This is a genomic window from Mitsuaria sp. CC2, from assembly GCF_048957715.1.
Lineage (GTDB): Bacteria > Pseudomonadota > Gammaproteobacteria > Burkholderiales > Burkholderiaceae_C > Roseateles.
In genome coordinates, this window is sequence record NZ_JARVXN010000003.1 from 1 (window position 1) to 56,012 (window position 56,012).

At 68.5% G+C, this 56,012-nt stretch carries 53 protein-coding genes, 2 tRNA genes, 1 pseudogene and 1 riboswitch (1 of these 57 running past the window's edge); of the genes and pseudogenes, 28 read left to right on the forward strand and 28 right to left on the reverse strand.

What is annotated here, in order from left to right; all coding sequences use genetic code 11:
• Positions 1-2: 2 nt before the first annotated feature.
• Positions 3-1,559: a xanthine dehydrogenase small subunit gene (gene xdhA, locus PV762_RS00665; protein WP_421033108.1), complete on the reverse strand. Its 1,557-nt coding sequence runs from the start codon at positions 1,557-1,559 to the stop codon at positions 3-5.
• A 164-nt stretch (positions 1,560-1,723) separates the two neighbouring features.
• Between xdhA and PV762_RS00670 the strand changes: the two genes are divergently transcribed.
• From PV762_RS00670 to PV762_RS00685, 4 genes are all read left to right on the forward strand, one after another.
• Complete coding sequence (locus tag PV762_RS00670) at positions 1,724-2,680, forward strand: LysR family transcriptional regulator (RefSeq protein WP_421033109.1); 957 nt, start codon at positions 1,724-1,726, stop codon at positions 2,678-2,680.
• Positions 2,681-2,753: 73 nt separating this feature from the next.
• Positions 2,754-4,067 carry a guanine deaminase gene (gene guaD, locus PV762_RS00675; RefSeq protein ID WP_421033110.1) on the forward strand — a complete coding sequence of 438 codons (1,314 nt, stop codon included), beginning with the start codon at positions 2,754-2,756 and terminating at the stop codon, positions 4,065-4,067.
• A 151-nt stretch (positions 4,068-4,218) separates the two neighbouring features.
• Entirely contained in the window at positions 4,219-6,252 is a 2,034-nt protein-coding gene (locus PV762_RS00680) for a prolyl oligopeptidase family serine peptidase (protein WP_421033111.1), read from the forward strand.
• A gap of 202 nt (positions 6,253-6,454) precedes the next feature.
• On the forward strand, positions 6,455-6,901 hold the full coding sequence (locus PV762_RS00685) for a cold-shock protein (protein WP_421033112.1): 447 nt from the start codon (positions 6,455-6,457) through the stop codon (positions 6,899-6,901).
• 116 nt (positions 6,902-7,017) lie between these two features.
• Here PV762_RS00685 and PV762_RS00690 read toward each other — a convergent pair whose 3' ends face one another.
• Entirely contained in the window at positions 7,018-9,405 is a 2,388-nt protein-coding gene (locus tag PV762_RS00690; protein WP_421033113.1) for a TonB-dependent receptor plug domain-containing protein, read from the reverse strand.
• Positions 9,406-9,839: 434 nt separating this feature from the next.
• Between PV762_RS00690 and PV762_RS00695 the strand changes: the two genes are divergently transcribed.
• Together PV762_RS00695 and PV762_RS00700 are read left to right on the forward strand one after the other, a co-directional pair.
• Positions 9,840-10,055, forward strand: a complete 216-nt coding sequence (locus PV762_RS00695) for a Blp family class II bacteriocin (RefSeq protein ID WP_421033114.1) — start codon at positions 9,840-9,842, stop codon at positions 10,053-10,055.
• Positions 10,056-10,116: 61 nt separating this feature from the next.
• On the forward strand, positions 10,117-10,347 hold the full coding sequence (locus PV762_RS00700) for a hypothetical protein (protein ID WP_421033115.1): 231 nt from the start codon (positions 10,117-10,119) through the stop codon (positions 10,345-10,347).
• Positions 10,348-10,585: 238 nt separating this feature from the next.
• Here the strand turns inward: PV762_RS00700 and PV762_RS00705 are convergent, their stop codons facing one another.
• On the reverse strand, positions 10,586-11,635 hold the full coding sequence (locus PV762_RS00705; RefSeq protein ID WP_421033116.1) for a LacI family DNA-binding transcriptional regulator: 1,050 nt from the start codon (positions 11,633-11,635) through the stop codon (positions 10,586-10,588).
• A 91-nt stretch (positions 11,636-11,726) separates the two neighbouring features.
• On the opposite strand from PV762_RS00705, the gene PV762_RS00710 reads away from it, so the two are divergent.
• The 5 genes from PV762_RS00710 (at position 11,727) to PV762_RS00730 (ending at position 15,128) form a co-directional block, all read left to right on the forward strand.
• A complete protein-coding gene (locus PV762_RS00710) occupies positions 11,727-12,473 on the forward strand; it encodes a sulfite exporter TauE/SafE family protein (protein ID WP_421033117.1) in 747 nt (248 codons plus the stop codon).
• A gap of 51 nt (positions 12,474-12,524) precedes the next feature.
• A complete protein-coding gene (locus tag PV762_RS00715) occupies positions 12,525-12,917 on the forward strand; it encodes a response regulator (protein WP_421033118.1) in 393 nt (130 codons plus the stop codon).
• A 91-nt stretch (positions 12,918-13,008) separates the two neighbouring features.
• Positions 13,009-13,770: a YoaK family protein gene (locus PV762_RS00720; RefSeq protein ID WP_421033119.1), complete on the forward strand. Its 762-nt coding sequence runs from the start codon at positions 13,009-13,011 to the stop codon at positions 13,768-13,770.
• A gap of 45 nt (positions 13,771-13,815) precedes the next feature.
• Positions 13,816-14,436: a hypothetical protein gene (locus tag PV762_RS00725; RefSeq protein WP_421033120.1), complete on the forward strand. Its 621-nt coding sequence runs from the start codon at positions 13,816-13,818 to the stop codon at positions 14,434-14,436.
• A 62-nt stretch (positions 14,437-14,498) separates the two neighbouring features.
• The gene (locus tag PV762_RS00730) at positions 14,499-15,128 is read left to right on the forward strand and encodes a hypothetical protein (protein WP_421033121.1); all 630 of its coding nucleotides are present in this window, start codon (positions 14,499-14,501) and stop codon (positions 15,126-15,128) included.
• Between the two features lie 19 nt (positions 15,129-15,147).
• Here the strand turns inward: PV762_RS00730 and PV762_RS00735 are convergent, their stop codons facing one another.
• From PV762_RS00735 to PV762_RS00765, 7 genes are all read right to left on the reverse strand, one after another.
• Positions 15,148-15,837, reverse strand: a complete 690-nt coding sequence (locus PV762_RS00735) for a hypothetical protein (protein WP_421033122.1) — start codon at positions 15,835-15,837, stop codon at positions 15,148-15,150.
• A 73-nt stretch (positions 15,838-15,910) separates the two neighbouring features.
• Positions 15,911-16,681: an NYN domain-containing protein gene (locus PV762_RS00740; protein WP_421033123.1), complete on the reverse strand. Its 771-nt coding sequence runs from the start codon at positions 16,679-16,681 to the stop codon at positions 15,911-15,913.
• Between the two features lie 40 nt (positions 16,682-16,721).
• Positions 16,722-17,345: a DUF4124 domain-containing protein gene (locus PV762_RS00745; RefSeq protein ID WP_421033124.1), complete on the reverse strand. Its 624-nt coding sequence runs from the start codon at positions 17,343-17,345 to the stop codon at positions 16,722-16,724.
• Between the two features lie 348 nt (positions 17,346-17,693).
• Positions 17,694-17,769, reverse strand: a tRNA-Asn gene (locus PV762_RS00750).
• 103 nt (positions 17,770-17,872) lie between these two features.
• Positions 17,873-17,948 (reverse strand) — tRNA-Asn (locus tag PV762_RS00755).
• Positions 17,949-17,984: 36 nt separating this feature from the next.
• Positions 17,985-20,219 (reverse strand): TonB-dependent siderophore receptor, encoded by a 2,235-nt coding sequence (locus tag PV762_RS00760; protein WP_421033125.1) that lies wholly within the window; start codon positions 20,217-20,219, stop codon positions 17,985-17,987.
• A gap of 80 nt (positions 20,220-20,299) precedes the next feature.
• A riboswitch (TPP riboswitch) is annotated at positions 20,300-20,408 on the reverse strand.
• Between the two features lie 108 nt (positions 20,409-20,516).
• Positions 20,517-21,038 carry a hypothetical protein gene (locus PV762_RS00765; RefSeq protein WP_421033126.1) on the reverse strand — a complete coding sequence of 174 codons (522 nt, stop codon included), beginning with the start codon at positions 21,036-21,038 and terminating at the stop codon, positions 20,517-20,519.
• Positions 21,039-21,301: 263 nt separating this feature from the next.
• Between PV762_RS00765 and PV762_RS00770 the strand changes: the two genes are divergently transcribed.
• From PV762_RS00770 to PV762_RS00790, 5 genes are all read left to right on the forward strand, one after another.
• A complete protein-coding gene (locus tag PV762_RS00770; RefSeq protein WP_421033127.1) occupies positions 21,302-21,553 on the forward strand; it encodes a hypothetical protein in 252 nt (83 codons plus the stop codon).
• A gap of 258 nt (positions 21,554-21,811) precedes the next feature.
• Positions 21,812-22,141, forward strand: coding sequence for a DUF4148 domain-containing protein (locus PV762_RS00775; protein ID WP_088403329.1), 330 nt, complete (start codon positions 21,812-21,814; stop codon positions 22,139-22,141).
• A 205-nt stretch (positions 22,142-22,346) separates the two neighbouring features.
• Positions 22,347-22,598 (forward strand): hypothetical protein, encoded by a 252-nt coding sequence (locus tag PV762_RS00780; RefSeq protein WP_421033128.1) that lies wholly within the window; start codon positions 22,347-22,349, stop codon positions 22,596-22,598.
• A 249-nt stretch (positions 22,599-22,847) separates the two neighbouring features.
• Complete coding sequence (locus PV762_RS00785) at positions 22,848-23,180, forward strand: DUF4148 domain-containing protein (RefSeq protein ID WP_421033129.1); 333 nt, start codon at positions 22,848-22,850, stop codon at positions 23,178-23,180.
• A gap of 206 nt (positions 23,181-23,386) precedes the next feature.
• Positions 23,387-23,638, forward strand: coding sequence for a hypothetical protein (locus tag PV762_RS00790; protein WP_421033130.1), 252 nt, complete (start codon positions 23,387-23,389; stop codon positions 23,636-23,638).
• A 141-nt stretch (positions 23,639-23,779) separates the two neighbouring features.
• Here PV762_RS00790 and PV762_RS00795 read toward each other — a convergent pair whose 3' ends face one another.
• The 11 genes from PV762_RS00795 to PV762_RS00845 all read right to left on the reverse strand — a co-directional run bounded on the left by PV762_RS00795 (position 23,780) and on the right by PV762_RS00845 (position 34,295).
• Positions 23,780-24,103 (reverse strand): barstar family protein, encoded by a 324-nt coding sequence (locus tag PV762_RS00795; RefSeq protein ID WP_421033131.1) that lies wholly within the window; start codon positions 24,101-24,103, stop codon positions 23,780-23,782.
• An 80-nt stretch (positions 24,104-24,183) separates the two neighbouring features.
• On the reverse strand, positions 24,184-25,275 hold the full coding sequence (locus tag PV762_RS00800) for an NAD(P)/FAD-dependent oxidoreductase (protein ID WP_421033132.1): 1,092 nt from the start codon (positions 25,273-25,275) through the stop codon (positions 24,184-24,186).
• Between the two features lie 66 nt (positions 25,276-25,341).
• On the reverse strand, positions 25,342-25,665 hold the full coding sequence (gene fdxA / locus PV762_RS00805; RefSeq protein WP_416757927.1) for a ferredoxin FdxA: 324 nt from the start codon (positions 25,663-25,665) through the stop codon (positions 25,342-25,344).
• 98 nt (positions 25,666-25,763) lie between these two features.
• Positions 25,764-26,594 (reverse strand): uroporphyrinogen-III C-methyltransferase, encoded by an 831-nt coding sequence (cobA, locus tag PV762_RS00810; RefSeq protein WP_421033133.1) that lies wholly within the window; start codon positions 26,592-26,594, stop codon positions 25,764-25,766.
• A gap of 74 nt (positions 26,595-26,668) precedes the next feature.
• The gene (locus PV762_RS00815) at positions 26,669-28,018 is read right to left on the reverse strand and encodes a sulfate adenylyltransferase subunit 1 (protein WP_421033134.1); all 1,350 of its coding nucleotides are present in this window, start codon (positions 28,016-28,018) and stop codon (positions 26,669-26,671) included.
• On the reverse strand, positions 28,018-28,977 hold the full coding sequence (gene cysD / locus PV762_RS00820) for a sulfate adenylyltransferase subunit CysD (RefSeq protein ID WP_421033135.1): 960 nt from the start codon (positions 28,975-28,977) through the stop codon (positions 28,018-28,020). Before cysD ends, PV762_RS00815 begins: the two co-directional genes overlap by 1 nt.
• Positions 28,974-29,843 carry a phosphoadenylyl-sulfate reductase gene (locus PV762_RS00825; RefSeq protein ID WP_421033136.1) on the reverse strand — a complete coding sequence of 290 codons (870 nt, stop codon included), beginning with the start codon at positions 29,841-29,843 and terminating at the stop codon, positions 28,974-28,976. Before PV762_RS00825 ends, cysD begins: the two co-directional genes overlap by 4 nt.
• A 2-nt stretch (positions 29,844-29,845) precedes the next feature.
• Positions 29,846-30,391 carry a DUF934 domain-containing protein gene (locus PV762_RS00830; protein ID WP_421033137.1) on the reverse strand — a complete coding sequence of 182 codons (546 nt, stop codon included), beginning with the start codon at positions 30,389-30,391 and terminating at the stop codon, positions 29,846-29,848.
• Positions 30,388-32,076, reverse strand: a complete 1,689-nt coding sequence (locus tag PV762_RS00835; RefSeq protein WP_421033138.1) for a nitrite/sulfite reductase — start codon at positions 32,074-32,076, stop codon at positions 30,388-30,390. Before PV762_RS00835 ends, PV762_RS00830 begins: the two co-directional genes overlap by 4 nt.
• A gap of 186 nt (positions 32,077-32,262) precedes the next feature.
• Complete coding sequence (ybiB, locus tag PV762_RS00840; RefSeq protein WP_421033139.1) at positions 32,263-33,183, reverse strand: DNA-binding protein YbiB; 921 nt, start codon at positions 33,181-33,183, stop codon at positions 32,263-32,265.
• Complete coding sequence (locus tag PV762_RS00845) at positions 33,123-34,295, reverse strand: ornithine cyclodeaminase (protein ID WP_421033140.1); 1,173 nt, start codon at positions 34,293-34,295, stop codon at positions 33,123-33,125. Before PV762_RS00845 ends, ybiB begins: the two co-directional genes overlap by 61 nt.
• Before the next feature lie 181 nt (positions 34,296-34,476).
• Here PV762_RS00845 and PV762_RS00850 point away from each other — a divergent pair, with 181 nt between their 5' ends.
• Positions 34,477-34,902 carry an Lrp/AsnC family transcriptional regulator gene (locus PV762_RS00850; protein WP_377161224.1) on the forward strand — a complete coding sequence of 142 codons (426 nt, stop codon included), beginning with the start codon at positions 34,477-34,479 and terminating at the stop codon, positions 34,900-34,902.
• 37 nt (positions 34,903-34,939) lie between these two features.
• Here PV762_RS00850 and PV762_RS00855 read toward each other — a convergent pair whose 3' ends face one another.
• Complete coding sequence (locus tag PV762_RS00855) at positions 34,940-35,788, reverse strand: hypothetical protein (RefSeq protein WP_421033141.1); 849 nt, start codon at positions 35,786-35,788, stop codon at positions 34,940-34,942.
• 74 nt (positions 35,789-35,862) lie between these two features.
• Here PV762_RS00855 and pncB point away from each other — a divergent pair, with 74 nt between their 5' ends.
• The gene (gene pncB / locus PV762_RS00860) at positions 35,863-37,077 is read left to right on the forward strand and encodes a nicotinate phosphoribosyltransferase (RefSeq protein WP_421033142.1); all 1,215 of its coding nucleotides are present in this window, start codon (positions 35,863-35,865) and stop codon (positions 37,075-37,077) included.
• 81 nt (positions 37,078-37,158) lie between these two features.
• Here pncB and PV762_RS00865 read toward each other — a convergent pair whose 3' ends face one another.
• Positions 37,159-39,543, reverse strand: coding sequence for a penicillin acylase family protein (locus PV762_RS00865; protein WP_421033143.1), 2,385 nt, complete (start codon positions 39,541-39,543; stop codon positions 37,159-37,161).
• Between the two features lie 161 nt (positions 39,544-39,704).
• On the opposite strand from PV762_RS00865, the gene PV762_RS00870 reads away from it, so the two are divergent.
• Positions 39,705-40,688 (forward strand): patatin-like phospholipase family protein, encoded by a 984-nt coding sequence (locus tag PV762_RS00870; RefSeq protein ID WP_421033144.1) that lies wholly within the window; start codon positions 39,705-39,707, stop codon positions 40,686-40,688.
• Positions 40,689-40,704: 16 nt separating this feature from the next.
• Here PV762_RS00870 and PV762_RS00875 read toward each other — a convergent pair whose 3' ends face one another.
• The gene (locus PV762_RS00875; protein ID WP_421033145.1) at positions 40,705-41,898 is read right to left on the reverse strand and encodes a hypothetical protein; all 1,194 of its coding nucleotides are present in this window, start codon (positions 41,896-41,898) and stop codon (positions 40,705-40,707) included.
• Positions 41,899-41,987: 89 nt separating this feature from the next.
• A complete protein-coding gene (locus PV762_RS00880) occupies positions 41,988-42,557 on the reverse strand; it encodes a YdeI/OmpD-associated family protein (protein WP_421033146.1) in 570 nt (189 codons plus the stop codon).
• Positions 42,558-42,841: 284 nt separating this feature from the next.
• Here PV762_RS00880 and PV762_RS00885 point away from each other — a divergent pair, with 284 nt between their 5' ends.
• Positions 42,842-43,570 (forward strand): TetR/AcrR family transcriptional regulator, encoded by a 729-nt coding sequence (locus tag PV762_RS00885; RefSeq protein WP_421033147.1) that lies wholly within the window; start codon positions 42,842-42,844, stop codon positions 43,568-43,570.
• 223 nt (positions 43,571-43,793) lie between these two features.
• Here PV762_RS00885 and phaP read toward each other — a convergent pair whose 3' ends face one another.
• Entirely contained in the window at positions 43,794-44,351 is a 558-nt protein-coding gene (gene phaP, locus PV762_RS00890) for a TIGR01841 family phasin (RefSeq protein WP_421033148.1), read from the reverse strand.
• A gap of 219 nt (positions 44,352-44,570) precedes the next feature.
• Between phaP and PV762_RS00895 the strand changes: the two genes are divergently transcribed.
• The 7 genes and pseudogenes from PV762_RS00895 to PV762_RS00925 all read left to right on the forward strand — a co-directional run bounded on the left by PV762_RS00895 (position 44,571) and on the right by PV762_RS00925 (position 50,953).
• The gene (locus PV762_RS00895) at positions 44,571-45,509 is read left to right on the forward strand and encodes a histone deacetylase (protein ID WP_421033149.1); all 939 of its coding nucleotides are present in this window, start codon (positions 44,571-44,573) and stop codon (positions 45,507-45,509) included.
• A gap of 25 nt (positions 45,510-45,534) precedes the next feature.
• Entirely contained in the window at positions 45,535-45,993 is a 459-nt protein-coding gene (locus PV762_RS00900; RefSeq protein WP_421033150.1) for a hypothetical protein, read from the forward strand.
• Positions 45,994-46,038: 45 nt separating this feature from the next.
• On the forward strand, positions 46,039-46,509 hold the full coding sequence (locus PV762_RS00905) for an acyl-CoA thioesterase (protein WP_421033151.1): 471 nt from the start codon (positions 46,039-46,041) through the stop codon (positions 46,507-46,509).
• A gap of 101 nt (positions 46,510-46,610) precedes the next feature.
• Positions 46,611-47,248 (forward strand): annotated as a pseudogene (locus PV762_RS00910) (nitroreductase).
• A gap of 120 nt (positions 47,249-47,368) precedes the next feature.
• Positions 47,369-48,352 (forward strand): 2-hydroxyacid dehydrogenase, encoded by a 984-nt coding sequence (locus PV762_RS00915; protein ID WP_421033152.1) that lies wholly within the window; start codon positions 47,369-47,371, stop codon positions 48,350-48,352.
• Positions 48,353-48,365: 13 nt separating this feature from the next.
• Positions 48,366-49,760: a DNA recombination protein RmuC gene (locus PV762_RS00920; protein WP_421033153.1), complete on the forward strand. Its 1,395-nt coding sequence runs from the start codon at positions 48,366-48,368 to the stop codon at positions 49,758-49,760.
• Complete coding sequence (locus tag PV762_RS00925) at positions 49,757-50,953, forward strand: MFS transporter (protein ID WP_421033154.1); 1,197 nt, start codon at positions 49,757-49,759, stop codon at positions 50,951-50,953. The genes PV762_RS00920 and PV762_RS00925 overlap by 4 nt, the downstream gene beginning before the upstream one ends.
• Before the next feature lie 26 nt (positions 50,954-50,979).
• Here the strand turns inward: PV762_RS00925 and PV762_RS00930 are convergent, their stop codons facing one another.
• A complete protein-coding gene (locus PV762_RS00930) occupies positions 50,980-52,818 on the reverse strand; it encodes a hypothetical protein (RefSeq protein WP_421033155.1) in 1,839 nt (612 codons plus the stop codon).
• Between the two features lie 77 nt (positions 52,819-52,895).
• The gene (locus tag PV762_RS00935) at positions 52,896-53,759 is read right to left on the reverse strand and encodes a hypothetical protein (protein WP_421033156.1); all 864 of its coding nucleotides are present in this window, start codon (positions 53,757-53,759) and stop codon (positions 52,896-52,898) included.
• A gap of 290 nt (positions 53,760-54,049) precedes the next feature.
• Here PV762_RS00935 and PV762_RS00940 point away from each other — a divergent pair, with 290 nt between their 5' ends.
• Positions 54,050-56,012 carry the 5' portion of an EAL domain-containing protein gene (locus PV762_RS00940; RefSeq protein ID WP_421033157.1) on the forward strand. 1,187 nt of this gene lie beyond the right edge of the window, so 1,963 of the gene's 3,150 nt are visible here — the first part of the coding sequence; the start codon lies at positions 54,050-54,052; the stop codon falls past the right edge of the window.

Consider the following 56,012-nt stretch of genomic DNA (forward strand, 5'->3'; position numbering starts at 1 on the left):
GTTCATGCGACGCTCCGATACAGGTTGACGGCCTGCCAGACGCTGGCGGACTCGGCGGCGACCGGTGCGTTCGCGCGGGTCTCCAGCCAGAAGCGGCGGATCAGGTTGGCGGCGGTGCGTTCGCGGTAGCTCGCGCTCGCGCGCAGGTCGGTCATCGGCTTGAAGTCGTCCTTCAACGCGGCGGCCGCGGCAATCGAGGCGGCTTCGTCCCAGGCCCGGCCGGTCACGGCGGCTTCGGCCTCCGCCGCGCGCTTCACGATCGCGGCCATGCCGCCGAACGCGAAGCGGGCATCGCGCACGACGCCGTCCTCCAGCCGCAGGCTCAGCACCGCGCAGACGGCGGAGATGTCGCTGTCGTAGCGCTTGGCGAGCTTGTAGCCGCGCAAGCGCGTGCCGGGCGGCGGGGAGGGGACTTCGAGCGCCTCGACGAACTCGCCGGGCTCGAGCGCGTTCTTCATGTAGTCCAGATAGAAGGCCTCGAGCGGCAGCATCCGCTGCGTCGCGCCTCTGCGCAGCACGATGCGCGCGCCGAGCGCGATCAGGGCCGGAGCACCGTCGCCGATGGGGGAGCCGTTGGCGATGTTGCCGCCCAGCGTGCCGGCGTGGCGCACCGGCGGCGAGGCGAAACGCAGCCAGAGCTCGCGCAGGGCGGGCACGCGCTCGGTCAGCGCGGACCAAGCGTCTTCGAGCGTGACCGACGCGCCGATGCGCAGCGTGGTGCCATGGCCATTGCCGTTTCCGTTGCCGACCGAGGTGTCTTGGCCTGCAATGGTGTCGATGCACCGCATCTCCTCGACGTTCCCCGTCAGGATCACATCGCCGAGCTCGCGCTGCTGCTTGTTGACCCAGAGACCGACGTCCGTCGCGCCGGCGACGAGCCGCGCCTGCGGCATCGCTTCGCGCAATGCGGCGAACTCGTCGATCGAGCGCGGCGCGAAGACGCGTTGCGGCGAGCCGGTGCGCGATGGCGCTTCGTAGAGGAGGGGCGGATCCTCGGCCAGAACACGCAGCGCTTCGACGATGGGTGCGCGATCGATCGTGCGAGCGGGCGCGTCGAACATCCGCTCGCCCGCGTCCAGGATCGGCCGGTAGCCGGTACAGCGGCAGAGGTTGCCGGCGAGGTCGTCCGCGAGCGCCTGACGCTCCGGCCGCGTCCCGCAGGCCTGATGCCGCTCGTAGATCGCCTGCATGGTCATCGCGAAGCCCGGCGTGCAGAACCCGCACTGCGAGCCGTGGCAGTCGACCAGCGCCTGCTGCACGGGATTCAGGTCGGCGCTGTGGCCGAGGTCCTCGACCGTCAGCAGCGCCTTGCCGTCCAGCATCGGCAGGAACTGGATGCAGGCGTTGACGTTGCGCAGCCCGACCGCCTGGCCGTCCGCGTCCAGCTCGCCGACCAGCACCGTGCAGGCGCCGCAATCGCCTTCGGCGCAGCCTTCCTTGGTGCCGGCGCAGCGGGCGTGCTCGCGCAGGTACTGCAGCACCGTGGTCGTCGGCGGCAGTCCGGTGACGGCCTGGAGCTGACCCTGATGGAAGAAGCGGATGGGACGGGGATCGGTCATGGACGGCGAACGAGGCGGGCGGGGCCGGAACGGGCGCTGGCGGGCAAGCAAGAAGCGGGCACGGCGGGCAGCGGGCGGAGCGGGATGCACTTAACCGGAACGGTACTCCTCTGACAACCGGATGGTTATACGATTGGCGTTATGACCTCTATACGCCGCTGACCATGTCGGAAGCGCTGAATGTCGACAAGATCGACCTCCTTCTGGTGCGGGTCCTGCATACCTTGATTTCCGAGCGCAGTGTGTCCAGGGCCGCCATGCGGCTCGGCAGCACGCAGCCCGCCTTGAGCGCGCAGCTGCGGCGCCTGCGCACCCTGACGGGCGATCCGCTGCTGGTGCGCAGCGGCGCGGGCATGACGCCGACCGCCACCGCGCTGGAACTGCTGGCTCCCGCCGAGCGCCTGCTGCGCGAGGCCGACGAGCTCTTCGGCGCGCGACTGCGCAAGTCCGGCTTCGATCCCGCGACCGCCGGGTTGCGCTTCCGCATCGCCGCCAGCGATTACCTGGATCCGCTGTTCCTCCCGCTGCTGGTGGCGCATCTGCAGCGGCTGGCGCCGGGCGTGCAGCTCGACCTGCAGCCGCTGAACGCCGATTTCGACTACCGCGCCTCGCTCGCCCGCGGCGAGGTGGACCTGGTGATCGGCAACTGGCTGGAACCGCCCGGCGAGCTCCACATGGGCCGCCTGCTGGTGGACGAGGTCGTCTGCCTCGTCAGCAAGGACCATCCCGCCGCGCGCATGACGCCGCGCGCCTGGACGCAGGAACGCTACCTCGATTGCCAGCATCTGGCGCCCATGCCGCTGAGCCGCGGCCAGCCGGGCGTGATTGAGCAGCACCTGGCCTCGCTCGGGCTGGAGCGCCGCATCGCCGTGCGCTGCGCCCATTTCGGGCAGCTGCCGCAGATGGTGGCGCGCAGCTTGCTGGTGCTGACCACCGGCCGGCTGTTCTGCAACCGCTACCTGGATCAGTTGCCGGTCACGGTGCTGCGCTGCCCCGTGCAGTTCCCGCCGATGACCTATTACCAGCTGTGGCACGACGTCAGCCACAACAGCGCGCCGCTGCGTTGGCTGCGCGAGCAGGTGCGCGAAGTCGCGCGCGAGCTCGTGAAATCCGCTTCCTGAGCGGCGGATCGACGCTGCGTCCCGATTGCCTTTTCCCCGAACGCCACCCCCTGAATCCCTTTCCGCTGAACGCATGACGACCGACCGATCCGCTGCTCCCGCTCGCCTGGCCCTGAAGGGCGACCTGCTGGACTTCACCGCCGCGCCGCAGTGGGCGCGCGTGGACGACCCCGCCGTGCGTTTCCGTCCGGATCACTGGCTGCTGATCGAGGACGGCCGCATCGTCGGCGCGCAGGCCGAGGACCCCGGCGACGGCTGGGTCCGCCAGGACCACAGCGGGCGGCTGATCCTGCCGGGCTTCGTCGACACGCATGTGCACAGCCCGCAGCTGGATGTGATCGCGTCCTACGGGACCGAGCTGCTGGACTGGCTCAACACCTACACCTTCCCGGCGGAACAGCGCTACATGGATCCCGAAGTCGCGCACGTCGGCGCGGGACGTTTCCTCGACGCGCTGCTGGCGCACGGCACCACGTCGGCGGTCGTTTATCCGACGGTGCACAAGGTGTCGGCGGACGCGCTGTTCGACGCGGCGGCCGCGCGCGGCATGCGGCTCATCACCGGCAAGGTGCTGATGGACCGCAACGCCCCGGAAGCGCTGCGGGACGACGTGACGCAGGCCGAGCGCGACTGCCTCGACCTCATCGCGAAGCACCACCACCGCGAGCGGCTGTCGTACGCCGTCACCGTGCGCTTCGCGCCGACGAGCACGCCGGAGCAGCTCGCGATGGCCGGCGCGCTGTGCCGTGCCGATGCCAGCCTCTACATGCAGACCCACGTCGCGGAGAACCGCGGTGAGGTCGAGTGGGTCGCCAAGCTCTTCCCCGAAGCGCGCAGCTACCTCGACGTCTACGACCGCGTCGGCCTGCTGCATCCGCGCGCGGTGCTGGCGCACGGCATCTGGCTGGACGACGAGGACCGCCGCGTCATCGCGCGCACGGGCGCCCACATCGCGCATTGCCCGTCGTCCAACCTGTTCCTCGGCAGCGGGCTGTTCGACTGGCCCGGCGCGCTGGCCGCCGGCGTACGCGTGAGCGCGGCCAGCGACGTGGGCGGGGGGACCTCGCTGTCGGCGCAGCGCACGCTGGCGGACGGCTACAAGGTGCAGGCGCTCAACGGCCAGCGGCTGACGGCCTGGGCGGGGCTGCACGCGGCCACGCTGGGCGCGGCCGAGGCGCTGGGCCTGGCCGACGAACTGGGCCACTTCGGCGCGAAGACGTTGGCCGACGTCTGCATCTGGGACTGGGCCGCCGGCCCCGTCGCCGAGGCCCGCATGGCCCTCGCGCGCGATCCGCATGAACGCGCCTTCGCCTGGATGACGCTGTCGGACGACCGCAACCTGGTGGCGAGCTACGTCGCCGGCGTGCCGCGCTACCGCCGGCCCTGAAGGCGGCGGCTCACCGTTCATCGCGCCGGCATGCGGACTGTCGGGGCAGGGCGCAGCGCGAGGAATCCGGGATAGTCAAAGCCTGACCCCGGTGCCTACAGTCGGGGCATCCCGGGACGTCCCCGGGTCCGATCAGGAGAGGAGATCCCCGATGTTGAAGTCGTCCCCGAAGCTGTCCCCGAAGTTTCCCCCGATGGGCGCGTCGCGCGCGGCGTTGACGGCACTCTGCATGGCGCTGGCCGCCGCGACGGTCCTGCCCTCGCAGGCCGCGACGGAGAAGGTCGCCAGGACCCCCGCCACCGCCCCCGCCACCGCGACTGCCCCCGCCGCCGCCAAGGCACAGGCGAAGGCCGCACAGCCGCGGCCCGCCAAGCCCTACACGATCGAGCAGTTCATGGCGACGACCTCGGTCCGCGGCGCGTCGTTCTCGCAGGACGAGCGCCGCATCCTGTTCAGCAGCAACGAGACCGGCATCTTCAACGTCTACAGCCAGTCCGTCGACGGCGGCGAGCCGGTGGCGCTGACGAAGTCCACGACCGAGAGCCATTACTCCGTCAGCTACTTCCGCCACGACGACCGGGTGCTGTTTACCCGCGACCAGGGCGGCAACGAGAACAACCACCTGATCGTGCGCGAGCTCGACGGCAGCGAGCGCGACCTGACCCCCGGCGACAAGGTCAAGGCCGGCTTCGCGGGCTGGAGCCGCGACGGCGACGCCTTCTTCGTCACGACCAACGAGCGTGACGCCCGCTACATCGACGTCTACCGCTACGACGCGAAGACCTACGCCCGCACGCTGATCTACCAGAACAACGAAGGCAACGCCGTGTTCGAGGTCAGCGGCGACGGGCGCTGGGTGGCGCTGGGCAAGAACAACACGACGGCGGACTCGGACGTCTACCTGTACGACGTGCAATCGAAGGAGACCAAGCACCTGACGCCGCACGAGGGCGTGGCCGCGTTCAGCGCGACCGACTTCGATCCGGAGTCCAGGACGCTGCTGATCCTCTCGAACGAGGGCTCCGAGTTCCAGCGCCTGATCGCCTACGACCTGGCCACGGGCCAGAAGCGCGACCTGGAGAAGTCGGACTGGGACATCGTCTACAGCAGCTACTCGCGCGACGGACGCTACCGCGTGACCGGCGTCAACGCCGACGCCAGCCTGGAACTGCGCATCGTGCAGACCGCCGACGGCAAGCCGGTGACCTTGCCGAAGCTGCCCGGCGGAGAACTGCGCGGCGTGGCGTTCTCGCGGACCAGCCAGCGCATGGCCTTCTACCTGAACGGCGACCGCTCGCCGAGCAACCTGTACGTCTACGACTTCGGCACCAAGCAGGCGAAGCAACTGACGCGCTCGCTGTCCAAGGACATCGATCCGGAGGAACTGGTCGAGGCGCGCATCGTGCGCTTCCGCTCGTTCGACGGCATGGTGATCCCTTCGGTCTACTACGAGCCGAAGGAAGCCTCGCCCACCCACAAGGTGCCGGCGGTGGTGATGGTCCACGGCGGGCCGGGCGGCCAGACCACGCGCGGCTACGCGGCGATGGTCCAGTACCTGGTCAACCACGGCTACGCGGTGCTGGGCATCAACAACCGCGGCAGTTCGGGCTACGGCAAGACCTTCTTCACCGCGGACGACGGCAAGCACGGCCGCGAGCCGCTGTGGGACTGCATCGAGGCCAAGACCTACCTCGCCGGCACGGGCGTCATCGATCCCGAGCGCATCGGCATCATGGGCGGCAGCTACGGCGGCTACATGACGCTGGCGGCGATGGCGTTCCGGCCAGAGGCCTTCAAGGTCGGCATCGACATCTTCGGCGTGTCCAACTGGCTGCGCACGCTGGAGTCCATCCCGCCCTACTGGGAGACCTTCCGCAAGGCGCTGTACCTGGAGATCGGCGATCCGGTGAAGGACAAGGATTTCCTCATCGCGACTTCGCCGCTGTTCCACGCCAAGGAGATCCGCAAGCCGCTGCTGGTGATCCAGGGCAAGAACGATCCTCGCGTGATCAAGCCCGAGAGCGACGAGATCGTCGAGGCCGTCAAGAAGAACGGCGTGCCGGTCGAGTACGTGGTCTTCGACGACGAGGGCCACGGCTTCTCGAAGAAGAAGAACCAGGTCGAGGCCAACCGGAAGACCCTCGAATTCCTCGACAAGTACCTCAAGCCCGGTCTGAAGAACTAAAACCGTGTGAAGTTGCACGGTTTACAGCCTGTTGCCGTGACCTGACCCGGGTCCGGCAGGATGCCCCCATACACAAAAAGAGCCCGGCCCCGCGCCGGGCCTTTTCGTCAGATTCAAGAGAGAAGCGCCCGGTCCAGGACGCCATGCGCCGGCCACGAGCCGGCGAGGCGCGTCGGGTTTCTACACGATGGGGGATCAGATCATGCGATTCGATGGCACGTTGGAAAGTTGGTACGCCGAGCGCGGCCACGGGTTGATGAAGCCGGAGCAGGGCGGTGATGCCCTGTTCGTGCATGTGTCGGCCTTCCCCATGGACGGCCAGACGCCGCGCGAAGGCGAGCGCCTGAGCTTCGAGGTTGTGTCCAGAAGTGACGGCAGCAAACAGGCGGTGCGGGTGCATCGTCTGCAGGAATACAAGCTGCCGTCGCAGCTGCGTCCCGCGCGCATGGGCTCGCGCCCGCCGCGTCCGATCGCCCGCCGTCGCACGTCACCGCTGACCTGGACCGTGCTCGCGCTGCTGGTGCTGGGCGTCGGCGCTACGGTCTGGGCGCCGGCCAGCCACGCTGTCGGCGGCAAGTTCCAGAATCAGGCGCAATCCCAGACGCAATCCCAGACGCAAGACCTGGCCCCCGCCAAGGCGCGCCACTGACCCGTTGACTCCTCGGGGCTGGCCTCTGCAGCCCTGTCGCCCTCGCGGAGGCCCTCTGCTCCGCTGCTTTCAGGCTGCCCCTTACCGGGCAGCCTTTTTTGCTTCTGGCGTCCGGCTCAGACCTTCAATTCGAGGCGGAGCGTCCAGACGGTGAAGCTGCGGCCGGTGCTCTCGCTGGTGACGATGCGCCCCGGCGTGGTGGCGATGCTGCCGTTGCCATAGGTCAGCGGGACCAGGTTGCTGGCGGCGACACGCACGGCCACCGAGGGCGAGAAGGTCCACATCGCGGAGAGATCGATGACGCGCTTCTTGTCGATGTCGTTGAGGACCTGGTCGCTCTGCTGCAGCAGCGTGGTGGGCGTGTAGTTGAGCGAGGCGCCCAGCGTCAGCGGCACCGAGCGAAGCCGGTAGTCCGCGCCGAGGTTGGCCGTGTAGCGGGGCTGCTGGTCGAGCTTGTTGTTCGGGCCCGGAATGCCGTCGACGGCTGAATGGAACAGCGAGAGGTTGCTGCGCAGGTTGACCGGGAGGGCGTCGGTCAGGTACTCGTCGAGGCGGAACTTGGCCTCGAGCTCCACGCCGTAGGTCTTGGCGTTGCCGATGTTGCGGGGGCGGATGACCCAGCGCTGCTCGGTGGCGTAGGGCACGGTCTCGAGTTCCGCCTGGCTGCGGATGAGGTCGGTGATGCGCCGATAGAAGAAGTTGGCGCTCAGCAGACCGCCTTTCGAGAGGTATTTCTCGTAACCGATCTCGACGCCCGTGGCCATCTCCGGCTTCAGGTCGGGGTTGCCGAAGCGGTCCGGATAGTTGATCAGGTTGGGGCCGCAGAGGGTGTCCGGCGGCTGGCAGGTGAACTGGTTGTTGATGCTCAGCCGGCCGATGACGTCGTTGAGGTTGGGCGCCTTGTAGCTGCGCGTGAGGCTGGCGCGGATCTGTTCGCGGCTCTTCTCGTCGATCTTGTAGACGCCGTGCAGCAGCGGGGTCAGGACGCTGGAGGTGTTCTTCACCGGGCCCTGGTTGTTGGTGCTGTCCGTCTGGATGCCTTCCCATCGCAGGCCGGCGTAGAAGCCCCATTGCTTGCCGATGCTCCACTCGTCCTGGCCGTAGACGGCCAGCCGGCGCGTGGAGGCGCTGACGTTCTCGCCGAAGTCGGCGAGGAAGGCGCAGTTGGCGCCGCGCATCGTCTGGCCGAAGACCTCGTAGCAGCCGCGCGTCTGGCTTCGGTCGGTGCCTTCGCCCTCGACGCCGGCGACGAGGTTGTGCTCGTTCTCCATCTGGTGCGTGAGCTTGACGTTCACGCTCCACTGCGTGTCGCGGCTTTTCGTGGTGTCGTCCTGGGTGCGATAGGAGACGCCCGGCGTGCTGTCGAGGTCTTCCTCGCGATGGGCGCTGCTGTTCATCGTCATGCGCCCGGCGCCGAGGCGCGTCTCCATGCGGGTGCGCTCGTCGATGCGCTTGTTCCACTGCAGGTTCAGGCGCGCCATGGCGGAGCGGCTGCTGCTGTCGTTGCTGGACGTGTCGTACTTGATGCGTTCGAAGGCGTTCTCGTCCGGCACGGGGCCTTGAGTCTGCCGGGAGTCGCTGCTGCCGCTGCCCCGGTTGACCATCACGAACGGCTGGATGGCGAGGGTGTCGCCGCCGTCCAGGCGCAGCTGCAGGCGGCCGGTCATGTTGAGCGACTTGCGCTCATCGGCGGTCTGGCCGCGGGTCTGGAGCAGGGTGTCGCTCTTGAGCGCGCCGGTGGTGGTGTCGAAGCGCTGGGTGAAGGACTGCGAGTCGATGTCGTCCAGCCGCTTGTGCTGCATCGCGTTGACGGTGAAGTTGTAGGCGTCGCCGTTGTCGCCGATCTTGTCGTTGCGGGTCCAGTTGAAGTGCGGGGTGACGTGGTCGCGCTCGAAGGTGGTGGCCAGGCGCACTTCGTTGAGGCGGCGCTGGATCGCTTCGCGCAGGACGACGTTGATGGTGCCGGCGATGGCGCGCGCGCCGAACTCGGCGGTGGGGGCTCGCATCACCTCGATGCGTTCGATCTGTTCGGGCGGGAGCTCGTCCAGCGAGAAGCCCGGCGGCATGCGTTCGCCGTTGACGAGGATCTGGGTGTAGCCCCCGCCCATGCCGCGCATGCGGACCTCGCCGCCGCGGCCGGGGCGGCCGCCGGTGGTGACGCCGGGCAGGCGCTTGAGCACCTCGCCGATGGTGGAGTCGCCGTAGCGTTCGATCTCCTCGCGGCCGATGATGATCTTCGAGGCGGTGGAGGCACGGCGCTGGTCGTCGTCGCGCGAGGTGCCCTGGATCTCGACGCGGTCGAGCTGGGTGGGGTTGTCGGCTTCCTTGGTCGTCGGCGGAGCGGCGGGGCGCGAGCGTTCAGGCGTCGGTGCCGGGGCTTTCGCGGGCGGCGTGGCGGGTGAAGCGGGTGTCGGCGGCGTGGTCTGCGACCAGGCGGAGGCGCTCAGGCCCAGCATGAGGGCGAAGGAGAGCGGGTGCAGGGCAGGTCGGCGGGTGCTTGTCATCGGAAAGGCAATGGCAGGAGCAGGCGCGGCCCGATCTGGCGATGGCTGGGACGGAAGCGCGAAAGGGGATGTGGTGGCGCCGCGGACGACGGCAGGAGGGCGCGTCGTCGCGGATGGGTCGAAAGGATCGCACGCTGTACGTTTCGTGACGGAGGCCGGCGCGGACTTTCAAAGTTCTTTACCCAAGGTGATGGGCGGGCGCGACGCGGCTAGGTGGAAACCCCGCAAGTACGGGTCTGCTTTCGAACTCGTTTCACCACTTTGAGTGTTATCTACCTCGGATGGGTGGAAGGCGTCAATGCAATGTACTGACACAGGCGATTGGCTTGGTGGAACCGCTTCGGCACATTGACAGGTGCTCGCTGACCGGTCGCGAGCCAATCGCCGCGGTGCAGTCGATGGCCGCTTGTTCATTCTTCTTTGGAGTCAATCAAATGGAACTGCGTGAACTCACGCTCGAAGAACTGGAGCTGGTCTCTGGAGGCATTTCTGACGCCTTGTTGAGCGACATCGGCAAGGGCGCGCTCGCGGGCGGCTTTGCCGGATTCGCGGTGACCGGTGGTACGCCGATGGGATTCCTGGGCGGCGCCGCGCTTGGCGCGGCTGGCGGCGCGGTGTATCACTACTGGGTCGCCCAACAGGCACGTTGACCTCAGTCCAGGGGCGTGCCTTCGGGGAGGGCACGCCCTTTTCAACCTTGAAGGAGGTCATATGCTCGATCTGTTGGACTTCGAGAAACTGCGCGTCGCCGGACCTCGCCGGTTTCTCGTGCTCTTCTCGTTCGGACTGTCGATGCTCTTTTTCGGCCTGTTCGTGGCAATCGGTGTCGTGATCGAGGGTAACTTCGATGCGAACTGGAAGCTGCTGGTGGTCAGCCTTGGCTTCGGGCCGGTCATGGTGACGCTCTTTGGCCGGCGTATCTGGCGCTTGTCCGCGCAGTGACGGCTTCCTAAGCCCCAAATGAAAGAAGCCACCCCTCGGGGTGGCTTCGTTTCTGAATGTGGTATCCGCGACGCTGGTGACGGGTTCCAGCTCTCTGCCCAGTAGTGCAGCCGGTTGTTGCCTCGGATGCATTGCATTCTGCCGAGGTTTTGTGACGGGCAGTTGACGAAGAGCAAGGATTGAAGGGGTCAGTTCATGATCCGACGGCCGGCGCTTGCCGAGCCCGCCAGGGTGCCGCTCAACAGGCGTTCGCCGCCGTCGACGGCAGGCGCCGCGTCGACTCCCGGACGATCAACTGGGGCCTCGGCGGCTCGATCGCAGAGCCGCCGGTGCGCAGCAGGTCCAGCATGGCGGACGCCGCGCGCCGGCCCAGCTCGGCGATGTGGACGTCGACGGTGGTGCGGGGCGGGCTCGCATGCGCGGTGTTCAGGAGATCGTCGTAGCCGACAAGCGAGACGTCCTCCGGCACGCGGAAGCCGCGGCTGTGCAGCACGCGCGCGGCACCCGCCGCCATCTGGTCGTTGGCCGCGAAGACCGCCGTGAACGCCAGGCCCTGGTCGAGCAGCCGCGTGATCGCCGCGGCGCCGCCGGCCTCGCGATAGTCGCCGTTGCCGATCAGCGCTTCGTCGACGGGAAGGCCCGCTTCCTCGAACGCCGCGCGGTAGCCGCGCTCGCGCTCCGACGAATCCGCGTGCGCCAGATCGCCGCCGATGAAGGCGATGCGCGTGTGGCCGCGATCGATCAGATGGCGCGTCGCGACGCGGGCACCTTCCAGGTCGTCTGTCTTCAAGGCGTGCAGGCCGTTCGCGTGAAGCGAGCGCCCGGTCACCACGACCGGCAGTTCCCGCGCGAGCGCCGTGAGGAACTCGTCGCTCAGCCCCCCCGTGAGCACGATGATCCCGTCCACGCGCCGCGACCGCAGCGAGGCGACGCAGCGCTGCTCCTCCTCCGGCTGCCAGTGGCCGCTCGCCACGACCAGGCCGTAGCCCGCGGGGGTCAGGACTTCCTCGATGCCGCGCAGCAGCAGCGCGTAGTACGGGCTTTCGAAGTACTGCGCGAGCAGCCCGATGTTGAAGGTCCTGCCGTCCGCGAGCGCGCGGGCGATGGTGTTGGGCACGAAGCCCAGTTCGTCGATCGCGCGCCGGACGCGTGCGGCTTTCTCCGAACTCACCTGCGCGCTGCCGCTGAGCACGCGCGAGACGGTGCTCGGCGAAACGCCGCTGGCGACGGCCACCATGCCCAGCGTGACCTCGCTGGACGTCGACAGGAGGGGCTTCTTTCTCTTCATGGGAAAGCGCTTTCAAGGACTGGGCGATCCTACTCCCGCGCGCCCACGATGCGTACGCCCGGCGCGCGTGCCCGATGGAAGAATGCGCCGCATGGAATCTCTCGGCATCGTGATCCTGGGGGCCGTCTGTGCCGGCTTCGTGCAGGGGCTGTCCGGCTTCGGCTTCGGACTGACCGCCATGTCCTTCTGGGCCTGGACCCTGGACCCGCGCCTGGCGGCGGCGCTGGCGGTCTTCGGCTCGCTCACCGGCCAGATCATCGCGGCGGTGACGGTGCGCCGCGGCTTCGACTGGCGGCGGCTGGCACCCTTCCTGGTCGGCGGGCTCGCCGGCGTACCGATCGGGACGGCGCTGCTGCCGCTGCTCGACGTCCAGATGTTCAAGGCCATCCTCGGCGGGCTGCTGGTGGTCTGGTGCCCGGCCATGCTGATGGCCGCCCGGCTGCCGAGGATCCAGTTCGGCGGGCGCGTGGCGGACGGCGTGGTCGGCGCCATCGGCGGGGTGATGGGCGGGCTGGGTGGGTTCACGGGCACCGTCCCGACGCTCTGGTGCACCCTTCGCGGGCTTCCCAAGGACGAGCAGCGTTCCATCATCCAGAACTTCAACCTCTCGGCGCTGGCCGTGACGATGGCGGTCTACCTCTCCACGGGCGTCGTCACCCGGGACATGCTGCCGCTGTTCGGCGTCGTCGCGCCGGCGATGCTGGTACCGACGCTGCTCGGCGGGCGGCTGTACCACGGCATCTCGGACCAGCGTTTCCGCCAGATCGTGCTGAGCCTGCTGACGGCGTCGGGGGTGGCGCTGCTGGGCTCGTCGCTGCCGGCATTGCTGTCGCGCTGAGCCGGGCCCGCCGATTGCTACCGCCGCCCCAACTGTCATTCCTTGCACGCCATGTCGGAACGCCTCAAGGTCCTGGTCGCCGATGACCAGCCGGATTCGCTGGATCTCCTGCGCGAGCTGCTCACGGTCTACAACTTCGAGTTGCGGGTCGCGCGCAACGGGCTGGAGGCGATCGGCATCGGCCTGAAGTGGGAGCCGGACATCCTGATCACCGACATCGACATGCCGGACGCCGATGGGCGGCATCTGGCGGGGCGCCTGAAGGTGAGCCTGCCGGCGCTGATCGCGATCGCGGTGAGCGGCACGCCGCTGAACACCGATTTCGAGTCCGGCGAGGATCTGATCTTCGACGACTACTTCGTCAAGCCGATCGACTTCGGGCGCCTGCACAAGACGCTGACGAGGTACGGGGCGAAGCTGGACGGGCAGCCCTCGACCTATTGACGGGGCTTGGCGGGCGCCCGTCGCGCGGGTGGGCGCGTGCGCCGGAGCGCCCGTATCATCGCCCGCACTGTCATCGACATCGGGAGGCGCCGTGAGGCGACTGCTGCACCTGACGAGCCGCCACCGCGCGCCGTCCACGAACCAGGCGCTGGGGCTGCTGCTCGCGTTCAACGCGGGGGCGGTGAACGCGGGCGGGTTCCTGATCCTGCAGCGGTACACCTCGCACATGACGGGTTTCGCCTCGCAGCTGGCGGACGGCGCGGTGATGGGGCAGGGGACGCTGGTGCTGAACGCGCTGGGGGCGATCCTGGCCTTCCTGGCCGGTGCGGCGGTCTGCGCGGTGCTGGTGAACTGGGCGAGGCAGCACGGCCTGCGCAGCGTGTATGCGCTGCCGCTGATGCTGGAAGCGGCGCTGCTGTTCCCGTTCGGGCTGATGGGCGCGATCACGCTGACCTGGCACACGCCGTTCGCGGTGCCGCTGACGGTGCTGCTGCTGGCCTTCATCATGGGGCTGCAGAACGCGGTGGGGTCCAAGACCTCGGGCGGGAGCATCCGCACCACCCACATGACGGGGAACATCACCGATCTCGGGATGGAGCTCGGGAAGATGCTTTATTGGAACCGGCAGCCGTCGGTGAAGCGCGCGGCGGTGCGGCACGACCGGCTGCGGGCGACGCGCGCGGGCGGGTTGCTGGCCGCGTTCGTGCTCGGCGGCGGGGCGGGGGCGCTCGGGTTCAAGCACCTCGGCTTCGTGTGCGTGGTGCCGCTGGCGGCGGTGCTGTTCGTGCTCGCGCTGCCGCCGGTGACCAGGGATTGGGGGCGGTGGCGGGGGCTGTTGACGCGAGGACGTTGACGGCGACCGGACGGAATTCCAAGAGGTCCATAGGGGGGAGGGTGAATGCGTGCAGACGACGTGCGGCGACGCATGGCGACGGTGATGGGCGTGGTGCTGGTGCACGGGATGGTCGTGGTGGTGTGGACCTGGTCGAGCACGAAGAGGACGACCCCGCCGGTCCGGGAGATCGCGATCACGGTGGCATTGAAGCCGATGGAGAGCCCGCCGCAGAGTCGCAGCGAGACGCTGTCTGCGGTGCCGCGTGCGCTGCCGCCGAGTCTGTTGGTGGTCCCGCCGACGGAGCAGGAGACGACTTGGACGCCGACCAACTCGCCCGGCTGGGAGCATGACTGGACGCGCCCCCGCTCGGATGGCTCATCGCATCAGGCAGAGGGCCCGTCATCTGCTTCCAGCGCGCCCGGCGGACCGCTGGTGCTGACCCCGTCGAAAGAGGCGATCAAAGGCGCGTTCGCGAACCCGGCGGTCGTCGATCCGCGTGCCAATTCGCCTCGGCCGAGCGCGGAGGAGCGCATGGCGATGGCGATCGACCCGTCGCTGTGCCTGAAGGTCGACCGTGACCCGGACGGCACGGAGCGCAGGTCCTGGAGCCACTACACCGAGGTCGTCCCGGCCATCACTCAGCAGACGGGCTTGAAGGGCAAGCCGGTGAGGGTGTGCGCGTGAGCGCCTGAACCTGTGTCTTCGACGCGCTGGCCGACGCACAATCGCGCCGATTGGAGCCTCGCATGCAAGACCACCTCGACGTCGACCTCGACCCGCAAAAGATCAACGCCTTCTGGGCCTGGCTGGCGTCGCGCCAGGCCGACCTGGACGCGCTGACATCGCCGGACTACCCGTTCTGGGATGAGCTGCTGGAACACCTGCAAGCGGTGAACGATGGCCTCTGGTTCGAGGTCTCCGCGCCCGGCGAGGAAGACCGCGAGCTGGTGATCACCGCGCAGGGCCAGTGGGAGCTGTTCCCGCTGGTCGAGGCGATGGTGTCGGTGGCGCCGGAGCTGCCGGGGTGGATCCCCGTGGCGCTGAAGCCACCGATGGGCTTCGAGTTCGGCATCAAGTACGAGGGCCTGGACCTGAACCCGCAGGGCCTCTGGTTCGAGCCGCTGGTCGATCCGGATGCGCCGGAGGTGCTGGGGCTTCGCGTGGCGATTGAAGGCTTCAACGTCGACCAGGAAGACGACTTCGCCAACGGCGTGCTGATCATGCTGGACACGGCACTCGGCGAGAAGGCGGCCGCGACGGACGTCGATCTGGTGGAAGTCTGCGAAGTGCCCGAGGACCCGGATGACGAAGGGTTCCTGCCGTTCACGGAGCTGGGGGGTTATCTGGCTTGGAGGAAGAGCCGGTTGACGCATTGAGCGACGGCCGACGCCTTCCTCAGCCTTCCGCCTCGTCTTCCGCTTGCTCGATCTTGGCGAGGGAGGCGACGATCACTTCGTCCCAGGTGTAGATGGCGCCGCTTTCCTCAAGCAGGTCGAAGATGTCCCATTCGTCCTGGTGCAGGTGGGCCAGGCCGAAACGACCGGATTGGTCGTAGTAGAGGTAGTAGTGGGCCTCTTCGCCGGCGTCGACGTCGGTCCAGAAGCCCACGACCTGGTAGTTCTGGTTGAGGTACTCCAGCTGCTCCCGGCTGAAGATCACATCGCCGCTGTCCAGGTCGACCTCGGGTCGGTCGTTGCCCCAGACGTACTTGATCATGTCGGCGAGGCCGAGCGAATGGAAGCGCTCGTAGTCCCGATCGGTGGTGCGATTCCGCTCCAGTTCGGCGAGGTCCAGGAGGGTCCACGTCGACAGGCGGTTGCCGCCCTTGAACGAGCCGTGCTGCCGATAGAACTCGACGAGCTCCGCGGGGAACGGGATGGCGGGCTGGAAGCGCTCGATCAGCTCGGCGGGCAGCGGTTGGCCGAATGCAGCCATTGAGGCGTAGCGCCTGAGGTGTTCCTCAAGGCTCTCGGTCTCGCCCTTCTGCTCGACGAGGTAGGTGTGATAGTCCTCGCGAAAGGCGCGTTCCCGCTGGTTGCGGTTGTTCATGGCCTCGGTGAGGAGGCGGAGGGTGTCGCTGTTCATCGGGAACGGAAGGCGTGGAGACCAGGGCAGTATGCGTGCCGCGGCGTGTGACCAAGGTCAGACCGAGGGACGGTCACGCGGCGTTGTTGCCGGCGGCGAGCGCGACGGTCCAGTGGCCGCCGGGCTCCTGCCGCACGTTGAGCAAGTCGTAGGTCTTGAGCATGCTGACCAACCCTGAATGCCCGAAGGTCTGCGGCGAGAAACCCGGATCGGTGCGACGCAGATAGGAGCCGAGCGTTCCGACATGGACGCGGCCATCGGACGTGTCGGCCGCCATCAGCTTCACTGCGTTGACCAGCGCCTTCGGGCGCTGCTTCGGCTTGGACGCTGGTGCAGGGGCTGCTGGCTTGGCGGCAGCGGGCTCGGTCGATGTGGGTTCGGCCGCGACTGGTGCGGCGACTTCGGGCGGCGTCCACTCGAAGAATTGATCGCTCGCGTTGCGCAGTGCTGCGGGGGTCTTTGCTTCGCCCACGATGAGCACGGTCGACCCGCGCTCCCGCAGCTTCCGGCAGAGATAGGCGAAGTCTGAATCGCTGGTGACGATGCAGAAGGTGTCGGCGCGCCGATCGAAGAGCGCTTCGATGGCATCGAGCGCGAGGGCGATGTCCGCGGTGTTCTTGCCCGCCGCGTACTGGTACTGCAGGCAAGGCGTAAAGGCGAGGCGCACCAGCGCCTCCTGCCACTTGTTCGCGAGCGTCGTGTGATTGCCGTAGCCGCGCCGAATGATCACCCGCCCGAACTGGGCGACGACGCTCAATGCGTGCTGAAGGATCTCCGGCGTCGTGTTGTCGCAGTCGACAAGGACGGCGACTTTGGCGTCGGTACGGATGTCGGTGGTGTCCACTCTGCCTCCCCGTTCGGTTTGAGCAGAGTGTCTTCCATCTTCAACGATCGCGCAGCGGGGCTTGGTAGTTCAAGCTGCCGCGCTTGGCGTTGCGCTCTTCGGCTTCGCGCTGGCGCGCGATGCGGTCGCCCTCGCTGACGTTGGCGGCGCTGTGCATGGCTTCAGCGCGACGGCGGGCATCGGCGCCGCCGGTCAGGCTGCTCTGCGCGTCGACGGCTTGCTTGCTCACGTTCCAGTCCGAAGCGGAGTAGCTGCCCTGACCCTTCTGGCATTGGCGAGCGCGGCGGATCTCGTCCTGGACGAACTTCTTGGCTTCGGCGCTCAGCGAAATGGAACTGGCCTTGGTCTCCATCGCGGCGATGTCGCGGTCGGAAGGGCAGAAGTTGGAAGGCGCCGCAGGCTGGGAAGCCTGCACGCCGTTGGTTTGCTGCTGCTCTCGCTCAGCGGCAGCCTTGGCGCGCTCCGCTGCCGCCCGGTCCGCAGACGTGTCAATGACGTTGCTCTGCAGCGATTGCGGCCTCATCTGCTCGCCGTTCGCCGCGCAGGGCTGGTCCGAGTAATGGGTTTTGCCGGCGGTGGTGCATTTCCAGACTTGGGCTTGGACGCCGGTGGCGGCGAAGACGCCGAGCAGTCCACCGATCACGGCCAGATGGATCTTGTGCATGTCATGTCTCCCTGAAACCGGTCGAACGCACTGGCGCCCTGCGCAGTTGACCTGAAACGTTGCGAAGGGTATCCGTCGATTGCGATCGACAGAAGTCGGAGCGCACCGATGGATGGTGAGTCTCCGTCATGTCGATCGCTCGGGAAGCCCTCGTTCGACAATGAACTTCGACGTTGAGCCTACGGACTGGCAGTCCGGGATTGCCGAAGACACGGGCTTGCGCAAGCCCAAAGATCCGCAAGGCTTCGTCTACCGCTGTGCCTGCACGAGCAGCAGTCCGCACGTCGTGCGAGGTCGATCGCCACAAAGAAAAAGCCCCATCCGCTTGCACGAATGGGGCTTCAATTTTGGCTCCTCGACCTGGGCTCGAACCAGGGACCTACGGATTAACAGTCCGGCGCTCTACCGACTGAGCTATCGAGGAAAAGTCTGCTCAGATCCAATCGATCTGAATTCTTGGGCCAGCATCTTCGGTAGGACACTGGCTTAAAAAGAACGAAGGTCCGAGGACCTTCGTTATCTGATCTTGGCTCCCCGACCTGGGCTCGAACCAGGGACCTACGGATTAACAGTCCGGCGCTCTACCGACTGAGCTATCGGGGATCAGAGCCTAAGAGTATACACAGAAAAATCAGTACCTCACAAGACCCACTCCACCGACGCTCGCCATGTGCGATTGGCGAGCGGGTACAGGTACACGTGGTCGTACTGGTACGGCGACTCGCGCCACGCACGACGGTTGGTCGCGTTGTCCACGCCGACGCGCCAGATCAGCAACTGCCGACCCACGTTCTGCTCGAAGCGCGCGCCCAGGTCCAGCCGCGTCCAGCTCGGGATCGCCACCGAGTTGTCCGGCACGACCATCCGCTTGCCTTCGTAGACCACGCCGGCCAACAGCTCAAGACCTGGCACGCCCGCGCTGTGCCGCGCCTGCAGCTTCAGCACCGTCTCCGGCACGTTCGTCGGCTTCAGGCCGTTGAGCGTCGCATCCGCGCTGCCCTCCCGGCGCGCGTGCAGCTTCATCGCGCTCGCCATCAGGCCGCCGCCCGTCCACTTCAGATCCGCCTGCGCTTCCACGCCGCGGTGGTTCTGCTCACCGTCGATGCGGCGCTCGAGCCGGTCGACGTTGTTCACCACCACCGTCACGTCGTTCGTCGTCGGCTTGCTGATGTCGAAGTAGTTGATCGACCAGTCCACCGTGCGGCTGCCCGACTTCAGACCGATCTCCCATTGCTTGCTGCGGATCGCCGACAGCGCCCGGCCGGCGTTCGCGTAGATCGGCAGTTGCGGCGTGACGGCCGATTCGACGCCTTCGCCCCAGCTCGCATACGCGAGCAGCTGCGGATCGATCGCGTAGCTCACGCCCACCCACGGCGTCGTGACCGACTGGCGATAACTCGTCGCCTCGTTGTCCTCGCCGGCGGGCACGTTGACCTGGATCGAATCGCGATCCAGACGCGTGTGCCGCAGGCCCAGCCAGCCTTGCCACTGCGCGCTGAACTGCATCGCGTCGCGGAAGTAGACCTCGGTGCTGCGCTCGGTACGGTTGGTGTTGGTCGAACCGAGCGTCGGGTCGGCCACCGTCGGCAGCGTGCCCCAGATGTTGCCGGTCCCCGCCCAGTTGTAGGCTTGGCCCTGCAGCCGGCTCTTGAAGCGCGAGAACAGCACGCCCGTCGACACCTGGTGCTCGACGCCCAGCAGCGTCAGCTTGCCCTGCGCCGACAGGTCGAGCGCGTCGCTGTCGCGATGCTCGTTGTCGCTGCGGAAGTCGTATTGATCGAAGGTGCCGTCGGGGCAGTAGGTGCTCGGGTAATACGTGCCGTCGCCGGCCGTGCAGCCGAAGGGATAGGCGAGGCGGTCGTCGGTCACCAGGCGCTGGATCGCCGCGTGCGCCTGCAGCTTCCAGTCGGCGTTCAACTGATGCTGCACGCGCAGCGAGGCGGTGCGGCCTTCGAAGACCACCGGTTGGCTCCACGACTGGTTGTTCAGGTTGGTGCGCGGGTCGATGGCCTTCGCGTCGGGCAGCTTGTCGCCGAGCAGGCTGAAGCCGGGCTGGCTCGGCTGGGCCTGGCGGTTGATCTCGACCTCCGCCTCGACCAGCGTGTCGCGCGTGACACGCCAGTCGCCGGCGACGGCCATCATCCAGCGGTTGCCGTCGGCGTCGCGCAGTTCGGGGCGCAGTTTGGCGGCCTCGACGTTGACGCGCAGGCCGAAGGCCTTGTCGTTGCCGTGACCGTCGCCGAAGCGGCGGCTCCAGTCCATCGCGGACTCGACGGTGCCGCGCTCGCTGACGCCCAAGCGCACGCTGGTGAGCTCAACCGTCGGGCGCTTCACCACGAGGTTGACCAGTCCACCCGGCGCGCTGGTGCCGGCCTGGATGCCGGTCGTGCCCTTGATGGCTTCGATGCTGCTCTTGTTGGCGAGGGGGAGGGCGGTCTCGGCGTTGATCGGCAGGCCGTCGCGGCGGTAGTTGAAGCGGTTGTCGAGGTCGTAGCCTCGAATCTTCAGGTAGGAAACGTAGCCCGCCGAGTTGTACGAGTCGCCCACGCTCGCGTCGAGCAGCGTCAGCCCGGCGAGGTTGAACAGGCCGCGGTCGTTGAGCTGCTCGGCGCTGACGAGGCTGGCCTGGATCGGGAGCTTGGCGACGGGCGTGTCGCCGAAGCCGCCGGCCATCACGGGCGCGTCGGACTTGCCCTTGACGACAACGCTGGGCAGGGCGGGGGAGGGGGTCTGCGCATTGGCCGACGCGTTGGCCGGCGTGCCGGCCGGAGAGTCGGTCGACTGCGCGGTGGCGTGCAGCGAGACGCCGCCGGCGATCAGCGCGATCGCGAGCCGATGCAGCGGGAAGGAATTCAGAGCGGACGAAGTTGCCATCGATGTGCCGAAGCCAGAAATGCGATGGCAGGTCGGCAAACCGGGCACGCCGATGAGAAGGCGGCGTGCGGGACACGAGGCGTGTCGAAGGCATGCTTCCCTGCGCGAGGATTACCTCAATCAGGTTCAAAGGGACTTTCTCAGCCGGGCCATCGACGGATCGATGGCGCAGCACCCCTAGCGAACTCACCGGACGGGCCGGTGAGTGGTGGTGATTCTAGCGGGAGGCCCACAGAGGACCTTGGCGTCCAGGGATTTAGCAGGCCAGGCTCGTCCTCGGGTCGTGCGCCCAAGCGCTCATCGAGCCGTCGGAGGAGGACGGAGCAGTCCGAGCTCAGTGAGTCGCTCGATGCCCCGATGGACGGATCCCGTCTTGTATTTGAAGTCGCCCGATCGCGAGAACCACCGAAGGCGTGTGCCGTCGTGTAACTGGAACGTCAGTCGGTGCTGGCGCGACATGAACGCCCACCTCAATCCATAGCCACCTGCCAGCGCCAGCATGCCGATCTGGATGTGGGTACCCGGCTGGAGATCGTTCCAATAGACGCTGAGACCGAAAAGTACCCCTGCCAGCAGAAGGAGCACGATCACACCGGCCACGATGCGCATCGGTGCCAACCTGGCGTCGTAGACCGCATGAGACACCCGCTCGGTGGGAACGACGTCGATCCGATAGGGCGTCTTGATCGAGAGTTGCTTGCGCAGCACCCGCAGGCCGTCGTCCCCGATGCTCACCACTTGGCCGATGTGATACGCGTAGTCGTCGGGCGACGCGAAGATGGCGTAGGTCTCGCGCTCGTGCCGGTGATTGCTCTCCATCCCTGTTCCTCGTGTTGTCGCCTGTTGGATCAATCAGGTCGTGTTGTCGGCGCTCGCCGGCAGTCCCGGTGAGCGGACGAGAGTCTAGCGAGGCCAAAAGAGGGCTTTGGAGGCGTCCGGAAGCCCGAAGGCGCTTCCCGTTTGTCCGCCGCCCATGCAGTTCACGCCGCCGCCGCGCAGCTTCGTCTCCTGACGCTCGCAAGTGGCCGGGTCGATGACGACACTGACTCCATCGACACAGCCAACGCCTTCAGGAGATCGACATGAACGCCACCCGCCTCAGCATCACTTCCGCCACCAACACCACCGTCAAGGCGGTCGCCTTCGGTGCTGTCGCGGCGCTGGCCCTGGGTCTCGGGATCGCTCATGCACAAGGTCAACGCGAGATGCGTGCCTCGATCGTCACGCTGGATCCGGTGGTGATCAGCGTCAAGCGCGAGCAACTCCCGACCGTCTACATCACCGGCCGCCGCAGCGCCGACGCGGTCGACGCGCACGTCGCCTCGGCCGAGTGAACGTCCCAGGTCGCGCTGTATCGGTGGAGCGATCCACGGACTGACGCCCTTCGGTTCGCTCCCATGCAAGACGCCCGGCTCATGCCGGGCGTCTTGCTTTTAGGAGCGCGCAGGCGATTGTTGCTGCGATCACAACGGCCCATTGCGACGCCGGCCGTTTATCCGAACGAGGCTCGCATCTAACCTTCAGTCATCGGCAAACGAAGCCGGCCAAGACCCCAGACACCCCGATCCAACGCGCTCTCAAAGGAACCCATCATGACCGCCAAGACCCTGATCGCCACCGCCCTCATCGCCCTGTCCGCCGCTGCTGTGCCGGCGTTCGCGCAGAGCTACAGCCACCTCGATCCGATCACGCAGAGCCAGAAGAGCCGCGCTGAAGTGCTGGCCGATCTGGAGATCTACCGCGAGTCGGGCCTGGCTGCTGTCGACCGCACCGAAGACAGCTCGCTGGAGCTGAACCAGCGCGCCAAGGCCGAGGCTCGCTACGCTGAACTGAAGGCATCCCCGAAGTACGCCGCCCTGGTGCAGCGCTTCGCCGCCAAGGAAGGCAAGGGAGCCGTCACGGAAGGCGTGTCCGCACGCTGAGCCCCGCTCCAGCCCCCGCAGCGCCGCCCGGACGGAAGTCCAGGCGGCGTTTCTCATTGAAAGCGCCCGATGGCGCTTTCCGTTTGTCCGCCGCTGATGCAGTTCACGCCGCCGCGGCGCAGCTTCGTCTCCTGGCGCTCGCAAGCGGACGGGTCGATGACGACACTGACTCCATCGACACAGCAAACCGCCTCAGGAGAACGACATGACCACCAGCCGCTTCCACGTTGCTTCCGCCACTGAAACCACCGTCAAGGCCGTCCTCTTCGGCGCCGTGACCGCGATGGTGCTGGCCCTGGGCATCGCCCACGCCGAAGGTCAGCGCGAGATGCGCGCTTCGATCGTCACGCTGGATCCGGTGGTCATCACCGCCAAGCGCGAACAGCTGCCGACCGTCTACATCACCGGTCGTCGCGACACATCCGCCGACGCGGTCCAGATCGCCTCGGCCCAGTAAGCCCTGACGGTTGCGCTGTATCGATGGAGCGAGCCTCCGGCTGACACCGCCCGCTCCGCTCCCCCAACGCCCGGCTCTTGCCGGGCGTTTGCATTTGGGCGCCCGAACGGATTGTTGTTCCCCCTGCATCCGTCCATTGCTTCCGCCCGTATTTATGCAGAGCGAGCCGCCTTCTATTGTTCAGTCAACGGCAAACGAAGCCGGTCCCGACACCAGACACCCACCTGCACCACTCTCAAAGGATTGATCATGACCACCACCAAGACCGTGATCGCCACCGCTCTGATCGCCCTGTCCGCAGCCGCCTCGCCGGTGTTCGCGCAGAGCTACAGCCACCTCGACCCGATCACGCAAAGCCAGAAGACCCGCGCCGAAGTGCTGGCCGATCTGCAGATCTACCGCGAATCCGGCTTGGCCGCCGTCGACCGCACCGAGGACTTCGCGCTGAACGCCACCCAGCGCGCCAAGGCCGAAGCCCGATACGCCGAGCTGAAGTCCTCGCCAAAGTACGCCGAACTGGTGCAGCGCTTCGCCGCCAAGGAAAACAAGGGCGCCGTCATCGAAGGCGTGTCCGCCCGCTGAGCCCTGAACTCGCGCCGCTCGGCGCCGCCAGGATGCATGTCCTGGCGGCGCTTCCCGTTGAAAGCGCCCGATGGCGCTTTCCGTTTGTCCGTCGCTGATGCAGTTCACGCCGCCGCGATGCAGCTTCGTCTCCTGACGCTCGCAAGCCACCGGGGCTGTGACGACACTGACTCCATCGACACAGCAAACCCCTTCAGGAGATCGACATGAACACCATCCGCCTCGACATCACTTCCGCCACCAACACCACCGTGAAGGCAGTCCTCTTCGGCGCCGTCGCCGCCGTGGTACTGGGCCTGGGCATCGCCCACGCCGAAGGCCAGCGCGAAATGCGCGCCTCGATCGTCACGCTGGATCCGGTGGTCATCACCGCCAAGCGCGAACAGCTGCCGACCGTCTACATCACCGGCCGGCGCGACACGTCGGCTGACGCCGTCCAGATCGCTTCGGCCCAGTAAGCCCTGTCGGTTGCGCTGTATCGATGGAGGGAGCCTCCGGCTGACAACGTCCGTGCCGCTCCAAGACAAACGCCCGGCTCGTGCCGGGCGTTGTGCTTTCTGGCGAACGCGTTCAACAACGCGACGCTGATCCTGGAAAGGCTAAACGTTGAACGAGAGCACCAGGATTGGCGGCTCGCCAATGTCGATACGTCGCCAATTGACGAACGCCGCGCATTCCACGAGGGCCAGGTATTGCTCAGGGCAAGCGGCCTTGAAAACGTCCGCCGCATCGAGCGCAAGGCAGACCAGTTCACCGGGGGCCACCTGGACATCGCTCATGGTCTCGTCCAGAGACGTCATGCAGTCGATCCAGGCATCCATGTTCCGACCGAAGAATGCGGGGAAACCGAACGCCCGAGCGAAGGTGTCGTAGAAGGATGGCCAGTCGATGATCTTGGCGCCATCCACATGGATCGTTTTCATAGGCATGGAGCTCCCCCTCCCAAGAAAAAACCCGCCGGCTTTCGCCAGGCGGGCTCGTGTTCCGGCGCGCTATTCGACGGTCAGTCGAAGTTCGGCGTCTCGACGCCCAGCACCTTGTGCAGCTTCGGGCTGGTGGTCGTGTACTGCAGGTGGACGCGCTTTTCCGGATTGATGATCGGCATCGCGCCGAAGGCCGCCAGCGCGGCTTCGTGGAAGCCCGACAGGATCAGCTTCTTCTTGCCCGGGTAGGTGTTGATGTCACCCACCGCGAAGATGCCCGGCACGTTGGTCTGGAACTTCTCGGTGTCGACCTGGATCTGCTTCTTCTCCAGCGACAGGCCCCACTCGGCGATCGGGCCCAGCTTCGGCGACAGGCCGAAGAACACCAGCACCTGGTCCGCAGGCACCACGCGCGTGACACCGTCGCCGCCCGTGATCTTCAGGCCCTTCAGCGCATCCTCGCCCTCGTCCAGGTCGGCGACCTGGCCGACGATGAACTGCATCTCATAGGCGTCGCACAGCTCCTTCATCTTGGCCACCGACGCCGGCGCGGCACGGAAACCGTCACGACGGTGCACCAGGATCACGCTCTCCGCCTTGTGCGGGTTGCCGTCGGCGTTGCCGCCGCAGAAGTTCAGCGCCCAGTCCAGCGCCGAGTCGCCGCCGCCGATGATCACCAGGTTCTTGCCGGCGAACTGCGACGGGTTGCGCACCCGGTAATGGACCTGCGAGCCCTCGTACTTGTCGATGCCCTCGACCTTCAGCGTGCGCGGCTGGAACGAACCCACGCCGCCCGCGATGAAGATCGTCTTGGTCAGGAACTGCGTGCCCTTGCTTGTCGCGACGAAGAAACGACCGTCTTCCTGCTTCTCGACCGTCGTGACCTCCTGCCCCAGATGGAAGGTCGCGCCGAACGGCTCGATCTGCTTCATCAGGTTGTCGGTCAGCTCCTTGCCCGTCACCACCGGCAGCGCCGGGATGTCATAGATCGGCTTGTCCGGGTACAGCTCGATGCACTGGCCGCCGGGATAGGCCAGCGAGTCGATGATGTGCGCCTTGATCTCGAGCAGGCCCAGTTCGAACACCTGGAACAGGCCCACCGGGCCCGCGCCGACGATGACGGCGTCGGTTTCGATCACGCCCGCGTGCGGGGCGGAGGTCGATTCAGTCACTTGCGTTTCCATTCTTGTAGGGAGCGGTCGCCGGCAGGACCCGGCGCCGCGGGATGAGGGGATCGGTCAGCGGACCAGTTGATCGATCTTGCCCGTCTTGTCCTTCCACTCCTCGGCGTCCGGGAGCGCGGCCTTGCGCTTGGTGATGCTGGGCCATTTCTTCGCCAGGTCGGCATTCAGCTTGATCATGATCTGCTGATCGCCGGGCACGTCCTCCTCCGGCATGATCGCGTTCACCGGGCACTCCGGGATGCAGACCGCGCAGTCGATGCACTCATCCGGGTCGATGGTCAGGAAGTTCGGACCTTCGCGGAAGCAGTCGACGGGGCAGACATCGACGCAATCGGTGTATTTGCAGCGAATGCAGGCTTCGGTGACGACGTGGGTCATAGCGGCTCTTCTAGTGACGGGGCCGGCACAACACGGGCCCTCGAAAATCAGCGATCCCCTGGCGTGGGCTAGTTCGCGCTGACGGTAAACACGAGATTTTAAACGTTCGGGCTTTGCGGCAGGGATTCCAGCCGCTCCGGCTCAAGGTCTTGGCGTGAGGACGGTGTCGCGTAATCGCCCAAACCGCTCTTCCGCCCAGCTTCCGCACCGGCCCCCAGAGCAGCTTCCGGCGCCCCCGCCAGCGGGGCCGCGCCCGCGCCGACGATCACCACCGTCGGCCGACCCTTGTGCAGCATGGACGCCGCGCCCAGCGACGCCACGTCGTGCTCGCTGGACAACGCATCGGCGCAGCCGGCCCGCGACACGACGCTCACCGGCGTGGCGGCGTCCCAGCCCGCGGCGAGCAGCCGTCGGGCGAGGGCGGCCAGCTGCTGGCCCGCCATGTAGAAGACCTCGGTGTCGGCGGCCTTGCCGGCGTGGAGTTCGCCGTCCTTCGTCATCGCGGTCGTCAGCGCGACGCTGCGACCCGTGCCGCGCCGCGTGAGCGGACGCCCGGTCTGCGCGGCTGCCGCGATGGCCGCGGTCACGCCGGGCACGATCTCGTAGGCGATGTCGGCCTCGGCCAGCGCGAGGAGCTCTTCCTCGAGGCGGCCGAAGACGTTGGCGTCCCCGCCCTTCAGACGGACGACCATGTCGTGCGCCTTCGCCTCCCGGACCAGCGCGGCGTTGATCGCCGTCTGTTTCGTGGAATGGCAGAAGCCGCGCTTGCCGACATCCAGCCATTTCGCCTGCGGTGCGAGCTCGCGCAGCGCCGGGTCGGTCAACGCGTCGAACAGCACGACGTCCGCCAGCGCGAGCGCCCGCGCGCCGCGCAGCGTGATCAGGTCGGCGGCGCCGGGGCCGGCGCTGACGAAGAGGACGCGTCCCATATCGATGGCTCCTGGCTTTCGTTCGGGGTGGACGGAGGGCGGGCGGCGGGGCGGTCAGGCCGTGGCGGGCGGTCTCAGCGGACCAGCAGCGCGCCGCTGGTGCGGTTGCTGGTGGGATCCACGACGATCAGCGCGCCGCCGACGCGGTTGTCCGCGTAGGGCTGCAGCGGCAGCTCGGCCTGCAGCTCGATGGTGACGTGGCCGATCTCGTTGACCGACAGCTCGTGCGCCTCGGTCTCGGCCAGCGTCTGGATGTCCAGGCGATGATCGATCGCCGCGATGCGGGCCTGGACCCAGCGGTTGCCGTGGCGCACCCAGTACTTTCGGCCCAGCACGGCCGGTTCGGTGTCGATCCACGCGAGGGTGGCTTCGAAGGTGCGGCGGGGCGTGGCCGCGCCGGGCGCGACGATCCAGTCGCCGCGCGAGACGTCGACCTGGCGGTCCAGCAGCAGGCCGGCGGATTCGCCGGCGACCGAGGTCGCCACCGGCTCGCCGGCCCGGCGCAGCTCGCCGACGATGGCGGTCTGGCCGCTCGGCAGGATCTGCACTTCATCGCCGACCTGCACCTGGCCCTGGGCGATCCGGCCCCAGAGCACGCGCGGGTTGTTGCCGGTGCCGTCGCCGTCCTTGGCCACGTACTGCACGGGCAGCGCCAAGGGCGCTTCCACGGTTTCCTGCACGGTCGGCAGCGACTCCAGCACCTGCAGCAGCGACGGACCGTCGTACCAGTCGGCCGCGAGCGGCTGCGTCACGTTGTCGCCGCGCAGCGCGGAGACGGGGACGACCGCCGTCACGCGGATGCCGGCCGCCGAGGCGAATTTCTCCAGTGCGGCCGAGACCTTGCGGAAGGCGTCGCCCGGGTTCGCGGCGGCGTCGATCTTGTTGATCGCGAAGACGATGCTCGGCACGCGCAGCAGGTGCGCGAGCAGGCTGTGGCGGCGCGTCTGCGCCAGCAGCGGGACCTCGTCGACCGACAGGTCCAGCTTGGTCACGTCGACCAGCACGACGGCGGCATCGCTGCCGGCGGCGGCGGTGACCATGTTGCGGGTGTACTGCTCATGGCCCGGCGCGTCGGCAATGATGAACTTGCGCTGCTTGGTCGCGAAGTAGCGGTAGGCGACGTCGATCGTGATGCCTTGTTCCCGTTCGGCTTCAAGGCCGTCGGTCAGCAGGCTCAGGTCGATCGGCTGGCCGGCGGCGCGCTTGCTCAGCGTGTCGAGCTGGTCCGCGAGGATCGCTCTGCTGTCGAAGAGCAGGCGCCCGATCAGCGTGCTCTTGCCGTCGTCGACGCTGCCGGCGGTCAGGAAGCGCAGCGCGCGGTGCGTCGTGTCGACGTCGGATTGATGGATCTTGTTCACGGTGCTCGCGGGGCTCACAGGGCTCACGGGACGATCGGTGCTCTCGGCATTCAGGATGGCGGACATCAGAAGTAGCCCTCCTTCTTGCGACGTTCCATGGACGCATCGGAGGTGCGGTCGTCCATGCGCGTGGCGCCCCGCTCGGAGACGGTGACCGTCAAGGTCTCGGCCACGATGTCGGCGGCGTTGGCGGCGGGGCTCTCCACCGGGCAGGTGCAGGTCATGTCGCCGACGGTGCGGAAGCGCACCTGCGCCGTCTCGACGGTTTCGCCGGCTTCCGGCGGGGTCACGTCGGTCAGTGGCACCAGCAGGCCCTTGCGGCGGATCACCTGGCGGTCGTGCGCGAAGTACAGCGATGGCAGCGGGATGTTCTCGCGGGCGATGTAGAGCCACACGTCCAGCTCGGTCCAGTTGCTGATCGGGAAGGCGCGGAAATGCTCGCCCGGACGGATGCGGGTGTTGAAGAGGTTCCACAGCTCGGGCCGCTGCTCCTTCGGCTGCCATTGGCCGAAGCTGTCGCGGTGGCTGAAGATGCGCTCCTTGGCGCGCGCCTTTTCCTCGTCGCGGCGGGCGCCGCCGATGAGCACGTCGAACCGGTGCTCCTCGATGGTCTCCAGCAGCGTCACCGTCTGGTGGCCGTTGCGCGATTCCAGCGGATGCGACAGGCGGATCGTGCCCTTCCTGATCGAGTCTTCCAGGTGGCCGACGACCAGGCGCTCGCCCATTTCCTCGACGCGACGGTCGCGGAACTCGATCACCTCGGGGAAGTTGTGGCCGGTGTCGACGTGGACCAGCGGGAAGGGCAGCTTGCCGGCGAACTCGTTGCCGGCGATGCGGCGCTTGAAGGCCTTCTCCGCCAGGCGCAGCACCACGCACGAATCCTTGCCGCCCGAGAACAGCAGGGCGGGGCGCTCGAAGGCGGCGGCGACCTCGCGCAGGATGAAGATGGCCTCTTCTTCGAGGTGGTCCAGGTGACGGTGGTCCGCCAGCGGCAGCAGTTGTTCGAGGTTCACGGGGGCGTTCATGCCTGGGCTCCGGAGGTCGCGTTCAACGTCGGGGGGGACGCTTCGGGTTCAGATTCGGTGGCGGATGGGCTGTCGTGCTCGGCATGCGTGGCGTGCAGCCCGCATTCCTTCGAGCTGTCTTCCCACCACCAGCGGCCGGCGCGGAAGTCCTCGCCGACGGCGATCCCGCGGGTGCAGGGCGCACAGCCGATGCTGGGCATGAACTGGTCATGCAGCGGGTTGTAGGGAACGACGTGCTGCTGCACGTAGTGCCAGACGTCGGCCCAGCTCCACTCGGCCAGCGGGTTGATCTTGGTGCGGCCCTGGCCGTCGTCCTCACGGAAGGGGACTTCGGCGCGGTTGGCGCTCTGCTCGCGACGCAGGCCGGTGATCCAGGCCGTGCGTCCGGCCAGCATGCGCGACAGCGGCTCCAGCTTGCGCACGCCGCAGCAGGCCTTGCGCAGCTCGACGCTGCGGTACATCGGCTCCTCGCCGTTGGCTCGCACGAAGTGGACGACCTGCTCCTGCACGGGCGCGAAGACTTCCACCTCGATGCCGTAGCGGTCGTGGATGCGCGGGATCAGCGCCAGCGTTTCCGCGTGCAGCTTGCCGGTGTCCAGCGTCGCCAGCGCGATCGGCAGGCCGTGGCGCGCGATCAGGTCGGTGATGACCATGTCCTCGACGCCCAGCGAGGTCGACTGCAGCGCGCCAGGACCGAAGTCCGCCGCGGCCTGCTTCAGGACCTCGACCGTGCGCGCAACGCGCTCGTCGAAACCGGCGGTCTTGCGGGCGTACAGGCCGATCGCCGAGCCGACGTTCGTCGCGCCCGGCAAGGCCGACACCTCGCCGAGGGGCGCGAAGTCCAGCGAAGACACCTCGCCGCTCATGCTCAGGCCCCGGACTTCTGGCCGGCGGTGCCGGCGCGGGCGAACAGCGGGCGCGTCTCGTTGACGTCCGCCTGGTAGTGGCCGGGGAAGAAGCCCAGCGCGCGCTCGGCTGCTTCCTGATTCTGGTCGCCGCGCATCTGGACGGCATCGACGCCGCAGCGTTGCAGCAGCGGCAGCATGTCGACAAGGACGTCGCCGGTCGCGCGGACCTCGCCGGCGTAGCGCAGCCGCGAGCGCAGCACGTGCGCCTGGCTGTAGGCGCGGCCGTCGACCCATTTCGGGAACTGCAGGGCGATCAGCGCCAGGCGCGGCAGGTCGGCCTTCAGATCGAGCACATCGACATCGTTGGGCAGGATCACGCCGGTGGCCAGGCCTTCCGGCCAGGTGTCGCGCACGGCGTGCCACTGTTCCAGCGTCAGCAGCTTGTGGTCGGCGGCGGCGGGATGCGGTTGCGGGCCGTCCTCGCCGGCGCAGGTGTGCCAGGGATCTTGGGCCTTGGAGACGAACTTCATGGTGCGGGGGCGTTCCGTGTCCGGGATTGCGGTCATTGCTTGGCGGTCGATCGGCGGATCTCGTTGGTCGCCTGCTTGAAGGCGTCCAGGCCGATGCGGCGGACCGTCTGGAGGAAGCGTTCGCCGGCCTCGCGTTCGCGGCGGTAGGTCGCGATCACGGCCTCGACCGCGTCGGCGGCTTCATCGGCGGCGAAGGACGGGCCGATCACCTTGCCCGGCACCGCGGCGCCCGACAGCGTCGAGCCGTCCGAGCCGCCCAGCGTGATCTGGTACCACTCGCTGCCGTCCTTGTCGACGCCGAGCACGCCGATGTGGCCGCTGTGGTGGTGCCCGCAGCTGTTGATGCAGCCGCTGATGTGCAGGTCGATGTCGCCGATGTCCCAGAGCTCGTCCAGGTCCTGGAAGCGGTCGGTGATCTCGCTGGCGACCGGGATGGAGCGGGCGTTGGCCAGCGCGCAGAAGTCGCCGCCCGGGCACACGATCATGTCGGTCAGCAGGCCGATGTTGGGCGTGGCGAAGCCGTGTTCCCTCGCGGCCTCGAAGAGCGCGGGCAGGTCGCTCTCGCGCACCCAGGGCAGCAGCAGGTTCTGGTCGTGCGAGACGCGCAGTTCGCCGTGGCTGTAGGCATCGGACAGCGCGGCGGCGGCGTCCATCTGCGCGTCGGTGATGTCGCCCGGCGGCAGGCCGACGCGCTTGAGCGACAGCGTCACCGAGCGGTAGCCGCTGACGCGGTGCGCGTGGACGTTGCGTTCCAGCCAGCGGCGGTAGGCCGGCGAGGCGCCTTCGAAGAGGTCGATGCCCGGCACCGGGGTCACGCCTTGCGGTTCGACGAAGCTGGCGGCGACGCGCGCCAGCTCGGCCTCGGGGATGATCTGCTCGTGGCTGCCGGCGTCGTCGCCGAGGATGGCCTGGTACTCGGCGTTGACCGCGTCGAAGTAGGCCTGGCCCTCGGCCTTCACCAGGATCTTGATGCGCGCCTTGTACATGTTGTCGCGGCGGCCGAAGCGGTTGTACGTGCGCACGATCGCCTCGAGGTACAGCAGGATGTGCTGCCACGGCACGAAGGGGCTGATCTCCTGGCCGATGATCGGCGTGCGGCCCATGCCGCCGCCGACGAAGACCTGGAAGCCGATCTCGCCGGCGTCGTTCCTGCGCAGCTGCAGGCCGATGTCGTGCCAGGCGATGGCGGCGCGGTCTTCCTTCGCGCCCGAGATCGCGATCTTGAACTTGCGCGGCAGGAAGGCGAATTCGGGATGCAGCGTCGACCACTGGCGCAGCACTTCGGCGTAGGGGCGCGGGTCGATCAGCTCGTCCGCGGCCACGCCGGCGGTGACGTCGCTGGTGATGTTGCGGATGCAGTTGCCGCTGGTCTGGATGCCGTGCATGTCGACATCGGCCAGCAGGTCCATCACGTCCGCGGATTGCGGCAGCGGGATCCAGTTGAACTGCAGGTTCTGGCGCGTGGTGAAGTGGCCGTAGCCGCGGTCGTGCTCGCGGGCGATGCGCGCCAGCTGGCGCAGCTGGCGGCTGTCCAGCACGCCGTAAGGGACCGCGACCCGCAGCATCGGCGCATGACGCTGGATGTACCAGCCGTTCTGCAGGCGCAGCGCGCGGAAGTCGTCGTCGGGAAGCTGACCGGCCAGATGGCGTTCGAGCTGGTCGCGGAACTGGGCCGCGCGGGCGTGGACGAACTGGCGGTCGAAATCGGTATAGGCGTACATGGCGTCGGCTGGACCCGGCCGGGTTTCTCAGGGGGCCCGCCGCGCGTCAGAGACACCGCGGCTGGCCCAGGGCTGGCCGGGAGTCTGCACTCTATGAACGCTTTATATATATGAGAACTACAAAATCGTAGATTGCTTATGGCGATATAAGCATATGAAGATTTCTGCAAAGACAGGACAACCGGATCATTCCGTGGCCAGCTGGCGCAGGGCCGCGATCTGGTCGGCGATCCGAGGGGGCAACGGCTCGAAGCCGGCCAGGATCGCGCGAATGAGGTCGGCGTTGGCCGCCGGCTCGCAGGCGGGCGACAGCGCCCAGTCCAGATCCTCGTTGCTTGCCGGGTTGAGATCCAGGACTTGCCCGTTCGCGAAGCCTTGCAGATGGGCCTTGCGCCGGAGGTGCAGGTAAGCCTCGCCCTCGCTGGCGCGCATGAGGAGCGCACGCCCGTCGTCGGCGCTGAGCTGAGGCAGCGCCTCGCCCATGCTGTCCACGTATTCCGGATGGGTCACCGCGACCACGCGCACGCTGCGGCCCGGCAGCGGGTCCAGCAGCTTCGCGATGCTGTGGCTGCTGTTGCGCAGGCCCATGCGCGGGCGCAGCGCCATCATGGCGTCCAGTCCTGGGTGGATGAGTTCGGTCGGCAGGATGGCGAGACGGTGCGCGGCCAGTCGCTGACCGGCTTCGTCCACGTTCCGGGCGACGGGAAGTTCCAGCGCGTCGAAGAGTTCGAACGGACTGATGCGGCTGTCGAAGTCGTGCCGGCCGTGGATCAGCACCGGAATGCCGTCGCGCGCCAGCAGCATCGCCACCAGCGGCATCAGGTTGGCCTGCTTGCGCGCGCCGTTGAAGGTTGGCAGCACGACGGTCCGCGCACCGGCCGGTGCGTCCACGCGGGCGGCGCCGGCCTGCATCGCTTCGACGAACCCGAGCAGTTCGTCAAGGCTTTCCCCCTTGATGCGCATCGCGATCAGGAGGGCGCCGCGCTCCAGGTCGGGCACGGTGCCGTCCAGCAGCGCGGCGAACAGCGCACGCGCCTGCTCGCGCGTCAGGTCGCGGGCGCCGCGAGCGCCTCGGCCGATTTCCTTGAGGAGGGGGGCGTAGTCCATGCGTCCTTCCGGTGAGGGACGCAGTTTAAGAGGGCCGCCCGCAGGCCCGCCGGGACGCCTGTCGCGGTCTCGGCTTCGGCTTCGGCGACGGACGGGAGGTCCAGTTCGCCGAACAGGTCCTTCGGATCGTCCATCTCGGGCACCAGCGTGAGCTCGCGACCCAGGCCGAGGGCCTCGGCGCGGTCGCCCAACCAGCGCAGCGTCGCGAAATCCTCGAGCGCGAAGCCGACCGAATCGAAGACGGTGACCTCGTCGGCGCTGCGCCGGCCGGCCGCCTCGCCGCGCAGCACGCGCCAGAACTCGGTGACCGCGAAGTCGGCCGGCATCTGCTGCACGTCGCCTTCGATGCGGGACTGGGGCTCGTACTCGACGAACACGTTGGCCCGTGCCAGGACGTCGCGATGCAGTTCGGTCTTGCCGGGGCAATCGCCGCCCACGCCGTTCACGTGCATGCCGGGCTCGATCATGTCGGGCGTCACGATGGTCGCGTTGCGCTTGTCGGCCGTCACCGTCGTGACGATGTCGGCACCGCGCACGGCCTCGGCGGTGTCGCGGCAGCGGATCAGCGTCAGACCGTCGATGCGCGACAGGTGACGGACGAGCTTGTCGGTCGCGGCCGGGTCGACATCGAAGAGGCGGATCTCATCGATGCCCAGCAGGTGGTGGAAGGCCAGCGCCTGGAACTCGCTCTGCGCGCCGTTGCCGATCAAGGCCATCTTGCGCGAGCCCGGTCGTGCCAGGTGTTGCGCGACCAGTGCGGAGGTGGCCGCGGTGCGCAGCGCCGTGCTAAGTGTCAGCTCCGACAGCAGCCGCGGCGTGCCGGTCGCGACGTCGGCGAGCACGCCGAAAGCCATCACGGTGGGCAGGCCCACGAGGTGGTTTTTGGGGTGGCCGTTGACGTACTTGAAGCTGTAGAGCGAGGCATCCGAGATCGGCATCAGCTCGATCACGCCGTCGTCCGAATGGTTGGCGACGCGGGCGCTCTTGTCGAACTGGCTCCATCGGACGTAGTCGTCGGCGATGTAGCGGGCGAGGGTCTGGAAGCTCCGGGCGATGCCGTCGTGCCGGACGACGCGGGCGACGTCGGGCGTGAGGAGGAGGCGGGTCGTCATCGGCAGTCTCATGGCTGTTGGAATGCCTCCATTCTTCGGATCGGCGTGTCAGCAGGAAGCCGGAGAATTGATCAATAATCGAAGTGCCTTGCGCATTTCGTCAGCGAACTCTGACGAAATGCTGTGAAATTCGGGTTAACCCAGGGCGGTCCGCGCGCAAGGCGGCCGCCGGCGCACCAACATGGACACACTCGACCATCAACTGATCGCGCTGCTGCGCCAGGACGCCCGCGCCAGCATCGCGACGCTGGCGCACAAGCTGAAGGTGTCGCGCGGGACCGTGACCAACCGGCTGACGCGGCTGGAGGACAGCGGGCAGATCGTCGGCTACACCGTGAAGCTGCGGGCCGACGTGGTCCAGCCGCACATCACGGCATGGATGAGCATCGCCGTGGAGGGCAACCGCACGCGCGAGGTCGTCGGCATCCTGCTCGGCGAGCCCGGCGTGGCGGGACTGTTCGATACCAACGGACGCTGGGACCTGCTGGCCGAGCTGCGCGCGGACAGCCTCAACGAGCTGGCCGAGATCCTGGAACGCGTGCGTCTGATCAAGGGCATCGGCGCGACCGAGACCAGCATCCACCTGCAGACGTACAAGCTGGCCTGAGCGCGTCAGCGCATCGGCGCATCGGCGCATCGGCGCGTCAGCGCCTCTGCGGCTCCACGCTTCTGGCGGACGTCGGCGCATCGTCGTCGTCCGGCTCGGGCGCATCCGGCTCGAGCTGGAAGCGGCCGTCGCGCAGCTCCATGCGCGTGCGCTGCACCACCGCGCGGAGCGCGTTGCACGCGCCCTCGTTGAAGCGCAGCACGATCTCGACACGCGGGCCGCGTCCGGGGCTCAGCACGCTGACGCCCGACGTCTGCGGCGCCGCATTCGCGCCGCAGGCGAGCGGCCCGGGCTTGTTGTCGAAGCCGAGTTCCGCGCCGAGCTGCATCTCGCCGTCGCGCTCGAGCACCAGCCGTTCGGTGCGGCTTTCGCGGCCGCGGTCGATGTCGTAGCGGCGGCTGCGCAGGATCCAGCGCTCGTCGGCGATCTGCAGCAACTGCAGGTCCTCGTCGCCGGAGCCGGGCGCGCCCGGCATCAGCAGCAGGCCCTTGGCGTGGAGCTTCCAGCGGCCGGCCTCGTCGGCGGCCAGCACGGCGGCGCCGAGCGCCGGCACGCAGGCCGCGCAGCGGAACTGGTCGCGCGGGCCGGGCGTCAGCTGGTAGACCAGCATCAGCTTGTCGACGTTCGATTCGACGTAACGCGCGCGGAACACCTCGCGGATCTCCGCGCGCAGCGTCGGCGATCGCCCGCCGAAGAAGGCGGCCGCGCGTTCGTGGCGCCAGGTGTTGCCCCCGTAGACCAGCTTCATCGCCGTGGCGGCATCGGGCGGCTTGTCGATGGCGATGGGGATCTGGGCGCGCACCGCCGTGGCGAGCAACAGCAGCGCCGCGGCGCACAGGCGACGAAGGAAGCCGAGGCTGCGGCGGTGGGCGAGGGGCTCGTGCACGAAGGGCGGGCTCGGCGTGTGGCGAAGTCGCGATCATCGCCGAGCCCCGTCCCCCACGGGTACAGTCCCCGCCCATGAGCCGTCCCGACGCCCCGCCTCCGGTGATCCGCAGTCTGCTGGAGACCGATCTCTACAAGTTCACCATGTGGCAGGCGATGCTGCATCGCTACCCGCAGGCGCAGGCCGAGTATCGCTTCGCGTGCCGCAACACGCCGCAGTACCCGCTGGCGGAACTGGTCGCGGACCTGGAACGCGAGATCGACCACCTCTGCGCGTTGACCTTCCGCGCCGACGAGCTCGAGTACCTCAGCGGACTGCGCTTCATGAAGCCCGACTTCATCGATCTGCTGCGCATCTTCCGTTTCCAGCGTGCGTTCATCTCGGTGCGGGCCGAGGGCGAGAAGCTGGAGATCGTCGTGCGCGGCCCGCAGGTGCACGTGATGGCCTTCGAGATCTTCGTGCTGGCCATGGTCAACGAGCTGTACTTCCGACGCTTCGATCCCGCGGCAGCGATCGGGGAGGGCCGCCGCCGGCTCGCGCAGAAGATCGATCTGATCCGGGCCTTCACCCGGGAGGAAGCGCCGCGCCGCCATCCCTTCCAGTTCTTCGACTTCGGCCTGCGACGGCGTTTCTCCGGCGCCTGGCATGAAGAGGTGCTGCGCACGCTGCGCGACGAGCTGCCGGAGACCTTCCGCGGCACCTCCAACGTGCTGCTGGCCAAGGAGCTCGGCCTGGTGCCGATCGGCACGATGGCGCACGAGTACCTCCAGGCCTACCAGGCCACCGGTGTGCGGCTGCGCGACCACCAGAAGGCCGCGCTGGAGGACTGGGTGCAGGAGTACCGCGGCGATCTCGGCATCGCGCTGACCGACGTGATCGGCATGGACGCGTTCCTCGCCGATTTCGACCTCTACTTCGCCAAACTGTTCGACGGGCTGCGTCACGATTCCGGCGATCCGGTGGCGTGGGGCGAGAAGGCGCTCGCCCACTACGACCTGTTGCGCATCGACGCCAATACCAAGCGGCTGGTGTTCTCCGACGCGCTCGACATGCCGAAGGCGCTGGCGCTCTACCGCCACTTCGCGGACCGCGTCCAGCTGGGGTTCGGCATCGGCACCAAGCTCAGCAACGACGTGGGCCTGCCGACGCTCAACATCGTCATCAAGCTCACCCACGTCAACGGCCAGCCGGTGGCCAAGCTCTCCGACAGCCCCGGCAAGACCATGTGCGAAGACCAGACCTTCCTGGCCTATCTGCGGCAGGTGTTCAAGGTGCCCAGTCCGCGATAGGCGGCAAGGCCTTCGGCGGCCGCTGGCCCTCACCCCTGCCTCTCCCGCAAGCGGGAGAGGATGAAAGAGGGGATAGGCGCGTCAATCGCGATGCGCGGTGATGCGGTGGATCACCGGACCCGCCAGCAGCGGCGTCGGTCTGCCGTCGACCCAGTCCTGATGTCCCGCGCCGTAGAACGGCGACATCGGGTGGCCGCTCTGCCCGCCCGGCATCGACAGCCAGCCGTGCTCCTCGCGGCCCGGCGAGACCACCATCCGCTCGGACTGTCCGAACGCGGGGCCGGCGACGTGGGGCAGGTGGCTGTCGCCGCTCTGCGGCGCCGAGGGCATGTCCAGCCAGCGCGAGAGCGCCGGGATCGCCTTGGCCAGCGGGTGCTGGATGCGGCTCGCGTTCTGCGCGCCCCAGGTGGCGCCGCCGAGGTTGCCATCCGGCGCGATCTCTCGCGCCGCGTCGTCCAGTTGCGCCAGCAGCAGCGCGTCCCAGTTCGGGAAGGCCGCCGGCAGCAGGTGCGGCGGGCGTTCGTCGAGCGCGCGCGCGGCGCTGTACTCGAACTGGTTGCGCCAGCGCAGGCGCCGCTTCGGGTCCAGTTGCCGCTCGCCGAGCGACGGCACGGTCCAGGCCTCCCACAAGGTGTCCAGCACGCGCAGTCGCGCCTGGCGCACGAGGCGGTAGGCGGCCGAGTCCGCGTCGGCCCGGCCGTTCCAGTTCTCGAGCAGCTGGACGAAGGCCTTGTGCGTCGGGTTCGCGCCGGCATCGGCGCGCGCGGCCGCCAGCAGGCGCGCCGCCCAGGTCTTCATGAAGCGCGCGTCGTCGTCCAGGTGGATGGCGCCGATCGACGCTTCGTCGTGTTTTTCGGTGGCCGAAAGCCGGTCACGGATCTGCTGCGCACGCGCGCCCAGGTCGAAGCCGCCGTCACCGAGCAGTTCCCCCGGCGCGCCGTCGAGCTGACGGTTGTTGGCGGTCCACAGCTGTCCCTGTGTCGGCGACAGCACCTGCGGCGTGCGATCGGGGTCCAGCCAGTCGCGCCGCATCGCCGTCGGCGCGACGAAGCGGCCATAGCGCTCCGGCAGGCCGGGCTGCGCCCACAGGCGACCCGCGACCGTCCAGCCGATCTGGCCGTCGCGGTCGGCGGCGAGCAGGTTCTGATGCGGCATGCCGGCACGCTGCGCCAGCGCCAGCGCCTCGCTGACGTGGCGCACCTGCAGCATGCGATCGAGTTCGAGGTTGTAGGCTGCGCCCTGATGCGCGATCCAGTGCAGGGCGAATCGGCGTCCGTCCTCGACGGTCACGATCGGTGCGTCGCCGATCTCGTTCACTTCGAGAGTGACCGCGGGCCCGCCGTGCACCTCCAGCGTTTCAGTGCGTGTCGTCAGCTTCGCATCGGCGGGGACCTCGATCCAGTCGAACCATTGCCCATAGGCATTGGTGAAACCCCAGGCGACCGACCCGTTGGAGCCGACGACCAGCGCCGGCAGCCCGGGCAAGGTCACACCCGCCGCGCGCAGGCCCGTGCGACCGGCGCCGATCTGGAACTGCGCGCGATACCAGATGCTCGGGACGCCGAGGCCCAGGTGCATGTCGTCCGCCAGGATCGCACCGCCGTGCGCCGAGCGCGAACCCGCCACCGCCCAGTTGTTGCTGCCCAGGACCGGCAGATCGCCGTCGGCATGGACGCTGGCGGGCAGGGCCGCAGGGCGGCTCGCCGCATCGCTCGCCGGTGCCGCGGGAGCACGGGATCGGCTCACGTCGAGCTGCTCGGGCGTCGGCATCGTCGGCGCCGGCATCTGGCTGCCGTCGAGCGCCGCGTCCCAGCGGCCGCCGCGCGGGTTGAGCCAGTCGAAGACGACGTCGCCGGCGTGCTCGCGCAGCGTCGCGCGGTCGAAGCCGGTCTCGAAGCTGCCCGACTGCAGCATGAAGTACATCTCCGAAATGACCAGCAGCGAGTCCACCGGCGTCCAGTCCTGCGGCTTGGTGCGCAGCAGCAGGTACTGCCAGGGGCGCATCGGCAGTCCGTGCAGGCCGGCGTTGACGCCTTCGGCGTAGGCGAGCAGCAGCAGCCGGTCCTCGCCCGACAGGCCCTCAAAGCGCTCGGTCAGCCGCGCGCGCAGCCGGTGGACGCGACGGGAGCGGTCGCGGTCCAGCGCCTTGGCGCCGAACAGCGCGGACAGTTCGCCGGCGGCCGAGCGGCGCGTCAGGTCCATCTCGAAGAAGCGTTCCTGCGCGTGCGCGAAGCCGAGCCCGCGGGCCACGTCCAATCGCGTGCGACCCTCGACCACCAGCGTGCCCAGCGCATCGCGTCCCAGACTCACGGGCGCGCTCAGGCCGGGGATGGCGACGTTGCCGTCCAGCTGCGGCAGGCTGGCGCGCACGCAGGCCCAGGCCGTGATCGCCAAGGCCACCAGCAGGAACGGCAGCCCGACCAGGCCCCGCACGGTCCAGCGCCGCAGCGCGCTTTTTCCACTCATGTGCTCTCCTGATCCGCGTCCCGAAGTCCGGCCCCGGCGCTGAGACCTCGCCGCCTGGGCCGCGCTGTCCCGGCCGCGATTGTCGACGCCGATTTCCGGGCCGCGATTGTGCGTGCGCGCTGCAACAGGACTGCTACAGAGCTTCCCTAGAATCGCGCGCCATGCTCCGAGACGATCGAGACCCGACCCCAATCGCCACCGCCGCACCGGCGCTGCCCTCCCGCCGCCGCTGGCTGACCGCCGCCGGCGCGCTGGGCCTGAGTGCGTTGAGCGCCTGCTCGACCTTCACGCCGACCCCGACCCCGCCGCCGGTCGTCACAACGCCCGACCCCGAACTGCCCACGCCGGTCACGCCCAGGCCCATCCCCAAGCCACCGCGGGTGGGGCTGGCGCTGGGCGGCGGCGCGGCGCGCGGTTTCGCGCACATCGGCGTGATCCAGGTGCTGGAGGAGAACGGCCTCAAGGTCGACCTGGTCTGCGGCACCTCGGCTGGCAGTCTGGTGGGCGCGCTGTATGCGGCGGGCCGGACCGGCAAGGAACTGCAGACGGTCGCCGAAGCGATGGACGAAGGCGCCATCACCGACTGGACCTTCCCGATGCGCGGCCTGATCCGGGGCGAGGCGCTGGCGCGTTACGTCCGCCAGATGACGGGCGGCCGGGGCCTGGAGCAACTTCCACTGCCCCTGGGCATCGTCGCGACGGACCTGGGCGACGGTTCGCCCATCCTGTTCCGGCAAGGCGACGTGGGCACGGCGGTGCGCGCGTCGAGCGCGGTGCCGGCGGTGTTCCAGCCGGTGAAGATCGGGAACCGCGAATACGTGGACGGCGGCCTGGTCGCGCCGGTGCCGGTGCGATTCGCCCGGCAGATGGGCGCCGAGTTCGTCATCGCCGTCGATATCGGCGAACCGCCCGACCCCAAGATTCCGGGCGACGCGATGCGCATGCTGCTGCAGACCTTCTCGATCATGGGCAAGTCGATCAACCAGTACGAGTTGCAGGGCGCGGACGTCGTGCTGCGACCCAAGCTGGACGGCTTCAGCGGGTCGGACTTCACCACGCGCCGACGCGCCATCGCGTTGGGTCGCGAAGTAGCGACGGCGATGCTGCCGGACATCAGGAGGAAGATCGCGGCGAAGACCCGGTGAGGGTCGACATCCGATATCACCTGGGCGGCGGCGGCGGCCTGCGGCGCAACGCCGTGACGCCCAGTACCTCGATGCGGTCTCCGGCTTCCAGCTGGCCGTCGTAGACCGTGATCCGCATCCACGGCCGCGGGCCGCTCGGCCCTGACACCAAAGCCGCGGCCCGTCGCCCCAGATGCCTGGCACGCAACGGAACACGGCCCGCCGGCCGCAACGCATCGATCGCGCGGAGCGGCGCCTGCGCTGTGCCTGTGGTCAGCAGGTAGGCCGGCTGGTGCGGATGGCCGGATTCCGTCGAGATCGCCAGCGCGAAAGTCTCGCCGTCCGCGACCACGTGACTGCCGAAGGCATAGTGGGCATCGTCGTTCTCGACGGTGATCATGGCCGCCCGCAGCGAATAGGACAGGCCGGTCTGACCGCCCTTGTCGTTCTCGATGGCGAGCCGCACGTCGGTGGCGGAGGGCCGGGACGCCGCGGCCGGCGGGGCCTTCAAGGCGACGACCCAGGCGAGCCGCTCGCCGGCGTCCCATGGGGGAAGCGCCACCCGGAATGAACGGGTGCCGCGATCCGGCTGGACCTCCATGTCGGGCGTGCCGACGTGACGGAGCACCTCCATCGATTGACACCAATGATCGGCGTTGTCGGGGGCGTAACCGTCCACGTTGGCCGAACGCTCCAGGGCGCGGCCGCAGACGACCGGCTGTTCGGGCATCCCCGGCGTCAGGGGCAGGTGCGTCGAGCGGCTCGACAGGCAAGTGACGCCGTCCAGCGAACGGCACATGGTGTCGCCGCGCGGCGTCCTGGACAGCATCAAGGCGTGACCGGCCTCGGCATGGTCGGTCCATTCGGCGAAGCGGCTGGCATAGGCGCCGTTGCACCAGTGGAACGGCCGGCGATGTCCATTGCCCTGATAGCCCGGATCGGTCGGCCCGCGCCCCAGGCGCGGCAAGCGATCGCAGCGCAAGGTGGACGACGGCGCGCTCGCGGCCTCTCGCGGTGGAACGGCGATGCTGCAGTGGCGGCCATCCTCGCTGTGGCAGGCCAGTTGGCCGTCCTCCATCCGGAAATGCCAGCCGTTGTATGCCCGCCATGTCGGGGCGGCAGCCCTCCCCGGATCCGGCGCATCGGTGACGGCGGAGGCGGCGGATGCGGAGGTGAAGACGCCAGCGGCGGCCAGGACGGCGTTGGCCGCGAGCAGCGGAAAGAAACGCATCGGAACTCCGGTCGAAATCCAAAGCTCGCCAGTGGTCCGACGGTCAGGTGTGGACATGGCAACCGGGCGCTTGCCCGGAGCGCAGGACCTCAGAGCCGTTCGCCGCGCGCGCTCGCCTCGATCAGCCTGTCCAGGCGGGCGAGCTGCGTCTCGAGCTTCTTCGCGCTGAGGATGTGCCAGATGCTGGTGCGGCGGTAACCGTCCGGCTGCGCCTGGAAGAACGCCCACGCCTGGGCGTTGCGCATGAAGATGACTTCATGCGACGGCGACAGCTCGACGAGTTCCTTCGGTTGCTCGAATGCGTAGACGCGCGAGCGTTCTTCCTGCCGGCGTTCGAAGGCCGCGAGACCGGACGGCTTCATGCGGCCTTCCTGGATCAGCGCCTCGGCCCGGCCGATGTTGACGGCGCTCCAGATGGACACCGTCTTGCGCGGCGTGAAGCGGATCTTGTAGCGCTTGTCGTCGATGCGGGTGCGCACGCCGTCGATCCAGCCGTGGCACAGGGCCTCGTCGACCGATTCCGGCCAGGCCATGCTGGGCTCGCCGGTGGCGCGCTTGTGGAAGCCGACCAGGACCTCGGTGGCCGTGGCGGCGTGCTCGTCGAGCCAGGCTCGGAACGCCTCGGGGCTGGCGAAGAAGATCGGGGTGCGGGTGGCCATGGAGCGGAAGTATGCCCGGCGCCCTGAGCGCAGCAGAACGGGGTGGAGGGGGCGACCCAGCGCGACCTTCTCGGCATGGCTGGCGCGCGCATTGCCCTCGGGGAACAGCAGCCGGTACTCGCGGGTGCCCCGTCCAGCCGCCTGCCGGCTGAATAACTGCGCTGTGCGTTTCGTACGTGTACGAAATTTGTGATGATGCTGGAGCCAGGGTTCTTGAGGATGAAACGTGGCCCTGGGTGTGGGATAACGTACACGAAAAATAACCTTTTGATGCAGGAATCGCCGTGCGAAACACTGATCAGGACTCCGAGCGCGAGCGGCCGCGGTTGCGCCGAGGACCCGCCGAGATGGCCGCGCTCAAGCGCGAGATGCTGGAGCGCGCGCGCAAGATCTACCGCGATGAAGGCGTGGAAGCGCTCAGCATGCGCCGGCTGGCGCAGGAACTGGGCATCTCCACGATGGCGATCTACAGCTACTTCGAGAGCAAGAAGGCCCTCCTCGACGGTCTGTGGATCGAGGTGTTCGAGTCGCTGACCGACGAGCTGCTCGACGCGTCCAAGGATCAGCGCGGTCCGCGCAAGGTGCTGGAGGCGCACACGCGCTGTCTGCTCGACTTCTGGGAACGGCACCCGGAGCAGTTCCGAATGATCTACATGTCCTTGACGCAGACCGGCACGCTGGACGAGATCGGCCAGGCGCAGCAGCCTGTCTACAACCGGCTGCTCGGCTTGATGCGGGAGCGCGTCGCCGCTTGTGCGCCGGCGGGTTTCGAGCCGGGGGAAATGGCAATCCGGTCGATGTGCGACCAGATGTCGGTGCGCACCATGGGCTTCATGATGATGACCATCGGGCTGCCCCGGTATCCGCTGTACGACCGCGAGGCCTTGCGCGAGTTCACCGTCCAGGGCGTGCTGCGCGATGTGGCGGACCAGTACGCGCAATTCTCGTCCGGGGCGCGCCCGGCGGCCGCCGAGAGCGCGGCGTCCGACACTCCTTCCACGGCGGCGGACTGAGACCACCGCGCCGCGGCGCCCCGTGGGTCCCGGGATTCGCGGGGACCCTGCGCCCGTCACCGGGCACCCGGGCGATTGCCGGAGCACCTTGCCGGTGCCCTTGACGCCTGTTGGGGCGCTACAGACGAAAAAAAAGCCCAGCTTGCGCTGGGCTTTGAAGGGCACTTGGGAAGCTTGACTTCCTTGGGTACCGAGGAGACAACCGATACGGCAACTCGTTCGCTCAGGCCGTGGCGCGCTTGGCGCCCCGGGCGGCGGTCTGGGTCGCCTTCACCGCCGTGCTGGTCACGGCGTTGAAATTGGATTCCGCGATGTCGGTGGCTTGCTTGGCGGCCTTGTGCAGGCTTTCGTAAGCGTTGTTGGCCGCGGCCACCGCCGACTTCACCAAAGCAACAGCATTTTCCGTGCCAGCTGGAGCGTTCCGGGTCGCGTTGTCGACGACGGTGCCGAACTTGACTTGGGCGTCCGCAACCTGGGACTCGGCCAGCTTCACGAATTCCGACGAGGTCGACGTGGCGATGTCGTACAGGTGGCGGCTGTAGGCGACGGCCTTTTCAGCCGACGGTTGCAGCAGCGCGGTCTGCAGGGCCCACAACTCCTGCGGATCCTTGATCGTGACGGCCTGCTGGGCGGTTTCGGCGGCTTCGCCAAGCGCGGTCTTGGCGACTTGCAGGTTCAGTTCGACCAGCTTCTCATAGCCTTCGAACGCCTTGGCAGTCAGGCCGAACCACGAGGCTTGCAGGTTCTTCTGTTGGTCGATCACTTGGTCAGCAGTCAGCATGCGAAATCTCCTTGAGGAATGAGGTCAGCCGGGGACAACGCGGCGGGCTGAGCACCGTCGCCGCACATTTGTTGCGGTGCAGCATGGAATTAGTATAGGACTGCCGACGATGATTGCAAGCACTTTTTGTGCATTGCAGCAAAGTCCCGGCGCAGTCGGCCGCCATGTCCCCGAATGCCCGCCGCTGTGGGGTTTGGAGTGCTCTGCTAGGGTCAGACCATGCTCGCCTTCCATTACGACCATTTGACGCTGGCGCTGCCGCCCGGCCATCGCTTCCCGCAGTCCAAGTACCAGATGCTGCGCGAGCGGGTGGAGCGGACACCGGGCGTGATGCGGCCCCAGGTGGCGGACGCCGCCGGGCCGGAGGCGCTGGCGCTGGTCCACACGCCGGACTACATCGACGCCGTCCTGCACGGCACCTTGAGCGCGGCAGCGCAGCGCGAGATCGGTTTCCCCTGGGCGCCCGGGCTGCCGCGGCGCTCGCTGTGCTCGGTCGGCGCGACCATCGCCGCGGCCCGCGCCGCACTGGAGGAGGGCGTCGCCGCCAGTCTGGCGGGCGGCACGCACCATGCGTATGCGGACAAGGGCAGCGGGTTCTGCGTCTTCAATGATGTCGCGGTGGCCGCCCGGCTGATGCAGGCCGAATGGCACCGCCGGAATCCTGATCGTGCCGGGCTGCGCGTGCTGGTGGTCGATCTGGACGTCCATCAGGGCAACGGCACGGCGAGCATCTTCCGGGACGACGATAGCGTGTTCACGCTCTCGATCCACGGCGAGAAGAACTTTCCCTTCCGCAAGGAGGCCAGCGACCTGGACGTCGGCCTGCCGGACGCCTGCGGCGACGCGGTCTACCTGCCGGCGCTGGAGGCGGCGCTCGCCGAGGCCTGGCGGCGGATGGCGGACCGGCCGCCGCAACTCGCCTTCTACCTCGCCGGCGCCGATCCGCACGAGGGCGACCGGCTCGGTCGTCTGAAGTTGAGCGCCGACGGCCTGCTGCGCCGCGACCGGATCGTGCTGGATGCGCTGTTCGAACGACGCGTCCCGGTGGCGCTCAGCATGGCCGGCGGTTACGGCGAGGACCTGAGCGTCACCGTCGACGTGCAGATGCGGACGCTGGACGCCGCGGCGCGCGCGTGGGAACGCTGGCGGGACCACTGAGGCCCTTTTCACTTCGAGTCCGCCCATGTTCCCGATCGATGTCAGCCCGCCCGTGGCCCACCACGACTGTCCGACCCCCGAGGCGACTGCCGCCGCTGCCTTGCCGCCGATCTCCGACGCGGAGAAGGCGAGGATGATCGCCGAGGCGAAAACCATCGCCCGGACCTGGACTGGACAGGTGCTGCGATGGCCGGACCGCTACCAGGCGATCGTCCAGACGTTCGAGCTCGCGGACGCGAAGCCGCTCCCCGAGCATCACCATCCCTTCCCGCGCTTCGGCTGGGTGAGCGAGGGGCACCTGCGGGTCGTGCAGGTCGGCACGGGCGAGGAGCGCGTCTTCCGTCCGGGAGATCTGATCGCCGAATCGGTGCTGCAGCGGCATTACGGCGTCAAGGTCGGTCGGGAGCGCGTGCTGCTGAAGCTGCTCGATGTCGTCCCGGCCGACTGGCAGGGCGGCAACACGGTCTTCGATCCGCTCCAGTAGCCCGTGCGACACCTGACCCCGCGCCGCGATGGAAGAATCGGCACCATGACTGCCGATACCACCGTCGCCGCCGCCGAGGCTCGCCCGGCCCCCGAGCCGCGCGAGGCCTTCGCCCGTTTCATTCCGGTGCCGACGCGCTGGATGGACAACGACCTCTACGGCCATCTGAACAATGTCGTCTACTACAGCCTCTTCGATACGGCGGTGAACCGCTACCTCATCGAGCAGGGCGCGCTGGACCTCCACCACGGCGAGGTCATCGGCCTGGTCATCGAGACGCACTGCAACTTCTTCGCCTCGCTCGCGTTCCCGCAGCAGGTCGAAGCCGGTCTGCGCGTCGCGAAGCGCGGCCGTTCCAGCGTCCGCTACGAGATCGGCCTGTTCGCCGAAGGCGAGCCGCTGTGCGCGGCGCGCGGACACTTCGTCCATGTGTACGTCGATCGCGAGACGCGCCGTCCGGTGGCGCAACTGCCCGAGCCTTACGTGAAAGCGCTGGTCGCGCTGGAGATGCCATGAACGTCCCCTCATCGTTCCCCTCGTCGTTCCCGGATCCCTTCGCCCCGCCCACGCCCGAGCAGTCGGCCGCGGTCGACGCCGCGATCGTCACGCGGCATTCGATGCGCGCCTTCCTGCCGACGCCGGTGCCGCGTGCGCTGATCGAGGAGTTGCTGAACGTCGCCGCCCGCGCGCCGTCCGGCACCAACACGCAGCCCTGGCAGGTCCCGTGCTGACCGGCGCGGCCAAGGACCGGCTGGTGGCGCGCATCCAGTCGGCCTATGACGATCCCGAGGAACTGGCCACGCACGGCGAGGAATACGCCTACTACCCGCGCGAGTGGATCTCCCCCTACATCGACCGCCGCCGCAAGGTCGGCTGGGACCTGTACAGCCTGCTGGGCATCACCAAGGGCGACAAGCTGCGCATGCATGAGCAGCACGGCCGCAACTACCGCTTCTTCGACGCGCCGGTGGGCCTGATGTTCACCATCGACCGCGTGATGCAGCAGGGCAGTTGGCTGGACTACGGCATGTTCCTGCAGAACCTGATGGTCGCTGCCCGCGGCCGCGGCCTGCACACCTGCCCGCAGGCGGCGTTCACGCAATTCCACCGCGTGATCGCGGAGGAGCTCGGCCTGTCGCCGCAGCAGCAGCTGGTCTGCGGCATGTCGCTGGGCTACGCGGATCCGGCGGCGGCCGAGAACACCCTGGTCACCGAACGCGACCCGGTGGCGGCCTTCACCCGTTTCCACGAATAGACGTACGCCTGAAGCGGGGACGCCCTGGGCGATCCTCGGCTGCGCCATGGATGGCGCGGGGCAGCGATCGGCCCGCGCCTGCATACAGTTGACGATTCCCTTCAAGAAGGAGCATCGTCCATGAGCAAGCCCAGCGTCCTGGTGGCCCGCAAGACCTTCGACGACATCGTCGACCGGCTGCGTCAGCACTTCGAAGTCGAGACCAACGACAGCGACACCGGCTGGTCGCAGGACGAGCTGATCCGGCGCCTGCAGGGCAAGGCCGGCGTGTACATCGCCGGCGGCGACAAGATCGATGCGAAGCTGCTCGACGCCTGCCCCGACCTCAAGGCCGTCTGCACGATGGCCGTCGGCTACAACAACATCGACGTGCCGGCCTGCACCGCGCGCGGCGTGCTGGTGACCAACGCGCCGGACGTGCTGACCGAGACCACCGCCGACTTCGGCTTCGCGCTGATGATGGCCACCGCGCGCCGCATCACCGAGAGCGAACACTTCCTGCGCCGCGGCGAGTGGAAGCAATGGTCGGTGACGATGTTCGCCGGCGCCGACCTGCACGGCGCGACGCTGGGCGTGCTCGGCATGGGCCGTATCGGCGCGGCGATTGCGCGGCGCGGCCACCTGGGCTTCGGCATGCCGGTCATCTATCACAACCGTTCGCGGCTGCCGGCCGACCAGGAGGGCCCGCTGGGCGCGCAATGGGTGGAGAAGGACGAGCTGCTGCAGCGCGCCGACCACCTCGTCATCGTCGTGCCGTACAGCGCGTCCTCGCACCACCTGATCGGCCAGCGCGAGTTGCGCCTGATGAAGAAGACCGCGACGCTGACCAACATCGCGCGCGGCGGCGTCGTCGACGACGCGGCGCTGGCGGCCGAGCTGCAGGCCGGCACCATCGCCGCCGCGGGCCTGGACGTGTTCGAAGGCGAGCCCACGGTGCATCCGGCGCTGCTGGCCTGCACGAATGTCGTGCTCACGCCCCACATCGCCAGCGCCACGATCGCGACGCGCCGCGCGATGAGCGACCTGGCCGTGGACAACCTCATCGCCGCGCTGACCGACGGCGTTCCGCCGACGGCCCTGAATCCCGAGGTGCTCAAGCGCTGAGAGAATCGGAGGCATGTCTTTTCCCGACCTGCTGCAGCTGACCCTTTCCGGGCTGATCCTGATCCTTCTCGTCGTGGTGCTGCTCGCCCGGCGACGGTCTTCGGACAGCGGCGAAGCGGCAGCGGCGGCGCTGGCGCCGCTGATGCAGCAGTCGGGCGAACGTATCGAGCGCCTGGAACGCGCGCTGCGCGACGAGCTCAGCCGCGGCAACGCCGGGCTGCGCCAGGAGACGCTGGTGACGCTGACGCAGTTCCAGCAGGCGTTGGGCCAGCAGGCTGAGCGCGCGAGGGAGGCGCAGGCCGCGGCCGCGTCCCGTATGACCACCGTGCTGACCGAGCAACTGCAGGCGCTCGCGCAGCGCAACGAGGCCGGTCTGGCCGAGACGCGGCGTACCGTCGAGGCCCGGCTCCAGGCGATCCAGCAGGACAACGAGAAGAAGCTCGAGCAGATGCGGGCGACCGTGGACGAGAAGCTGCACGCCACGCTGGAGCAGCGCCTGGGCGAGAGCTTCAAGCAGGTCGCCGAGCGGCTGGAGCAGGTCTACCGAGGCCTGGGCGAGATGCAGACGCTGGCGCGCGACGTCGGTTCGCTCAACCGGGTGCTGACCAACGTGAAGACGCGCGGGATCTTCGGCGAGGTCCAATTGGCGGCCCTGCTGGAACAGGTCTTCACGCCGGAGCAGTTCGCCTCGAATGTCGAGACGGTGCCGGGCTCCGGCGCCCGCGTCGAGTTCGCGCTCCGGCTGCCGGGCCAGCGCGACGACGGTCAACCCATCTGGTTGCCGATCGATGCCAAGTTCCCACGCGAGGACTATGAGCGCCTGCTCGACGCCCAGGAGCGCGCCGACGCGCCCGCAGCGGAGCTCGCCGGTCGCGCGATCGAGACGCGACTGCGGCTGGAAGCGAGGAGCATCCGCGAGAAGTACCTGGGTCCTCCGCACACGACCGACTTCGCGCTGCTGTTCGTGCCCACCGAGGGCCTCTACGCCGAGGCGCTGCGCCGACCCGGCCTGAGCCAGGCGCTGCAGATCGAGCACAAGGTGATGCTGGTCGGCCCGACGACCTTGCTGGCGACGCTGTCCAGCCTGCAGATGGGCTTCCGCACGCTGGCCCTGGAGAAGCGTTCCGCGGAAGTGTGGGACGTGCTGCGCGCGGTGAAGACGGAGTTCGGCAAGTTCGGCGACGTCCTGGCCAAGACGAAGAAGAAACTCGACGAGGCCAGCAACAACATCGAGCTCGCCGAGCGGCGCACGCGCGTCATGACCCGTGAGCTGAAGTCCGTCGAGGCCTTGCCCGAGGCGCAGGCCGCAAGGGTGTTGAAGCTGGGCGCCCCCACCGATCCCGCCACCGATCCCGGCATCGATGCCGAAGGCGAGGCCGACATCGGGGACGAAGGCGCCGCCCGATGAACGACGACGCGACCGCGGCGAGGGGCTACACCGGCTTGAATGCCGGTTTCGCGGCCGTCATCGCCTCGCTGGTGGCGGTGCATGCCTGCATGGCGACGACGCGTGTCGCGGCCACGCTGTGGGTGCTGCATCAGGGCTACGGCGGCGGCTTCGTCGGCGTGCTGCTGAGTCTGTTCGCCGTCGCGCCGCTGGGGCTGTCGCTGTGGGCCGGCCGGCTGGCCGATCGCCATGGTTTCCACCGCCCGGTCGGCATCGGCGTGGCGATGGCCTTCGCCGGCGCCGTGCTGGCGCTGTGGGCGCAGGTGCTCGGATGGGTCTGGCTGCTGGCGCTGGGCTGCCTGCTGTGCGGCGGTGCCGTCGCGCTCGCGGCCGTCGCCATCCAGCGGGAGGCCGGATTGATGGCGCACGACGCTTCGCAGCTCAAGCGTGTGTTCAGCTGGGTGGCGCTCGGTCCGGCCTTGTCCAACGCCTTCGCGCCGGTCATCACCGGCATCGTCATCGACACCGCGGGGTTCACCGCGGCCCTCGTCCTGTCCACCCTGCTGCCGCTGGCGGCCTGGATGATCGCGAAGCGCGTGCCGCGCCATGCGCCGGCACCCGCCGCCAGCGGCGTCAAGCCGCGTCCCGCCTGGGACCTGCTGAAGGATCCAGGCCTGCGCAATCTGCTGATCGTCAACGTCGCAATGTCCTCCTGCTGGGACGCCCACAGCTTCGTCGTGCCGGTGGTCGGTCACGCGAAGGGGCTGTCCGCGTCCGGCATCGGCCTGGTGCTGGGCAGCTTCGCCGCGGCGGCGACGCTGGTCCGGCTGGCGATCGTGCGCTGGGCCCACCGCATCGACGACGTGAAGGCGCTGCGCGTCGCCATGGCGGTGGCGACCGTCACGCTGCTCGTCTACGCGTGGTTGCCCGGCACCTTGGGGCTGATGGTCGGGTCCGCGGTGCTGGGGGTGGCGCTCGGCGCGGTGCAGCCGATGGTGCTGGCGACCATGCACCAGGTCACGCCGCCGGACCGCCACGGCCAGGCGCTCGGGCTGCGCATGCTGGCGTCCAATGGCGCGACCGTGGCGATGCCGCTGGGATTCGGCGCGCTGGCGACGGCCAGCTTCGCCGCTGCTCCGCTGTGGCTGATGGCAGGTCTCCTGCTGCTGGCCCAGCGGGCGGCGTCGAGGATCGCCAGCCGGGCGGGCGCCTGATCGCCTCGCGCGCAGGCCGCGGGGTGCTACTGGAGATGCCGCCACAGCGGCTCCGCGAGGGTCAGGTCCTCGCCGATCGAACGTGCCACGGCGCGCAGCAGCGGTTGCGCCGACGCGCGTGAGGCCAGGGCCCGCAACGAGTCGGTCGGCATCGAAGGCGTCAGCGGCGGCACCTCGTCCCGCAGCGCCTGCTTCAGCAGCCGCAGGGCGGGGATCAGATCGTCCGGCGCGGGCCATCCCCGCACGAATGCGAGCAGCCGCACGGGGTCGAACCGCAGACGGGCATAGGTTCCGGGCACCGCCAGCGTGGCGGTATCGGGCGGGCACCGGTCGCCCACCCGCGCTCCCATGCAATGCAGCACGTTCAGCGAGATCCAGACCTCTCCCAGCATCACATGCGTGCGGTCGGATTCCCATTGAGGCCGGTGCCCCGGCGCCGGTCGATGCGCAGGCCGGGCGCCCAGCCAGGCGATGAGCGCTCCGGCGGGCGGCGGGTCCGCGATCCGCTCGTCGGTGATCCAGGCCTTGCCGCCGTGCGGATACTTGTCGGCACGTTCGATGTCGCCGCTCGGACCCCGGCGGAAGAGCCATGTCGCACGCGGCACGTTCTTGGCCCAGTCGCCGCTCTTGCTCGGGCCCCCATCCGGATGCGAGTCCTGGATCCACAGGCGAGGACGAGGTGGCCTCGAATACGAATGCGGCTCGTCCTGGTCGAAGATGATGAAGGCGCGAAGGCGGGATGGCCCGGATGCGCGGTCCTCAAGCGCCTCCGCCCGCATCCCGCAGACTCTCGACCGCGCGGACACGGTCGGCGTGCGAGCGCCCCAGGCATCGGAGAGGCGACGCAGCACGTCCTCGGCGTAGCTGTACGGGCTGACCGGCGATTCGAGGGTGCAAGAGGCCAGGCTCACATGGGCAGGCCTCCAGGAGCCTTGCGGTCTGCCGGCCATGGTGGTCGTCTGATCCACGAATCGAAGCAGATGATCGACCAGCGCGGAGGCCGGCCAAGTGTTGAGAATCAGTTGGTTGCCGCCTGGCGCGAAAGTGCGATGGCCGACCGCCACGAAGCGGACCGGGTCCGATGACAGACGTTCAGGGAGTTCCTGGGGTAGTCCGGTCCGCCAGTCGAGGGTCGAGCGATCGAGGTGGAAGTGACGCTGCCGACCGTCGTGCTCGCCCTGCACCAGAATCGCCGTGGGGGCGTGGGCCAGTCGGCGCGCGATCAAGTGACATGTCTCGTCACCGCCGCGAATCTGGAATGCGACCCAGATGCCGTGCTTCGAGTCCTTCGGGTGGGAAGGCCTGATGCGTGGAGGCAGCGGCATCGCCGCTTTCGGAGGAAGGTTGAACTGAGCCATGGTCCACTTCCACAATGCAGCGTGGTCGGACCGTGTCCGAACCGTCGTCCATTCATGCGAGCTGTCCGGTCGTGGCGTCAGTCGGGAGAACGGCTGTCGATGCGTGCGCAGCACGCGATGATCAAGTGTCCATTCGGGTGCGAGCGTTGACATGCGGGCACCGTTTCTCGAGTTGTTCGCGATCTCCTCGATGATCGACTGGGCGGAGAGGCCGGGCGCGGGTTGACATGTCGACCGCCGGCGCGCCTTTTCCAGGTGAAGCAGGAGCAAACGCTCGACGATGGCGAGATCGGCGTCCTGCTGGTCTGCGGTGACCCGGCCCGGGCCTTCCAACGGACGCACGTGGATATGAGAGCAGCGAGGCGGCTTGCCGGCTGCTCCGCACCGCTGGAGAGCCCGGATGCGCACCTCTCCGCGATCCCGATCGAGCTGGCTGTCGAACAGGCCACAGTGATCCAGCAAAGGGAAAGGGCTGCCCTGTGGCAGCCCCGGTGTCACGTGATGCATGTCCGACGTCCGGTGGGGAAAGCGCACTCAGTAGCGTCATGAGGTTCAGCGGTCCCGCTTCGGGCGACCGCCCACCATCATTCGCCGCCGGGTGCGATCGCGACCTGCCGCCGCGCCTCCTTGTGTTTCATCGCGACGTATTCCTCCAGCGACTGCTCGTGCAGCTGTCGCGCGTACCGCTCGGTGGCCGCGAACCAATCGCGCAGGCGCCGATCGAGCCGCTGTCCGGACGGCGCCGGCAGCGTGTCGAGGTAGGACTCGATGGCCAGGAAATAGCGCATCGTGTTGCGCTCCGCGATGCCCTGGATGCCGCCGACGTAGCGCGGGCGGCCGTCGTTGTCGCGTCCCACCACCGTGAAGCCGACCTTGTCGCGTCCCGAGGTGGACAGGTAGGCGCCGGTTGCGACGCGCGCGGCGAAGTTGTTCACGTAGGCGTAGCGCAGGCGCACGAACGAGCGCGTGGCGTCGATCGGTACCGCCTCCAGCGTCAGACGGTAGTTGCTGGTGCCCATCGGCCCCTTGTCCGCGCTCATCTCCACCAGCAGGTATTGCGGCAGTGACGCGAGCACCTGGAAGCGGAAGTCGAGCGCGTAGGCATCCTCGATCGGCTGGTCGAACTTGCGGCCGACGGCCATGTGCAGCGTGGCGCCCGGTGCCGCGTCGTCCTCGACGGCGCAGCGCTTGACGTTGGCCGGCAGCGTCAGCAGGTCGCACCAGGCCTCGGCGTTGCGCAGCGCGCCCGACAGCGCGCCGAACGGATGCTGGACGACCGCGTGCATTTCCCCCGTGGGCCGCTCGGTGTCGTCGACGGAGTTCAGCACGATCGGCTTCTGGAACGGGCTCTTGGACAGCTGCGGTGCGAGTTGGTCGTACTGCGCGCGCAGCCCCGCGCCCTGCTGCGCCGACACCTCGGTGGCGATCAGCAGAAGCCCCAGCAACACGGTAGCGTGCGCGATCCAGAAAAGCGCGCCATGGTGTGGCCTCGGATGCTTCGAATGTCGGAACAGGCGCCCGGGATGCGGCGCGGAAAAGTGCGGGAAGGAACGCATGGCGAACTCCATCGCTGGCCGGAGCCGTTGATTCACCTTACGGGCGGTGAGCGGGCGGGTCTGTCGGACAAGGCCGCGACCCTGCGTGCGGATGCGCCGTCGGCGGCGGGGGACGGCGGCCTGCGGCGTCTGGGCGTACCGATGTCGCGTTGGGGCCGATACTCGCGCCGGATGGACACACCATGACCACAACGATGAAACCAGTGTTGAGAGGGGCTGCGGGGACGGTCGTCGGGGACCTGATGAGGGAGCGGCAACGCGGTGCGTGGCGCTGGCCCTCTCGCTGGCCGTCTCGCTGGGCCTGGGCCCAACTGGTCGTCGCACTCCTGGTGACGGGGGTCGTGGCCATGCTGTGGCTGTCGCGTGTCCAGGCCGGACCGCTGGCGCGACTGGACGGCGTGATGCAGGACGCGCAGGCCCAGTGGCGCGGTCGGATCGCGCCGGGGACGACGTATCCGATCACGCTGGTGCGTTTCGACGACGTCAGTGCCGCGCGCTTCGGCGGCATGACGCCGGGGCGGCCGCTGCTCGCCGAAGCGATCATGCGGCTGCAGGCCGCGAAGCCGCGGCTGATCGCCGTCGACATGTTGCTGCTCGACCCGAAGCCGGACAGCGACATGGTGCTGGCCGACGCGATGCGCGGCGGCGCGCCGGTGCTGCTGCCGTTCGCGTTGCCGCCCGCGCAGACGGCCTCGGCGCCTGCCGCCAACGCGCCGACCGGCCTGCTGAAGCAGGCCTTCATGCGTGCCGAGGGGACGCCGCGCAGCGCGCTGATCCCGGAACGGGCCGACGCGCCGCCGGAGCCGCTGCTGTCGGCGGCGACGTCGCTCGGCCATGTCCAGGCGGCGCGCGAGGTGGACGGCAGCCTGCGCCACGATCTGCCCGCACTGCCGCTGGACGGCAAGGTCTATCCGTCGCTGGCCGTGCGCATCGCCGGCGACGCGATGCGCCAGCCCTGGGCCGAGGCCACGCTGCGCTGGAGCCGCGACATCCGCTGGGGCACGCTGCAGGTGCCGCTGGATCTGCTGTCGCGCCAGGGTGTCAATTACTACGGTCCGGCGGGGACTTTCCCGTCGGTGTCGATGGCCGACCTCGTCGACGGCAAGGTGACCGAGGACGCGCTGCGCAACCGCATCGTGATCATCGGCGTGTCGGCGCTCGGCGCCGGCGATCATTCCGCCAGTCCCTTCGACGCCGGTCTCCCCAGCGTGGAGCGGCTCGCGACCGTCGTCGACAACCTCCTGACCGGCCGCACGCTGACGCGGCCGCCTTGGGCCGCGCTCGCCGAGTCCGGCGCGCTGCTGGTGCTGCCGCTGCTCTGCGCGCTGCTGCTTGCGCGCGGATCGCTGTGGCGCGGCCTGCCGATCGTGGCGCTGCTGGTCGGCGGCGGTCTCTACGGCGCGCAGTGGGCGTTCGAAGAGGAACGTCTCGTCCTCTCGCTCGCCTACCCCTTGCTGGCCGTGACGGCGGCGAGCCTCGCCGCGCTGACGCTGCGCGCGCTCGCGCGCCAGTCGCGTCGGCGCGAGGCGCTCCGGCGCCTGACCGCGAGCGAGGCCCGTCATGCGCTCGCCGCGCAGGGCGCCAACGATGGGCTATGGGATTGGGACATCCCGTCGGACCAGCTCGATGTCTCGGCGCGCTGGCTGGCGCTGATGGGCGACGTGCGCGCGCCGGACGAGCAGCCGGCCGGCGTCAGGCGCGGCTTCTGGCGACTCGGAAAGCGAGGCGCGCCGGTGGACACCACGCGCGGCATCGAGCGCTTCACGCGCCCGTTGGGCGAGGCGGCGGCGGGCCTCCTGCGCGCCGACCTCGACGCGCATCTTCAAGGCCGCAGTTTCCAGTTCCACCATGTGCTGCGTTTCGAGCAGGGCGGACAGGCGCGCGCGCTGCTGGCGCGCGGCGTGGCGGTGCGGCAGGACGGCAAGCCGGTCCGCATGGCCGGCGCGCTGACCGACATCAGCGAGCACGAGCGGCTGCAGGCACGGGTCGCGCACGAGGCGATGCACGACCGGCTCACGGGGCTGCCGAATCGCGCGCTCTTCGTCGAGCTCGTCGCGCAGCGGCTGGCCAACCCGACGCCCGGCGTACCGGTCGCCGTGGCGCTCGTGGGCCTGGACGATTTCCGCGCGTTCAACGAGCGCCACG

Coding starts and splice junctions, on each gene's coding strand:
- PV762_RS00870 (WP_421033144.1), top strand. CDS start 39,705: ATGCTCCGAGACGATCGAGACCCGACCCCAATCGCCACCGCCGCACCG.
- PV762_RS00835 (WP_421033138.1), bottom strand. CDS start 32,076: ATGTACGCCTATACCGATTTCGACCGCCAGTTCGTCCACGCCCGCGCG.
- xdhA (WP_421033108.1), bottom strand. CDS start 1,559: ATGACCGATCCCCGTCCCATCCGCTTCTTCCATCAGGGTCAGCTCCAG.
- PV762_RS00715 (WP_421033118.1), top strand. CDS start 12,525: ATGTCGGAACGCCTCAAGGTCCTGGTCGCCGATGACCAGCCGGATTCG.
- PV762_RS00830 (WP_421033137.1), bottom strand. CDS start 30,391: ATGACCGCAATCCCGGACACGGAACGCCCCCGCACCATGAAGTTCGTC.
- PV762_RS00730 (WP_421033121.1), top strand. CDS start 14,499: ATGCAAGACCACCTCGACGTCGACCTCGACCCGCAAAAGATCAACGCC.
- PV762_RS00705 (WP_421033116.1), bottom strand. CDS start 11,635: ATGAAGAGAAAGAAGCCCCTCCTGTCGACGTCCAGCGAGGTCACGCTG.
- PV762_RS00795 (WP_421033131.1), bottom strand. CDS start 24,103: ATGAAAACGATCCATGTGGATGGCGCCAAGATCATCGACTGGCCATCC.
- ybiB (WP_421033139.1), bottom strand. CDS start 33,183: ATGGACTACGCCCCCCTCCTCAAGGAAATCGGCCGAGGCGCTCGCGGC.
- PV762_RS00845 (WP_421033140.1), bottom strand. CDS start 34,295: ATGACGACCCGCCTCCTCCTCACGCCCGACGTCGCCCGCGTCGTCCGG.
- cobA (WP_421033133.1), bottom strand. CDS start 26,594: ATGGGACGCGTCCTCTTCGTCAGCGCCGGCCCCGGCGCCGCCGACCTG.
- PV762_RS00815 (WP_421033134.1), bottom strand. CDS start 28,018: ATGTCCGCCATCCTGAATGCCGAGAGCACCGATCGTCCCGTGAGCCCT.
- PV762_RS00875 (WP_421033145.1), bottom strand. CDS start 41,898: ATGCGTTTCTTTCCGCTGCTCGCGGCCAACGCCGTCCTGGCCGCCGCT.
- PV762_RS00775 (WP_088403329.1), top strand. CDS start 21,812: ATGACCGCCAAGACCCTGATCGCCACCGCCCTCATCGCCCTGTCCGCC.
- cysD (WP_421033135.1), bottom strand. CDS start 28,977: ATGAACGCCCCCGTGAACCTCGAACAACTGCTGCCGCTGGCGGACCAC.
- PV762_RS00865 (WP_421033143.1), bottom strand. CDS start 39,543: ATGAGTGGAAAAAGCGCGCTGCGGCGCTGGACCGTGCGGGGCCTGGTC.
- PV762_RS00780 (WP_421033128.1), top strand. CDS start 22,347: ATGACCACCAGCCGCTTCCACGTTGCTTCCGCCACTGAAACCACCGTC.
- PV762_RS00680 (WP_421033111.1), top strand. CDS start 4,219: ATGTTGAAGTCGTCCCCGAAGCTGTCCCCGAAGTTTCCCCCGATGGGC.
- PV762_RS00915 (WP_421033152.1), top strand. CDS start 47,369: ATGAGCAAGCCCAGCGTCCTGGTGGCCCGCAAGACCTTCGACGACATC.
- PV762_RS00905 (WP_421033151.1), top strand. CDS start 46,039: ATGACTGCCGATACCACCGTCGCCGCCGCCGAGGCTCGCCCGGCCCCC.
- PV762_RS00695 (WP_421033114.1), top strand. CDS start 9,840: ATGGAACTGCGTGAACTCACGCTCGAAGAACTGGAGCTGGTCTCTGGA.
- PV762_RS00930 (WP_421033155.1), bottom strand. CDS start 52,818: ATGCATCACGTGACACCGGGGCTGCCACAGGGCAGCCCTTTCCCTTTG.
- guaD (WP_421033110.1), top strand. CDS start 2,754: ATGACGACCGACCGATCCGCTGCTCCCGCTCGCCTGGCCCTGAAGGGC.
- fdxA (WP_416757927.1), bottom strand. CDS start 25,665: ATGACCCACGTCGTCACCGAAGCCTGCATTCGCTGCAAATACACCGAT.
- PV762_RS00925 (WP_421033154.1), top strand. CDS start 49,757: ATGAACGACGACGCGACCGCGGCGAGGGGCTACACCGGCTTGAATGCC.
- PV762_RS00745 (WP_421033124.1), bottom strand. CDS start 17,345: ATGCACAAGATCCATCTGGCCGTGATCGGTGGACTGCTCGGCGTCTTC.
- PV762_RS00735 (WP_421033122.1), bottom strand. CDS start 15,837: ATGAACAGCGACACCCTCCGCCTCCTCACCGAGGCCATGAACAACCGC.
- PV762_RS00785 (WP_421033129.1), top strand. CDS start 22,848: ATGACCACCACCAAGACCGTGATCGCCACCGCTCTGATCGCCCTGTCC.
- PV762_RS00900 (WP_421033150.1), top strand. CDS start 45,535: ATGTTCCCGATCGATGTCAGCCCGCCCGTGGCCCACCACGACTGTCCG.
- PV762_RS00765 (WP_421033126.1), bottom strand. CDS start 21,038: ATGGAGAGCAATCACCGGCACGAGCGCGAGACCTACGCCATCTTCGCG.
- PV762_RS00920 (WP_421033153.1), top strand. CDS start 48,366: ATGTCTTTTCCCGACCTGCTGCAGCTGACCCTTTCCGGGCTGATCCTG.
- PV762_RS00770 (WP_421033127.1), top strand. CDS start 21,302: ATGAACGCCACCCGCCTCAGCATCACTTCCGCCACCAACACCACCGTC.
- PV762_RS00895 (WP_421033149.1), top strand. CDS start 44,571: ATGCTCGCCTTCCATTACGACCATTTGACGCTGGCGCTGCCGCCCGGC.
- PV762_RS00825 (WP_421033136.1), bottom strand. CDS start 29,843: ATGAGCGGCGAGGTGTCTTCGCTGGACTTCGCGCCCCTCGGCGAGGTG.
- PV762_RS00710 (WP_421033117.1), top strand. CDS start 11,727: ATGGAATCTCTCGGCATCGTGATCCTGGGGGCCGTCTGTGCCGGCTTC.
- PV762_RS00690 (WP_421033113.1), bottom strand. CDS start 9,405: ATGACAAGCACCCGCCGACCTGCCCTGCACCCGCTCTCCTTCGCCCTC.
- PV762_RS00700 (WP_421033115.1), top strand. CDS start 10,117: ATGCTCGATCTGTTGGACTTCGAGAAACTGCGCGTCGCCGGACCTCGC.
- phaP (WP_421033148.1), bottom strand. CDS start 44,351: ATGCTGACTGCTGACCAAGTGATCGACCAACAGAAGAACCTGCAAGCC.
- pncB (WP_421033142.1), top strand. CDS start 35,863: ATGAGCCGTCCCGACGCCCCGCCTCCGGTGATCCGCAGTCTGCTGGAG.
- PV762_RS00685 (WP_421033112.1), top strand. CDS start 6,455: ATGCGATTCGATGGCACGTTGGAAAGTTGGTACGCCGAGCGCGGCCAC.
- PV762_RS00760 (WP_421033125.1), bottom strand. CDS start 20,219: ATGGCAACTTCGTCCGCTCTGAATTCCTTCCCGCTGCATCGGCTCGCG.
- PV762_RS00670 (WP_421033109.1), top strand. CDS start 1,724: ATGTCGGAAGCGCTGAATGTCGACAAGATCGACCTCCTTCTGGTGCGG.
- PV762_RS00880 (WP_421033146.1), bottom strand. CDS start 42,557: ATGGCCACCCGCACCCCGATCTTCTTCGCCAGCCCCGAGGCGTTCCGA.
- PV762_RS00790 (WP_421033130.1), top strand. CDS start 23,387: ATGAACACCATCCGCCTCGACATCACTTCCGCCACCAACACCACCGTG.
- PV762_RS00725 (WP_421033120.1), top strand. CDS start 13,816: ATGCGTGCAGACGACGTGCGGCGACGCATGGCGACGGTGATGGGCGTG.
- PV762_RS00850 (WP_377161224.1), top strand. CDS start 34,477: ATGGACACACTCGACCATCAACTGATCGCGCTGCTGCGCCAGGACGCC.